The sequence below is a fragment of the Eximiradius sp. genome (genome assembly GCA_937127445.1).
GTDB lineage: Bacteria > Bacteroidota > Ignavibacteria > Kapaibacteriales > UBA2268 > JAKIZO01.
In genome coordinates this window covers 1-57,671 of the sequence record CAKZLY010000028.1, presented here as the reverse complement: position 1 = coordinate 57,671, position 57,671 = coordinate 1, and the positions used below count along the sequence as shown (strand labels likewise).

Below are 57,671 nucleotides of genomic sequence, written 5' to 3'. Positions count from 1 at the left end.
TTGATGAGTACTATTCCCGGTTTACATGTCCTTGGTGAAGCTAATTTTTCTGATCACGGTGCTAATCGGCTTGGTGCAAGCGCTCTTATGCAAGGTCTTGCCGACGGATATTTTATCATTCCATATACAATTGGGGATTATCTTGCTAAGGCAAAACTTGAAAAAGTTACAGATAAGCACCCTGAATTCCGCAAAGCAGAAGAAGACGTTCGTAATAAAATTCATAAGTTACTTTCAATAAAAGGTAAAAGAACTCCGACTTCTTTCCACAAGCAATTTGGGAAACTTATGTGGGAAGATGTTGGTATGGCGCGTAGTGCAGAAAGCCTAAAACATGCTCTGGAAGAAATTCCCAAAATACGAGAAGAATTCTGGAATAATCTTAACGTCCCTGGTGAAGATGCTTCTTTAAATATTGCTTTGGAACGTGCTTGCCGTGTTGCTGATTTCCTCGAATTTGCAGAGTTGCTTGCTTGGGATGCTCTCGAACGCGAAGAGTCGTGCGGTGCTCATTTTAGAGTTGAATACCAATATGAAGATGGTGAAGCAAAACGTAATGACGAAAAATTCTGTCATGTAGCTGTATGGGAATACAACGGCGATGGCAATAAACCAATTCGACACCAAGAAGAATTAACATTTGAGAATGTGCCTTTACAGGTGCGGAGTTACAAATAAAAATGTTCGAAAGATCAAATAATCGCTTGTTCTATTTGCTTGTATATAGTGTATTAGTAGCTATCTACTTGCTTACTTTATCTAATAATCAAGCGATTGCCCACGATGGGATAATTTATGCAGCTCGTGCAAAAGAAGGTGTATGGGTGTTTCATCCCCATCACCTTCTCTATCACGCATTTACTTTGCTTGTTGTTAAAGGAATTCAAATTTTCTATCCATCGTGTGAAGTTTATCTCATATTATCTGGAATTAATAGCGTTTTTGGATCAGCTCTTGTTACTCTATTTTGTATTATTTTAATTGAACAATACAATTTTAAGAAGATTCAAGCAATTTCTGCATCATTGCTCATTGCTTTTTCTTATGGGATTTGGTATTATTCTACTTGTGTGGAAGTCTATATAATTCCGTTGTTTTTTGCTGGGCTATCGCTTTATTATTTCTTAAAAAATCCAGATGATTACTTTAAAATAGCCTTATTCGCTGCTCTGGCAACTTTATTTCATCAAACTTACGTATTTTTGCTTTTTGTATATTTGATTAGTTTTATCTATTCAAAGAAAAAAATTAACATCATACTAAAATTTGGGACAGCATTCCTGATTATAGTTGGTATTCCATACGTTTTAGTACTAATTTTTGATTACAAGGTAAAATCCATTTCTGATGCATATTACCAACTTACATTTTATGCCCATAAATTACCATATTTTTGGTCAAAATTCGGGTTTTCAATTTTTATTAATGATTTAGTTGGATTTATCCGGGTCATTACCTCAATTCATTTGCTTTTAGGCTTGAATTTTGTTCTGAATATCATTTTTAATTATTTCCCAGGCAATTCCTTCAAAGAAGAGCTTTATTTGATTCGAAATGCAACGTCTTATGAAGCATATATTGTAGTAGTTGTGCTTTCTGCTTTATTTGTAGCTTTTATCTACTTTTTCTCTGTTTCTATTAGAAATTTTATAAAAAATAAAGCTTTAAAATCTGAAAAGGTTTGGCTTATTTCATACTTGATTTTCTTTGTGGGATTTTTCAGTTTGTGGTCTTCAAATAATCTTGAATTCTGGATTTCAATATATTTCTTTCTAACATTGTTTTTGGTAATTTTCAACAAAGATAATGTTAGTTACAAACTATACTTTACTATTGGTCTTCTACTCTTTGTTTACAACTTTACTTCAACTACTCAATTTGTATTAAGCTCAAATAATGATTTTTATCAGAATAAAATAAATTATCTCAAACCGATAACCGAAAAAGAAAGCTTGTTAATAATTGATAATAATAACTATATGCTTTATAATTATCTGGTATATAATGGTTTTAAAAACATAAGAGAAATTGCTCAACTTAATTCTAATGAAGGAAAAGAGATATATTTTATCGGAGGGTTGTTTTATTCTCAGAATGAATTATCGCAAGAATACAAAAAAATAATAGATGAATTGAAACGAGATAGCAAGCTTATTAGCATTAATATTAACAATTCAATTATTTATAAGCTAAATAATTTAAACATAATAAAGGTGCAAAAATGAAATTTACACTTCACATTTGGCGTCAAAAAGATACTACCTCCAAAGGTAGTTTCGAAACTTATAAAATGGAGGATGTCTCCGAGCATATGTCGCTTCTGGAAATGATTGATGTGTTAAATGAGCAATTAATTTCCGAAGGAAAAGAGCCAATTGCTTTCGACCACGACTGCCGCGAAGGAATTTGTGGCGCTTGCTCTATGACAATTAATGGGCGACCTCACGGGAATATGAAAGGAACAACTACTTGTCAGCTTCATATGCGTATGTTCAAAGATGGTGATGAACTATGGATTGAACCATTCAGAGCACGAGCCTTCCCTGTTATTAAAGATTTAGTTGTCGACCGTTCTGCTTTAGATAGAATAATTGCTGCTGGTGGATATGTTACTGTGAATACAGGTGCAGCTCAGGATGCAAATTCTATCCCTGTTCCAAAAGAGAGTGCTGATTTAGCAATGGATGCAGCTCAATGTATTGGCTGCGGAGCTTGCGTTGCTTCTTGCCCTAATGGTGCTGCTATGCTATTCACAGCGGCAAAAATTATGCAGTTGGCATTGCTTCCACAGGGGCAACCAGAACGAAAAAAACGCGCTATTGCTATGATTGAACAAATGGATAAAGAGGGATTTGGTGCTTGCCGGAATTATTATGAATGTGAAGCTAACTGTCCTAAAAATATTTCAGTTAGATTTATCAGTAGAATGAATATCGAATTTTTATCAGCTGCGACTGCCAAATCTATGTAAAAAACAGGGGGCTATCCCTTTGAGAGGACAGCCCCTTCAATAATACATTAAAATTAATTATTAGCTCTACTTTGAATTAAATATTGGCGATTCGGCTACATTTCCATAGCAACGAATTTCAATTTCTGGTGTATCAGGTTCTGTCGTTTTCATTTTAATAAAAGCATTTAAATAGCCAGTTTTATCGGGAATAATCTGTGCAATTATTTCAATTTCTTCATTTGGTTGTAATTGCTTTTCTCCTACAAGATTGATTTTCAATATTTTCGGTTCAGTTTGGTAATCACTTAATTTTATTAGTTTATTAGTGTTGTTCTTAATAAAGAATTTTGCTGTGCTTTCAACACCAACTTTTGGATTATCAAATACAATGTAATTTGCCGGTTTGATCTCAATTGGACGAATAACATTTGCTTTTAGAGAGATAATTTTAGTTTGTGCATTTGGGTCGTTGGATATTACCCGAATCGTTTTATGGATTTTCCCGGAAGAAGAACCTAAATTTAAAGTAATTTTCATTCTTGTTGTGTCGCCAGGTGCCAGTTCATATTTGTCTAATGGAGCAGTAGTGCACCCACAAGTAGGTTTCACTTCCTTGATGACCAATTTTTCATTACCTATATTTTTGATTATTATTTCAGAATGAAGTGGATTGTCTTTTGGCGACACATCTTTCCAATCGACTGTTTCGCCACCAACGAATTCAATTTTGGGTTGCGAATACAATTGAAAAACTGATAAAAAAAGTAAAATCAATGCACATAAACGTTTCATTTTATCATCTCCTATTCTTTTATTATTTGTTTCTTATAACTAATAATGATAATTTTACAATAAAGTTACATTTGCAAGACTAAAATAATAAAATTAGTTGAAAAATGATAATCTTAATGTTTATATTGTTTTTTGTTTTTTCGAATAATTTATTCTCACAATTAGCTGGTGATATATACTACCTACAAGATTCAACAAAATACACAATACACTTTGGCCCCTGTTATATTTACGACGAGGTATATGAAACTTTTGTTTTGAAAAACATCGGCAGTGGAGAATTACGGATGCTCAATGTTTCTCCATCAATAGAAATCTTTGCTAGTCCAGATGCACTTACAGAATTTGAATATTTGCGATTTTCTCCTCATTCACCAGCTTTACCATTTAACTTAAACACTTCCGACAGACGAAGTGAAAACCTTGTTATAAAGTATACTCCTCTGCCAGATTTAATTGCCGAGCCAATAGGAAGAAAAACTGCAATGATGAAACTTGGATTAGTTGACCCAAAAGATACAACAAAAATTATAGTTCAGAAAACTTTCAAATTAATTACAAAAAAAACAGTTAAATTTATTGATGGATTTGATGATATAATTCTTTTTGATTCTGTCTTTGTAAACTCACCATTAGTGCAAGTGAAAAAACATATTGTAAGAAACACACAAAACTTCCCAATTAAAATTGTTGCTTCAAAAGATTCTCTAATTACGCAAAAATTTGCTGATAAAGAATTTATGTTTGAAGAGAAGAACTATCCGTTTTCATTATTACCCAAAAAATCAAATTTAGTTTATGAAATTAGTTATAATCCAATCGATTTGGGACCTGATACAGCAATTTTCAGAGTATATTTTATCCCACGTGAAGATTTAAAACCAGATTCGATCGATTTTTGTTCTGTAAGAGTAATTGGGTGTGGAGTAAAACAGAATTTGGAATTAACTTACTCAAATTATGATTTTGTTAGAGACACTATTTTTTTAGAAGATATTCAGACTAGAAAAAATACCAGAGTTTTTTTCAAGCTCAAAAATTCTGGTAATATTCCCTATGGTGCAGCAAACCAATATTTATGGGATAATATTAATAATAAAATTTCACGCTTTGCGACTATATCAAAGCCATTCCCTATTGCTCATCTACTGCCAGAAAAAGAATATGAGATGTCGATAGACATTAATCCTGCTCAAAGAGGCTTCTTCTCGTTAAAATATACTATTGAAAATGATTTTCCTACAAGAAACCTATTCGGATATAAAAGCAGTGATACTAAAAGAGAAATCTATATAATCGGTCGTGCAATTGAACCTGAAATTTTTACAAGTATGGATACTATTGATTTTGGGAATGTGTTTTATAGTGCTGATATTGAAGGGAATTGCCCTTCTTCGAAAGATACAACTATTAGAGTTCTGAATATTGGCAATACTAAACTTTATGTAAGCCAAATAATTATTGAAGATAATGATAAATTTTTTGTTTCCAAAAATGAAATGATAATAGACTCTAATAGCTATGAAAATTTAACATTTACATTTCAGGCTTCTTATCCACCCGGCGTATATTATTCACGAGCATTATTAATTAATAATGCTGTTCCTCCCAAAGACACACTAATTATTATTCTAAAGGCTGCAAGCGTGCCTCCAATATTTGCTCAATTAAGCATAGATGATAAAATCAAAAGCAAGCCAGGAAGAATAATTGATATTCCTATATTGCTTTCATGTGAACATTATAAACCAACTATTTATGCGAAGTATTATCAATTTGAACTTGCTTTTAATCCTACAATACTAAAATATCTTGGGAAAAAAACACAAGGGACCGCGTCTGAAGGCGCGACTGTAACAATTAATGATGATATTAGGGGGAAGCTTATTATTCAAGCTAATTCTGATATTTTTCTTCTTCCAAAGGATACCTTGTTGTTGTTAAGATTTAAAACATACCTTGGCGATAATCAAGTAAGTGAGTTGGCTTTGCAAAATGTAGTATTTGGTTCTGATAATTGTAAAAAGATATATGATTTAATAATACTTAATGGTAAATATTCACTTGACTCAATTTGTGGATTGCCGTTAAAAATTAATCCAATTAATTTTAATAAACCTACAATAATATCAATATTTCCTAATCCGGTAATTGCAAATCTTAACGTTTTAGTCAATTCTTCCAAGAATTTTTCTCTATTACAAGTTAAAATCATTAACTCTTATGGACAAATGGTATATGAAAAAGAAACTTCACTAAAGCCGGATAATATAGATATAATTGATATTGATGTTAATCAATTGAACGCTGGAGTTTATGCGATTTCCATAAGTGATGGGTATACAATTTTTGATACAAAATTATTTATCGTAAAACGATGAAAAAATATTTGATAATACTATTAAATTTTCTGTTTATTTGTGTTAATGCAGAAACTCAAGGCTTTAATTGGGAACTTTCCCCAAGACTGCCAGAGAATATTAATTATAACTTTTTGGGGATAATTTTTCAGCAAGGTTTTTCGAAAGAACTAGGAAATTTTGGTTTCTATGAAAATGATTGTAATTGTGGTAGTTTTTCAGATGGAAACGGCTTATCAAATACTTTCGGAATTAGTTTTGAAAAATGGATTTTAGATGGGAATGGTTCACTCTCTATTGCAATAAGTTATAATTATCGTAAAAATAAATTTTCTACAAAGCAAAATTTGCCGATAATATTACCAAATGGACAAGAAGATATAATAACCTACGAGAATATTTTTAAAAATTCATTCGATAATGTTGCTGTCAATTTTCAGTTCAAAAAAAGAATTTATAATAGTTTTTATTTTATTTCAATTGGGAACGTTTTTTATTTTTCTGTTTCTAATAGCCAAAAGCATATTGAAAAAATACTTTCTCCAAGCTATGCTAATCCATTCCCAACAAATCCTCCTTCTTACAGTAGGGTAGTTAGCGAAGGTCAAATTAATAAAACGAATGTCTTCAATCTTGCTCCATTTTTGTCTGTTGGAAAAGATATTGATTTAGGAGGAAAGTATTACATTAGTCCATATGTTCAAATTTCATATTTACTGATTAATCAAATTCGAGATGAAAAATGGAAGTCGATTCAGGTAGATGCGGGAATAAGATTAATGAGATGGTTTAATTAAGCAGTTTTAAAGGTATTACAAAAGTTATTTTAGTACCTTTATTTACTTCACTTTCAACATCAATACGCCCCTTGTGAAGTTCCACTACTTTTTGCATTATTGTTGTTCCAATTCCACTACCTCCATATTGGCTTGAAGTTGTAAAATACGGTTTTAGAAACTTAGATTTAGTTTCGTCGTCCATCCCTTTGCCATTATCAATTACTGAAAAATATGCATAATTAATATCCAAATCTGACGAGATAGCGATTTCTCCTTTTTTATCTGGAAGTGCACGTATTGCATTTTCGATTGCATTTCTAATAGCACGCACGAGCTTATTTTTATCACATTTCAGCTCAAAATTTTTTACATTTAAAATAAATTTAACATTTGGAAATAATTCTTCATCAAATTCTGCAACAGCTTGACTACATATCTCATATGAATTTACTTGATATAGGTCCAGAACATCTGTTCGACCAACAGTAATAATATCACGAATGCGATTCATCAAAATATTAACCTGATGAATTATCTTTTTTTGACGTGAACGAATTTGGTCTAAGTCTGAACTGCTTATATGTTCAGCATTTAGTTTAATTGTCGATAGGTTTGTTTGCATATCGTGAGCGAGTTGAGCCCAATTAGCCAGTCTTTTTCTTTCAAGTTGTTCAGTAATATCAATTCCGAACAATACATAACCTTTTGCGAAACCTCTAAAGTCTCTGATGGGTATTATAGAGCATAACCATTCAGTAAGATTCTCATCAATATACAATGATAATTTTTCTCTAATTGTTCGTTTATCATTTTTATTATTTTCATAAAACCTATAAATCTCCTTCATAAAATCATTTTTAAAATAATCTTTGAAGTTTTTATTCAATGGAATATTACTACTGAGAGAAAGCAATGATGACGCGTAATTATTAGCAAAAATTAGTTTACCTTTTTGGTTTATAATAAATAAAAAACTTGTTGCTGGAATATTGGCAATTATATTTAGTAATTTATTTTTCGTTCTAATTGTATTAATTAACATTAATGCAATTAGAATGATTATAATTGGAATAACATATTTAGCGTATTTGTGAAATATTAATTTAACAAAAGAAAGCTTGTTTTTTCTTATTTCAAAAACCAATGAATTAGATTTAGAGGTGATAATAATTTGATTATTATTCTCAATAATATCAATAACATCACTTATTTGCTGAGAAATATTAAAAAATTGAACTGCTTGAATAGTTAAATTTGTATCAAAAACGCATATCCCATTTTGATACAAGGTATAAATACGATTGTTAATTATTTTGATAAAAAATGGTTGTACAAACTCGATTGGATATTCAATGTAGTTGAGAGCATTTGAAGCAGTGTAATATTTACTTAATATATTATTTTTTTCATTTGTTTGCAATGCAAATATCGAGTTATCTGAAAAAGCAATAAAATTTGAATTAGCATTTATCCATATTGAGTTATTGATGGTGTAGTCTCTTTTGTTGACTAAGTAAATTAAAGATTTGTTGTTGGATGAAGTAAAAGTAAGCGATAAATAATTGTACAAATCTATAATTTTGACTTTATTATAAGAAGGAACTGTTAAACTATGAAAAAAATTTCCGTCAGAATCTATGAATTTTATGACATTTTGCGAACTTTCTTCCTCGACAATTGCAATATAAATTTTGTCATTTAACAGATAAAAATTGGCACTTAATGCATTCTGACTTAAAATAGAAAACTCTTTTGGGAAATTGTCAAGTATATTGAATAAATATATATTTTTATCTATCTGCAATAAAATAAGATTATTTTGTACAAGAATATCTAAATATTCAAAATAATTTTCGAATGTATTTGAGATGTATATTCTGTTGCTGATATTATCTTTTGAATAAATAACAAGAAACAAACTGTCATTAACAAATGTCAAAAGAATAAGATTACCAAAAGCAGACTTTGAATATAAGACTGATGTATTGGACAACGTAATACCATTCTTTGGTTCTAAATTTTCTGTTTTATAAATGTAGCTATTTTCACCTAAAAAGCCAAAGTGTAATAGATATAGATCTTTGTCTAAATTAATAACTTCACCTTGTTCGATTGATTTTGTGAAATTGATATAATATGGATAATAATAATTCCCATATGTTGGAATTGCTAATAAAGCAAAAAATATTAGCAGGAAAGTATGTTTTATTATTTTTTCTCTAATTGGCATATAGCAATCGCAGCAATTCCTTCACCACGACCAATTGCACCTAATTTTTCATTAGTCGTCGCTTTAATATTAATTTGATTAATAGATATGTTGCAAGCATTGGCAATATTTTTGCGCATTTTGAGTTTGAAATCTCTAATTTTAGGTTTTTCGGAGATAAGAGTGGCATCAATATTGACAATAGTGTATTTGTCATCAATAAGATTAATCACATTTTTCAATAATTCAAGAGAAGAGATATTTCTGAAAAGTTCATTATTGTCAGGGAAATGTTCGCCAATGTCGCCAAGAGAAGCCGCACCAAGAATAGCATCCATTATCGCGTGAACAAGAACATCACCGTCACTATGGGCAACCGTGCCATATTCAGTATCGAAATTAACACCACCGAGTATTAATGTTTCACCTTGCTTTAACTGATGAATATCATAACCAATACCTACCATAAACACCTCTATCTTATATTATATGCACGCAAAATACCTTGATAAAGCCAGTTTGCAATTGCCTGTCGATTTGATGGTTCTATCAATCTAATTTGGTCTTGTGGATTTTGAATATTTCCAAGTTCAACATAAACCCCAAAAGGAATAGCGTTACGGAGCGTCCAAAGATTTCTGCCATAAATTCTTCCTTGATAACCGCGACCTGGTTGATTTTTGTCATATTTTTCCTTGATAGTATTAAGCAGAACTTCGCAAAATTCTTTCCCTTTTTCACTTTCAGGTTGATGATAGAAAAAAATATCAATGCGTTTATCAGTTATTCTTGAATCAACGTGTATTTCAATGAGTAAATGATTTGTGCCCTTTTTGTTGTAAGTTCTATAGATTTCATTGACTATATCTGTACGTTGTTTTAATCTTGTTGGCTGTATGCTTGAAATTGTATCACCATTGATTAATTTTTCAGTTCCAGATTTTTTAAGAAATTTGTCGTCAGATATTGCGTCTTCATCATCCTGAACAATCAAAAAAACTTCTGCACCACTTTCCATAAGTTTTTTCGCTAACCTTAATGATACATCGTAAGCATATTGATGCTCGTGTAATTCAAAACCATTTCTAAATCCAATAGCACCAGGGTCTGGACCTCCGTGTCCAGCGATTATGTAGAAGTAATGGCCAACTAATTTATTGTCTAATACTGTATTGATTCTGTTTTTCTCGCCGAAAAGTTCATTGTTTTTCTTAAAATTATTTCTTAAAAAATTATCTTTTTCAGGATTTTTCTCATTTTCTTTACTAATAATATCATTTGCTATGTCAAATTCGATAAAAGGCACCCAAAGAATTTGATCATCTTTGTAGGAATGCTTTTTTACTCCTTTTTTTACTATCGTTGTATTATAGTCCTGAATTTTTTTTGCTGTTTCGTAATCAATATTTAGAGTTGAACGAATATTTTTATTATTAAACTTCACTATCTTTATTGGAAGCTCGTATTCTTTTCCTAAAAACAAACCTTTTTGCTCAGATAATCTATTTTGATTTTGTTTGAAGAAGAAATCAATGTTTTTTTCGTAGGTCAAATTATATCTTGTAAGTAATGCATATATTGATTCACCTTTTTGAGGTAAAACTCTAAGTAATTCAGAGAATAAGCTTGAATTAGCACACAAAACAAACAACAAAATAATGCTATAATTTTTCAATTTTATAGATAATTATTAATTTACACAATCTAAATAACAAATATAATAACATATTAACTAAAAGTCATAAAAAATGTATATTCCAACTACAAAAATAGAATTAAAGGAACTCGATTGGGAAGAACTCGATGTAATTATAGTAACGGGGGATGCTTATATAGATACTCCGTACGATGGTGCAGCCGTTATTGGTAAATGGCTTATTAAAAACGGATATAGAGTTGGAATTATTTCTCAACCAACACTTCAATCAGATGAAGATATATTGCGATTGGGTATACCTAAACTATTTTGGGGAGTTACAGCTGGATGTGTCGATTCAATGGTTGCAAATTATACTGCTACAAATAAAAGAAGAAGTTTAGATGATTTAACTCCAGGAGGATATAATATATTACGACCTGATAGAGCAACAATAAAATATGTGAATTTAATTCGCCAATTTTGTAAGAAAAATGTTCCAATTGTTATTGGCGGGATAGAGGCAAGTTTAAGAAGAATTGTTCATTATGACTATTGGGATAATAAAATAAGACGATCTATTTTGTTCGATTCTAAGGCGGATTATTTGATATATGGTATGGCTGAGAAAAGCATATTAGAATTTGCTAATTCTATCAAAAATAATCAAGATTTGACAAATATTCGAGGATTATGCTATATTTCTAAAACTAAAATAGATGACCACATTCAATTACCTTCTTATGAAGAAGTTTTAAATTCAAATTCAAAATTGATTGAAATGTTTGAAATTTTTTACTCTAATAATGAACCTACATCATCAAACGGATTATCCCAAAAAACAGGGGATAGGTATTTAATACATAATCCACCACAATTTTATCCTACTCAATCTGAAATAGATAACTACTTCGACCTCGATTTTGAATATGACGCACATCCTTTTTACAAGCAAAAAGGTAAAGTTAAGGCACTCGAAACTATTAAGCAGTCGATTATTTCTCATCGTGGTTGCTTTGGAGAATGCAATTTTTGTGCTATAGCTGTTCATCAAGGGAGAAAAGTGATTAGCAGAAGTGTTCATTCAATTATTAAAGAGGTTCAAAAAATATCATCTAAACCCAACTTTAATGGGATAATATATGATGTTGGTGGTCCAAGTGCAAATATGTATGGAATGGATTGCAAGAAGTTTAATGAACACTGCCATGCAAGAAGATGCTTGTACCCGAAAAAATGTAAAAATCTTAACAATAATCATAATGATTATCTAAAACTATTAGATGAAATTTCCAAAATCTCAAGGATAAAAAAAATATTTATTTCATCAGGTATTAGATTTGATTTAGCATTGAATGATAATAATTATGGGGAAAAATTTATTTATAGGCTTTCAGAAAAATATGTTTCAGGACAGTTAAAAATAGCACCAGAGCATATTTCAAAAAATGTTCTAGAAGCAATGGGCAAAACCGTAAACAAAGAAGATCTTGTAATTTTTAGAGATAAGTTTATGGAATATTCAAAAAAGGCTAGAAAAAATCAATATCTTACATATTACTTTATGGCTGCTCATCCTGATTGTTGTCAAAATGATATGATAGAACTTAGAAATTTTTCGAGAAATAATCTTAAAATTTATCCCAAACAAATTCAAATTTTTACCCCAACTCCTTCAACATATTCAACTTTGATGTATTATACAGAATTTAATCCATTTACTAATAAAAAGATATTTGTTGAAAAATCAAATCAAAACAAGCAAAAACAAAAAGATATATTGTTGCAAAGTACAAATAAAAGGAGGAAATAATTATGGTACTTGCTGAATTTTCAATGTTTCCGACTGACAAAGGAGAAAGTGTCAGTGCTTATGTGTCTCAAGTTATTGATTATATCGATAAAAGCGGGATAACGTATAAGCTTACACCAATGGGAACAATATTAGAAGGTAGCTGGGAGGAAGTGATGGATGTAATTTCAAACTGCTTCAAAATCCTTGAACCACAAGCAAATAGAATATATTCAACTATTAAGATTGATTATCGAAAAGGTGAAAAATCTCGAATGTATTCAAAAATAAATAAGATAGAAAAATTGCTTAATAAATCTATCAAACAATAACTGTTAGTCATTGATAATATCAAGTTTACAGGCAAATTGAATTGTTTAGAAATCAAAAAGCCTGTAAACTTAATTAATACTCTTTATTTTAATATAATTAGCTATGGGATGGTAATTCCAAACCGTGAGATTTTCCTTTTGTTTCGTTATGTTTGAGAAGAAATGCAAAAATAAAACCAATAATACCAAGTCCTGCAAAAACTAATATTGTATAAGTATAATCTAAATTACCGGGTGAAACACCTACATTAGTTTTATCTAAAACCCAACCTGCAATAATTGGGAATGCCCACAAACCTAAATTCTGAATAGAAGCCATTGTCCCATAAGCAGTACCAAGTTTTTTCTCCTCAACAATTAATGCAACCGAGGGCCACATTGCAGCAGGAACAAGCGAGAACGCAATCCCAAGAATGAACATTGGTATATAAGGAGTTAAATACGTAAGCGATAGAATTAAATGAGATAAAATCAATAGAGCAGAACCCAAAAACATCAAAGAAGCTCGCTTTCCTCTTTTATCAACAAAATAACCAAATAATGGAGTGAATACAATTGTTCCCCAGATAATTAAACTTGATAAAATACCGCTCCATTCTATTGACAAGTTGAATTTATTATGAAGTAAATCGGGACAGTAACTTTGAAATGGGAAAACAGCCGAGTAAAAAGTTACGCACAATACACATACATAAATAAACGATTTGTTTTTTACTAAGTCAACAATATCTTTCAAGCGGAATATTTCATCTTCTGCCAATTTCGCTGATTTATCCTCTTTGGGAGTATGTTTTTTATCCAGATAAATGTATACAACAAAGCATACAAGACCAATGGTCATCAAAATTGTTGCTGCCCAAAGTGCTGTTGTCCAGTGAATATAATTTACAAATACAGGGGATAAAATCAATGCTGCGGCTGTTCCAAGACGAGCAATTGCTAAATTAACACCGAAAGCTAATGCTAATTCTTTTCCTTTGAACCATTTTACCATTATTTTGTTGGAAACCACAATACTTGTTTCAGCACCTAAACCAAATAGTAATCGACCTAACATTAACATTTTTAATTCAGGAGAAATTGATGGAATAATTGCTGATACAAAGCCATAACCAAAGCCACCGTTGGAAAAATATGGACTTGCTCCATAAGAAGAAAAAAATGCACCTAAAACACACAATGAGACAAATAGCAGTCCTGTTTTTCTAATTCCCCATCGGTCCAAAATAATGCCACCAAGAATGGACATTGCTAAAAATGTATTGGGGAATGAATAAAGTGAAACTAACCAACCGTATGCAGTATTACTAAAACCAAGGTCATTCTGCATTATTGATTTTATTGATGACATTGCGTCATAAACATAGTAATTAGCAGAAATACTAATACTAACCAAAAGCAAAACAAACCATCTTGTTAATTTAGATAAATCTTGAACACTACTCAATTTTTTCTCCAAGTATTTTTCAATAATTTTAAAAATAATTGTTTTTTTCGTGAAATTGTAAAAAAAATTCATTAACTTACTTTTTTAAAATATAAAATTATCATATGAAATTCCAGCAATATAGTTTCTGTATAATCGTCTTTTGATCTGTATAATCGTCTTTTGAAATATAATATATTATCAATTATTATTAAAGGAGAACAAAATGGAACATTTAACTAAGCAAACGTTTATCGAAAAAATTTTTGACTACGAAAATAGTAATGAATGGGACTACAAAGGCACAAAACCTGCTATTATTGACTTTTATGCAGATTGGTGCGGTCCGTGCAAGATGGTATCGCCAATATTGGAAGAAATCGCAAAAGAGTATGAAGGATTGATCGATATTTACAAAATTGATACAGAAACAGAACAAGAATTAGCAATGGTTTTTGGTATTCGCAGCATTCCATCGATCCTATTTATTCCAGTAAACGACCGTCCACAAATGGCTGTCGGAGCATTTCCAAAAGATGGATTTATTAAAGCTATCGAAGATATTTTCAATCTGCAACATCCTGGCAAAAATAACATTATTATTAACTAATAATATTATTATAATTATAGTTTAAAATAATCCCCAACCTAAATGAATGAAGGTGGGGATTATTTTTTATTAAGAAATTCAATAATTTACTGAACAATGATTTTTTGTGTTATGCAATTGTTATCCACATAAATAACTGCGTAATAAATACCCGAAGATAAATTTCTCAAAGAAAGTTGGTAAAAGTTTTTCTCTGGACAGTCCTTGATTACTTTTTCACCGACAGAATTATACAATTCGATAAGTTGTAAATGAGAATTATCAATTGAAATAATTGTTACAAAACCATTTTTCTCTACAATAGTTGGATAAACACCGACATTTAGTCGATTATTATTATCGATCGAGGTTACTAAATTTACCTTTGCCTTGTTCGATTCAGCTAATACTTTTCTTGTATCAATATAGACACTATCAGGAAGAAAATCTAAATTGAATGTGAAACTTTGCTCAATTTGGTCATTAACAACAAATATTTCAGCAACTGTATCTTTATTGAAGAAAACAATAGGCAGATAAGTAACAAACAGGGAATGAGCATTTTGACTACTTTGAGTTTGTTTTAAATTTACTTTAATAGAATAATTATTTTGTTCAGGCAAAAAGCCTGCATCAGCAGATAATTGATAGATTGGATGACCCGGTTTTTTAAGCCATTGGTCGAAGAAAATATCCAACGGAACAGGTGAACTTATTACTTCATCTTCGAAATGTTGCTGAAATTTCTCAATATTAATGTTTGAAAATGCAAATTTTTTCAGCAAATTACGAAAAATAGGGAAGAAGACATTATCTCCGAGCATTATTCTCAATTGATGATAAACCCAGGAAGCTTTGTTATAAACAAGTAAACTGTACGGAAATGCAAACAAATATTGGTTAGGTATTCCATAAATTGGAACAGTCATAAGAAATTTTCTACTTCGATATTGATTTCCAACAGAGTTCATATAATTTAGATATGTTTCGTATCCTCCCCAGTCTTCTGCCCAAATCGCTTCACTCCAAGTAGCCCCACCTTCGTTGAACCAAATGTTACTCCAATCCTCACAAGAAACTAAATCGCCAATCCATTGATGAGCCATTTCGTGAGCAATTCCTGATTCATTTCTGCCACGGAGCCACGAACGATTGACAAAAGTAATTGTTTGGTGCTCCATACCACCAAAATAAAATGGTTGTATCGCTACTTGACCATATTTACGGAATGGATATGGGATAAAGGCATCGGAATAAATTTGCATAATTTTGGCAGTTGGTTTAAATGCATTTTTTGCATTATAAACCGTCCAATCTGTTATCTCATTTTCTAAGTCATTTTCCCAAACGTAATAAACTAATTCGATTGAGTCCGAAGGATTATCAGAATATTTAAACCACTCGTTGTATGAAACATACTTTGATGCAGCAACTGCCATCAAATATGTAGGAATTAATGCAGTGTCTGCCCAGTGATAAGTTACGTTTTCCTCATTTTCTTCAACGTTAATTAGTAATCCATTTGAAACCGCAAGAAAGCCTTTGGGCACTTTGATTGATATGTTTGCTCTTGCTTTATCATTTGGTCGGTCATTACAGGGCATCCAATATCTTGCATCTTCTGGTTCGCTCATAGTATATGCAATGCGTTCTTGTGTATAAACCATTTCTCCACTCGGACCATAACCAACAGGCATATCTTTCGGAAAAAGATAAAACCCAAGTGTATCCGGGCCCACAAATTTGTAATCGACAAATACTTCAATTGTATCACCGATATTTAGAGTATTTTCCAATGAAATAGAAAGCAATCCTTGTTTATAATTATATGAAGAAACAGATATGTTGTTAATTGATACTGAATTAATCAACAAATTTATCGCATCAAATTCAATCTTGTTAATATTTGGTTCTGTTATTTGGATAGTGATTTTATTTCTACCTAAGAATTCAAATTTTATTGGTTCAGATGATAAGGCTTCGGTCCAATCAAGTAACAAATCATAGCTCAAAACATCGTAATTGCGATGAGTATTACTATTAAACAATTTTTGATATTTGGATAATTCATAATTGCTTATTAAACTTCTTTTGTATTCAAAAAAATCCCCATTTTCTAATAAAAATTGAGGATATTGGGATTGAAGCACATTAAAAGAAATAAATAAAAGCAAAAATATTGATACAATTTTTTTCATAAAATACCTTTTCATATTTTTATAATGATGCAATAAATGAAATATTTAATTCTTATTAGCTTCCCACCCGCCCAACCTTATTTCAAAATTTGTTCTGGTGTATATTTGGGCCTCTCTTTACCCAAGGGACATCACCTCCTTATTTTTCTGAATTGATTAGTATTTCAGCAATTTGAATAGCATTTGTTGCTGCACCTTTTCTAATATTATCGGATACTACCCATAAATTCAAACCGTTTTCAATTGTAGTATCTCTTCGAATTCTACCAACATAAACCTCATCTTTTCCTTTTACGATATCGGGTGTAGGATAGTACTCATTTTTTAAATCATCAATGATTTTAATTCCTTTTGAATTAGCGAGCAGATATTTTACTTCTTCAATCTCGAAAGGAAATATTGTTTCAATGTTAACTGCTTCACAATGACAAGCGAAAAATGGTAGTCGAACGCAAGTTGACGTAATTTTAATATCGAATGAATGTAATATTTTGCAAGGTTCGAAATGAAGTTTAGCTTCTTCGTTCGTGATTTCTGGTTGTTCTGGTTCAACAGGGTGAAAAATAATATTAGAGAAAATTCGATGTTTGTCGTGAGTTTGTATTCCTTGAATTTCTTTTTCAAGTTTATCTATACCTTTTTGCCCAGCACCGGAAATTGATTGATAAGTTGAAACTACTACTCTCCTAATATGGTATTTCTGATGCAATGGTCCGAATACAACGGCAAGAGGAATAACATTGCAGTTTGGATTTGCAATAATACCGTTGTGCTTGAAAATATCATCAGGATTAACTTCCGGGACAACGAGCGGAACGTTTTCGTCCCTACGCCAAGCACTACTATTGTCTATTACCACACAGCCGCTTTTTGCAGCAATAGGTGCAAATTCCTTGCTAACAGAAGACCCTGCGGAAAATAAGGCAATATCTGTACCATAAAATGAATCTTTATTTAAGGCTTCGATAACAAATTTCCTACCTTTAAATATTATTTCTTTGCCTGCAGAGTTCTGAGAAGCAAATAATCGAAGGTTGTCAATTTGTAAATTTCTTTCTTCCAATACTTTTAAAAATGTTCGACCTACTAAACCGGTTGCGCCAACGATAGCTAAATTAACTTTTTTCATATATACTTTTCTCAAATTCTGGAATAATAAAAGAACTAATTTTAAGAGCTTGTCCTGTATCTGAATCAACTAACAGATGCACACCGCACAAATGCACGTCATTTTCTGCAAGTTTATATTTGTGAGCAGTTTGAAGAGTAAAGCGTTTCAAAGCAACAGATTTGTCGAGACCGAGAACAGAATCGTACGGACCTGTCATCCCAACGTCTGTAATATATGCTGTGCCATTTGGAAGCAAGCAAGCATCAGCAGTTTGAACGTGTGTATGTGTTCCAAGAAGAGCTGATATACGACCGTCAGTGTGCCATCCCATAGCGATTTTCTCAGCGGTAGCTTCTGCATGAAAATCTACAATAATGACTTTCGCTTTACTCTGTACATTATTAATTACATAATCAATCGATTTAAAAGGACAATCAATAGGATACATAAAAGACCTACCTTGAAGTTGCACGACTGCAATCTGATTCCCTTTCTTCGATTGTGAAATTTTGTAACCACGACCAGGATTCCCTTGTGGGTAGTTATATGGACGAAGAATTCTATCGTCTTGCGCAATTAATGGACGTGAATGCCAATTATCCCAAATATGGTTGCCCGTAGTAATAACGTCAACCCCTAATTTAAAAAGTTCTTCTGCTTCGTCCTTCGTAATACCTTTACCATTTGTAACATTTTCGCCATTTGCGATTACAAAATCAGCTTCATACTTTTCAATTAAATTACTGATATGGTCTCTAACAGCGTTTAATCCAGGTTCTCCTACAATATCTCCAATAAACAAAATACTATTTTTCAATTTACCCCCATCTAAAAACTTGTTAATTTCTGCCCGCAAACAATTGTGGTATCAAAGTCAGTTCTAACAAATGCAACATTATCAAACCAATTTTCTTTTAATATAACCCACAGTTCTGTTTCAGTCATAATATCTCCTTCAAGTGTATTGACCATCATGTTTAACGAATTCATCACAGCACTTTTGGGGGTAATTTTATCATCATTAATTACTTGTTGATGAATAAACACTTGACCGTTTTTATTTAAAGAGTAATAAATCTTTTTTAATAATTCCATATTATCCCATAATGAATACTCTTGAAGCAAATATGAAACAAGCACAACATCATAATTATTACCAATGTCTTGGAGATAAACATCACAAGGTATAATATTAATATTTTCATATTTACTTATTTGACTTACTTTTTCTATTTGACCAACAACATTTGCATAATCGAGGCCAATGCACTCTATATGAGGATAGTTTTTAGCAATTTCAATTAAATAAGAACCACAACCACAACCGACATCTAAAACCCTTTTGCAATTTCTAAGATTCATATTTCTAACAACGATTGGAGCCTCATATTTTGATTTCCATTTTAGCGAAAGAAGGTAATTAAAAATCCACTCTTGGTCCTTTTCATTCACAGTTTTAAACTCTTTTGGCTTTCCTTTTTTAATGCAATATGTTAGATCTGTCCAAGAGTTCCAAAGATCGTTGATATGATGCAATTCACCGATATACTCTTCACCATTTTCAAGAAGATAGTGCTTTGTAATTGGGGAATTTTCATACAAATCATTGTGTTTAATTAAGAAGTTCAGTGTACATAGAGCATTGAGTAGCCTTTCGGTATTTTTTAAGTCAGTTTGAATTTTATTAGATATTTCTTTGGCTGATAATTTGTCTTCGCCGATAATTGAAAAAATATTTAGTTCAATTGCAGCAAAGAAGATTTTGCTTTTTTGAAATGAAGTCGCGACATCAATAATTAAGTTGTATTTAGAATTTTCACTCCACAATGAAGGCTTCATATATTACTCACTCTTATTGGAAAATGAATTTTATAAATTAAGAATAAATATGAATAATTACAAATAAAAACAAAGTCATCATGAATAATTGCTTAGTCAGCTAGTTTAGATGTTAATACCGCTGCAAGATTATCAATGTGAATATTAAAATTTAATTCTCCACTATCTGCAACTGAAATACCGCCAGTTTCCTCTGATACAACAAGAATGATGGCGTCAACCTGTTCTGATAGACCGAGTGCAGCACGATGGCGTGTCCCTAAATTTTTCCCTTTAAATTTAGTTTGCTGAGAAAGAGGCAAAATGCATCTTGCAGCTACAATCATATTGTTTTCAACAATTATTGCACCATCGTGCAAAGGGGACTTTACGTTAAAAATAGACAAAACGAGTTCTTTTGTCAAAGTAGCTTGTATCCTGATACCAGTATCAATTGTCATTTGGACATTTTGAGAGCGAGGAAATACGATTAACGCTCCGATATGCTTTTCCGAAAGTTCTTTTACTGCATCAGTAATTTCGTCTATAACATCAGAAATTTTTGTCTGCACAAATGATCGGAATATTCTGCTTCTACTTATTATCATCAGTAATTTTCTTATTTCAGGTTGAAATAGAACAATAAAGGCTATTAACCAAATATCAGAAATTGTTTTTAATATCCAGTTGAGCGACTTTAGATTAACGGCCTCTGTTATAAAAGACAAAGCAATAACAATTACTAATCCGAATAGCACATTAACTGCAATAGTGTCTCGCAAACGACTATACAGCCAATAGAAAAAAGTTGTAACGATTGCAATGTCGACCAAATCAATTAAAGTAACAGTCAAAAAACCTATTTTAAATAGGTCAATCATTCTTTTTCTTTCCCGGAGGATTTTTTAGCTTCTGACTTGGTTTCTTTCTCGTATGCTTTAATTATTTCTGCAACTAACTTATGGCGAACAACATCTTTGTTGCTGAAATAGACAAACTCAATTCCTTTTATTCCTTTTAAGATATTACTTGCATGAATAAGTCCTGAGTCCTCCTTATTTTGCAAATCAATCTGAGTTACATCGCCAGTAATAATAACTTTGGAATTTGGTCCGAAACGTGTTAGGAACATCTTCATCTGTGTGCGTGTTGCATTTTGAGCTTCATCGAGAATAATAAAAGCATTGTTAAGAGTTCTACCACGCATATAAGCAAGAGGAGTAATTTCGATAGTCTGTTTTTCTAACAATGCTTTTAGTTTATCACCAGAGAGCAGATAGTGCATTGCATCAGTGAGTGGACGCAAATAGGGGTCAATTTTCTCTCGCATATCGCCGGGCAAAAATCCAAGTGATTCACCAGCTTCAACTGCTGGTCGTGTAATAATGATTTTCGATACTTCGTTAAGTCTTAATGCAGCTAACGCCATAGCTACAGCAAGAAATGTTTTGCCAGTCCCTGCCGGACCAATTGCAAAAACTAAATCATTATTAAGTACTTTTTCGTAATATTCAAGTTGCTTTTGTGATTTAACACGAATTATCTCCTTAACACCGTTGTATATTACAGGATTCTTATTATTCCCATTATGTTTTATTTCTTCATATTCTCTTGTATCTATCAGTTCTAAAATTGTTGATATATCGCTTTGTAGAATGACTCCATTTCTTTTTAGTAAATATGAAAATTCTCTAAACAGTCGTTCGATTACTTTTATTTCATCAGTATATCCTTTAAGAATTAAATTTTCACCTCGAATTAGAACAGCTGTTTTAAACCTATTCTGAATAAGCTGCAAAAAATTGTCATTTAATTCAAATGCAGAAATTAACTCTGCATCTTCAATTCTTAATTTTTTTTCAATTATTTCCATATTTAGCAAAAAATTTATTTAAAATAAAGAACTTACATCATAAAAAGTAAATTAAAATTAAAGTCAAAATTAACTAAAAAACTTGAATAATCAAAAGAATGAAGAATAGGAAAAAATGAAGGCTGCCTGATCGAAAGCAGCCCTTTTATTTGTTGCTAAATTATCTAAATCATATTACTTCTTAACTTGTAATAAACCGTGCTTTTCAACTAATTGAACGTTTCTAAATGGTTTGTCCATATTTGGATGATGTTTTAACATTTTCATATCAATTTTATGACAAATAACGCAATTGTTATTTGTGCCTATTGGATACGGGTTTTTCTGATATTGCCAGGGCTGAATATTATCATGATTAGGATTAACAATATTCTTTGTGGGATAAATGGCATGAGGTGAATTATGGCAAGCGACGCACTGCACACGTCCTCTATCATCTCGCCGATTTTTATATAAATCAGAAGCAGATGCTACCCATTTGTTGAAGCTTTTAAAATTAGCTTTGGGTTGTTCATAACCTTCGTGGCAATTCATACAATCAGGCAATTGGTGCCACGATTTTCTTGCATTAATTTCATCAATTGAGTTTACTTGTTTCAATTTTAGATTAGCAGCAAGACGTTTTGCACTCGTATTATTTTTAAATTCATATTTTAAAAGAGAAGCAGCGTGATCATCAATATTTCCGTGGCAACTTGTGCAATTTAAACCAACAAGAGAATGAATATCTCGGCTACATTGTGTATTACCAGTAGAACTACTTGGATGACAAGTGACACAGGCTTTCGGACCATCGATAACCATATAATTTGCATGCCAACCGTGCATAGAAGCCGAAAAACTGTTATGACCAGGTAAACCATCAGATTTAACAAGTGGATCAGGATGGCAACTTTGACACATAACAGGCTTACCTTCCAACGCAGATTTGAGAAGTTGGGTTTTATTAAGCCTATCATGAGTGGATAAAATATTCGCGGCAGTTTCGTCAGCAAGACCTGACAAGTTATTTACCCGCCAGCCACCATCGTGACATAAGCGACATCCCATTTCAGAAGAAACAGGGGCAACAACTTTTGTCTCTTTTAGTACTTTTCCAGTGGCAACATCTACTGCTTTAACCTTGAATCTTGGATACGGATTATAACTGCCATCATCTTTATATGGTACTACAGGAATTCCTTTTGCTACAAATTTTCTCTCTTTTTCATCCCAAATAAATTTGCCTTTTAAGCCATTCCCGGTTGTCCCAATATTGTCTGAAATTTTCTTACCATAATAGGCTTCAGAATATTTCCAAAATTCAATAAATTTTGATGGATTTTCAAATCCTGGTTCTACTTCGTATTGAATTTCTACACCTTTTGAAACAATTATTGGAAAAGCATCTCTTTTAATAAGTAACGCTTCTAAAATATTACCTGGTGGTAGAAACATAAACATTTTGTAATTATCGGTAATGCATTTCATACCGATATCGTTCCAAGCCAAGAGGACGTATTCATCTTTTTGTGGATCAAAAGCAGGAATATCCAGCTCAACTGGATTAGGTCTTTTGGTGGAAAGTTCAGTAATTATTTCTTTGCCGAGTAAATCTTTTGCAATAAATAAAGCCAATGCTTCAAGTTCATCTCGTGTCCCAATAAATTTAGGCATATAATTGAGAACTTTTCCTTGACCATAGATTTGAGACATTATTCCGACATAAGCTAAGCTCTTGAACTTATTTACAACATCATTCTTTATTCCATTAATTGTATGGCAAGATAGACATTGAATATTAAATATTTCTCTTCCGGCGGCAATTTTATTTTCATCGGTTATTTTTTTAATTGAAGACCATTTGGCGTGTGCTAAAATTCCTTCATTATTTAATTTTTCTTCATCTTGAACATAAATTGAAGTTGAGTACATATATCCGTGGATTATATATGGTTTTCGAGCATATTCGCGAACATATTCAAATCCAGAAAACCATCCAAGACCAATAATAAGAAGAAGAAATACCATAATTTTTTGTAGTGCAGGCTTTGAACGAATAATAAAAAACAAGGCGAGAAAGAATAATAATGCAGTAGATACTAACAATATAGAAACAACGCTCATCATTTGCTGATTAAGAACGAAATTAGTAAAACGTGTATTTTCAGGAATAGAATAAAAATACCATAAGCCAAAAATAATCATAAATGGAAAAGAGTAAAGCAACCATTTTGAACAATACTTTATAAGATAAATCCGGAATTCATTGTATTTCATAAATACAGCCGTAATCAGCCCAAATAGTCCAGCAACAAGAGCCATAACAGATGTTCTGAAAAGTAAAGAAGGAAAATAAGTAGGGTTGAAAAAGCCAGACCAGAAAGATTTATTTTCAAGCCAACTGCCTGGAGTTAGCATATACGTAAGTATACCATTGATGATGAACAAACTTAGCCAGGCAAACAAAAAGTAAAGAAATGCTATTTTAAGCCTATCCTTATCGGTCATTTTATCAAAACGGTAATGGTAAATTAAGAGAGCAGTGATTTCTCCAACGAAAAATACCCATTCAATAGCCCACCCAAATACAAAAGTATGTATTAATGATGAAGTTGCTGCTGGATTTGCAAGTGCTATAATAAACCATATCCCAACTCCTGTAACGCCACCGAATACCATTGTTAACAAGAGAAAGAACCAGGTGTGTTTTTTAACGTATTCTCTCAATTCCAAATTGTTCTCTTTTATGCTTTTTCTGTCGGTGTACCATAAAAAGAAACCCCCACCCACAGCCAGATGCGAAATATAGACGTGCAATATTGAAATAATCGCGACTAATGTACCTGAATTCAGGTAATACAATTCCCATATTGGATAGTTCATTATTCTGTCCTCCCTGAATTATTTGCAAAACCTAATCTAATCATATACCAAACTGAATATAAACCGATTAGAAGAATAACTACAAATAATGCAAATATCATCCATTGGGATTCTATATGTAAAGAGCTTAAAGAAAAATTATCGTTCAAATACATCATTCTTAATAAATAGCGTGTAATTACCATAGCAATCATTGTAAGCAAAAGATGATATAAGGTTGCAAATAATTTCCCCTGAAAAGCAAATGTTAATGCTCCAATTGCAGCAATAATTCCGATTAATAATATTATTGAGCTTAGTAAGTCTCTACCGATTAATTTTAGCATAATGTCTTCGGGAAGAGTAAACAAATATATAAAACCAATTGTCATTTGTATTGCAGTAGCAATGCCGAAAATTTTTAGTCCCTGTTTAATTTTCTCTTGTTTATTGGAGACATCTTTTTTGAAATAAAATAACAATGCTGTAAACAAACCACCAATTGCGATAGAAGCAAAAACAAATTTTAAAAACCTTGGATAAATTGATATATCGGATACCAGCAAAATGGTTCCATCACGATTGTCAAAGTATTTTACCCATTTTTCAGGCTGCTCCATCAAAGAATTGTTATTAACAAGCATAAAAGCAATATAAAAAACCATCAATATCAACACGATAATTGAAAATTTTGCAAATCCAGGATTATTAGACATTTTTTTGTAATGAATATATGCGCCGTAATATGCAATAATTAGAAAAGGAATAACCAATATCCAATACGTTGCCATAAGAACTGAACTTGAATAAAACAAATGCCCGAAAGTAACTTGCAAAAAAAGTAAAGGTGCAACCCCAAGATTAATACCTAATGCAAACATTACCGGAATTTTTGATGCAATAGGTTTGTTTAGTTCAAAAAATTCTTCATTATTATGATTTTTAAACCAACGATAAAAAATAATTAGAGCACTTCCTAAAAGAGCATTAACAATTAAAATATGGAGTAAAAACAATAATTGTTCGAGTAAAATCATTAACCAAGGTGGAGCAGGTATTGCATCTGGTTTTGGAATAAGTTGATTAGGATCCATAATACCTCCTATTTTATAGAGTATTTTCTTAAAATTGCAAGGGCAATAACAAAAATCAGGATTAATAAGATTAACAATCCCATTTCAATAATATAGTGATTAAACATATCGTGAACATAAGCAATTTCAACACTTATTATTAAAATTCTACGTACTGCGGCAATAAGTCCAATTATCAAAAATGGTTGACAGGACAGAATATGCTCAGTTAATGAAATTTTAACTGTTATTAATATTTCAATAATCATTAGAAGCAAAAGAGTCTTGCTGATTATTTCAATGATTATTTTTATTGACTGTTTCTCACCATAAAACGAAATTATTGAGTTGATTTCTTCAATAATCAACAAAATGGAGCTAATAATTAAAAATAAAATAATAACAATCAATATAGATTTTTCAACTGCTGAAATAATTTTGTCTATTGTATCTTTGGGAAGCATTGTAAGCACCTATTTCCCTAAAATTTAATATAATATTTATTAATTTGCAATGTTTATATGATTATTTTTTTTTCATTTATTTGAAGTAATATTTATTTGTTTCAATTTATTTCCTATTTAATTATTATTTTAGAATTAATTTTTGAAATGAATATTTCATAATCATATGCAGTGTAAAATTTGTCAAAATGTAGAAAATAACAAAGAACTTGTAGTTAAAGAAATGATGTTCGGCACACAGGACGAGTTTAAATACTTCCAATGCAGTGCGTGTGGTTGTCTCCAAATTTTTGAATTCCCCAAAAACATTGATAAATATTATCCTAAAAATTATTACAGTTATGGAATTCACACACAAGCTAGCTCTATTAAAAGAATTTTAAAAAATAAAAGAAATAATTATGCAATTACTAGAAAAGGAATTATTGGCAAGATACTCAATATTTTAATACCCAATAATTCTTTACAATTACTAAGAAATCTCCCAATTGATAAATCATCCAAAATATTAGATGTTGGCTGTGGAGACGGTGCTTTACTTTATGATTTAAAAGAAATTGGTTTTGTAAACTTATTAGGAATAGATCCATATATTGAAAAAGATCTTCAACATAAGAACGGATTGAATATTCTTAAAAAAAATATATTCGATTTATATGAAAAGTTTGATTTAATCATGTTTCATCATTCTTTCGAGCATATAAAAGAACAGTTTGAAACTCTAAATAAAGTTAAGGAATTGTTAAACCCTGAAGGAGTTTTGCTGCTCTGTGTACCAACTGTGAGCTCTTATGCTTGGGAAAAATACAAAGAACATTGGGTACAATTAGACGCTCCAAGGCACTATTTCTTGCATTCAATCAATAGTATGAGAATACTATCAGAAAAATGTGGGTACCTTATAAAGGATAATATATTTATTTCAAATGAATTTCAATTTATTGGAAGCGAGCAATATTTAAAAGGAATTCCACTTGTAAGTGAAGGCTCTTATTACAAGAACAAAAAAGATTCAATTTTCAATAGAAAAGAATTACTGCGCTTTTATAAGAAAAAAGCACAGAAACTCAATAAAGCAAAATATGGAGATACCTGCGCCTTTTTCTTAAAACCTGTTTAACAACATCTAAATTCTTCTTCTAAAACCTTCTCCCAAAACTTCGTGGACGTTATGAATTGTTACAAAAGCGTCGGGGTCAATGCTTTTGACCAATTCGATCAACTTAGTCATATCTCTCAAAGAAACCACGGTATAAATAACTTCTCTATCAATATTGTAGTACAATCCCCTTGTTTTAAATGCTGTTGCACCTTTACGCAAGTTGTTAATGATTGCATTTCCAATTTCTTGTGACTTATTTGAAACAATAAAAGCAGCTCTTGCATAATCAAAACCATCAATTATAATGTCAATTAGCTTGCTGGATACAAATAACAGGAAAAAAGCGTACAGTGTAAGAGTAACAGCACTTTTTTCAGGGCTTAAACCTTTCAACCCAATTACAAGCCCAGCAAACGTAATCACAAAGAAATCTATAATCATTATTGCTTGACCCGGCTTAATTCCAAAATGCTTTTGCATAATAGATGCTACAATATCAGAGCCAGCGGTGGTCCCCTTAAACTTAAAGATAATACCTAAACCAACTCCCAGTAAAACAGCACCGAGTAAAATCAGAAAGAGAAAATCTTGCTTCAAAAGTTCTTGCACAGCTTGATGATCCTGAAATCTAATAAAACGAAGTCCAGGCACATCACCTCTAAATAGGTCTATAAAAAAAGAATTTAGAGTAAAAGAATAGAAAGTTCTAAACGCAAATGTTTTTCCTAATTCCTTAATGCCCCAAAAAAACAAGGGTACGTTAAGAACCCACATTAATAAACCAACAGGTATTTTACTCCCAGAAAGGTAATGTATTGCCATAGATAAGCCACTTACACCACCCGGAACTACTTTAGCATCTACTAAAAAGATCCCTATTCCCGCAGCCATAATCGCTGCTCCAAGCGACAAAAAGAAATACTCTAATATTAGTTCTTTATGAAATTTTATCTTCTCCATATTCAATATATTTTTTTATTCCACAAAAATTAGCATTTATATATTTTTATAAATTAAAATAAAAAACAAAAATACAAAAATAAATGCAATTTACCTATGAAAAACACAAATCGACACTATTTTATTGATATAATTATGTTTATTGGACAATATCTAAATAATAACGGCGAAAGGCAAATAGTTAAGTAGATATATCGAAAACTTACTTTAAAATTCTTCTTCGTCTATATCAATATCATCTTCATTGTCTTCATCTATGTTGCTTCCTTGTTTATTTTCTTCGTCATCTTCAATAAATTCAATTTTCTTTAAATCTTCTATTAACACATCAGGATTAACTATTAGTATGTTTTCTTTTACTTTATGTAAATTTTCAAATGGAATAGCACCTGTTGGTTCGTCAATAATTTCAGTTAAATCACTTTCTTCATCAGTAATATCAGAATATTCGAAAGAAATCAATGTTTTTTCACCACATTTGCAAAGTATTTCGATCGACTCAATTTCACCATTTATATCCCTATTAATCAGGATAGAGGTATTAGATTTTGGATTTAACCCTTTTGGTAAATTATCTACAATTTCAAGTTTTTTACCGGTAGGCTTGATTTCTTCTTTTTTTAGCAAATTTCTTTCTGAAAACTTATTCAATTTACCTGAAATTTTAGGAACTTTTATATAATCGCGAAAATTTTGCTGTAAATACGCTTGAATTTCTTCTTCTGGACGAATAAATTCAACTATATGTGGGTCCTGGGATATTAATTCTTCGCTTACATTCGACTGAGAATTATAATCAGATATTTCTTCTAGTAAATGTTTTCCGCTATCTATATCTTCTTTCTTAATCAAACCAAAAAATTCATCTTGGTTTTCTTCGATAGTATGTAAATGTAAACTTTCGCCATCACTTACAATATCAGCCACAATTTTTGGACCTATTTGATCACTATCAACAGGCTCATCAGAAAAATCTTCAAATGGTTTAGCCCTGTTGACAATATCTTTCTCGTCAAATTCTTCTGAAAAAGGGTCAATATATTTTTTTTCTTTTGACATAAAATGTTATTCTTATCAAAAAATATGCCCTTTTATTTAGCCGTTAATTTAAACAGCGAAGCAATAGCATCAGGTAAGTCGTTAAGTGAGTGGACTTCATCAGCAATACCAGCATCAATAACAGACCTTGGCATACCTGCAACGACACAGCTTTCGACATCCTGAGAAATAACATAACCACCGATACTATGAAGTCTTTTCAGAGCATCTCTTCCATCGTGTCCCATTCCTGTCATTATCACACCGACCATTGATTTACCATAAACGTCTATTGCCGAATTCATCAATACATTGACAGAGGGTTTATATAATTCATTTCGGGGTTCATCCGAAACACATAAATTAAATTTTTTATTTATAGCCATTTGTCTTCCACCTGGTGCAAAGTATACATATCCAGGTTTAACAACTTCTTCATCTTCTGCTTCTTTTATGTTAAGTTCTGACAAGCCATTAAGCCTATCAGCTAAGGATTTTGTAAAATAAGGTGGCATATGTTGTGCCACTAATATTGGAACTGGGATATTCCCAGGCAAACGTTTGAATAGTTCAAGCAGTGCAACAGGACCACCTGTGGAAATTCCAATTACAATTATTTCAATTTCATTAGGTTCAGGTCTTTTACGATTTGTATTTTGGAAATACTGTGATTTTCTTTGCCTAGCTCTTTCAGCTAATTGTTTGGCAATCTCTAAATGACTCGCAGAAACTTTCCTCTCTGTTTGAGTAGTAGTATTTTGAATAAATTCATTCTTTTTTTGCAAAATTAAACTTTGTCTTTTAAGCTGATTTCGCAATGCTTTATTGTTTGCGACTGACCTTATTTTCCCAACAATTTCATCTTGGAGCAAGTTCATTTCTGTAAAAGCAGGTTTTTTTGTAACAAAATCAACTGCTCCGTTAGACAAAGCTTCAATTGTTGCTTCTGCACCTTCGCTTGTTAACGTGCTGATCATTATAACAGGGACAGGGCATTCTTTCATTATCACTTTGAGTGCCTCAATACCATTCATTATTGGCATTTCTATATCAAGCGTAACAAGGTCAGGTTGATATTGCTTGATTTTCTCAATTGCATCCTTACCATTTACTGCCGTTTCAATGACTTCTATGTCATCGGTGTTGATGATTTTGGTTAGTGCTTTACGCATAAAAACTGAGTCGTCAACAACAATTACCTTAATTTTATCCATTATACAAATAAAATTTATATTAATACTTCTACTAAGATCGATTATTAAAAACGAAAAAGATTTATTATATTTTGTAATAATATTGTTTTTTCACATAAAAATTATACACTTTGGTTGCTATCAATATCAATGACAAATTTAGTATTTTTGTATTTGCTTGATAAATAATGTGATTTTGCATTTTTTAAATATAAACGAAGAAATTTTGCTTGAGGGTCATTAATTTTATTATTTTTAATAATTATTATTCTCCTGAATTGCTTCTGTATTTTGTTAATAGTAGGGACGATTGGACCCAACACATCAATATGATTGTTGTTACTTAAAAATTTCCTAAAAAAAGCAGCAGCAGCTTCAACTTTCTCAACATTTTCATCTTTAAATTCAACCACACAGAATCTATAAAATGGTGGATATTTAGCTTTTTTTCTAGTTGATATTTCACTACTATAAAATGAAAAATAATCGTTATTGAGAACATTTTGAATAACCAAATTATCTGGTTGAGAGGTTTGAATAATAACTTCGCCTTTTGTATTGGATTTTCTACCAGAACGACCTGCAACTTGAATTAGCAATTGTAATGCTCGCTCACTTGCTCTAAAATTATGAACGTACATAAGTAAATCTGCATTCATCACTCCAACAAGCGTGACCCTTTCGAAATCAATTCCTTTTGCAACCATTTGTGTCCCGACCAGAATATCAGTCTTGCTTTTCGCAAATCTTTCCAGAATTCCCCTGTGAGAACCTTTGAGACGAGTTGTATCCAAATCAATTCTTTCAATAGTATAAGGTTGGTTTTCCATTTCTAACAATGCAGCAAGTTCATCTTCAATTCTTTGCGTACCTGCTCCAATCTCTCTCATATTATTACAACCACATTCAGGACAAGTGTATATATTTTTTTTTATATAATTACAATAATGGCATCTTAAATCTTGTGTTGTTTTATGAAATACAAGCGAAACACTGCATTGGTCACACATAGGAACGTACCCACAATCAGGACATTGTAAGTAACTTGCAAAACCTCTTCTATTTTGAAATAAAATAACTCCTTCTTTTTTTTGTATTTTTTCTTTAATTTTTTCAAGTAGATCATTTGAAAATTCACCTCTCATAAGACCTTTTTTTCGATTATTCACTGTATCAATAATTTTAATCGCCGGAAGATTTGCTCCATCTGCTCTTGATTTAATTTCTAATAATTGATATTTACCAATTGAAGCATTATAATAGCTCTCGATAGATGGAGTTGCTGAACCTAACACAACAGTTGCATTTTCGAATTTACCTCTCATTATTGCAACATCTCGTCCATTATATCGTGGGTTGGGCGAATCTTGTTTATATGTAGTTTCGTGCTCTTCATCAACAATTATTAATCCAAGATTTCTCAACGGTATAAATACAGCAGATCTCGCACCCACTACGATTTTCACATTACCTTTCATTGAATTATTGAATACATAAAAACGTTCTTGTTCAGACATCTTACTATGAAAAATGGCAATCTGATTTGGAAAGGCTTTGGAAAAACGATCAATTAATTGAGGTGTTAATGCAATTTCAGGCACTAACATTAAAGCAGACTTACCACTTTCTATCGCTTTTTTTATTGTATGTAAGTATACTAATGTTTTCCCACTTCCTGTAACTCCATAGAGTAAAAAAGTTTTAAAAGCGTTCAAATTTATTGATTCTTCAATGATATTTTTTGTCATACTTTGTTCATCAGTTAAAGGAAGAGTCAGCTCATTGATTTTAGCTAATGAAAATTGATTTGTTTCTAAGAAAATTTGGTCTTTTTCTTTTAATGTTACCTCAATCACTTCTTCTTTAATAAAAAAGTCGATTATCCTTTTGTCATAATGATTAACTATCTCTGAATAATACAAATTTTTCTCGTTTTCTTCGAATTTCGCGATTAACATTATAAGGAATGCTAATTTTTTGGGCGCCTTCTTTTCTAAACTACTAATTAATTGCATTACTTTATTATCATCTGTAAAAAAAACTTCATTTAATTTGATGATTTTTTCAAATTTTGGAGAGATATTCTTTCGTAAATCATCTTGAATTTCAACTATATTTTTTTTTGCTAAAGCCTCAATAATAGTAGAGATACGGTCAACTTTTAGTTTTTTCATCAGAAAGCTTTGTGTGATTTCTGAGTTTATTTTTCTACTTTTTAAAAAATTATACACAACTTTTTGATTTGGTGCATTTTTTAAAATATTTTCTATTTCATCTTCATGGATAAATTGTTTCAATTTAATTTTCTTATTGGATTTCACATTTAGTGATAATGGAATCATTGCTTTAATAGTTTCTCCCAAAGGAGAAAAATAATACTCCGAAATCCATTTTGCCAAAGAAAGTAATTTATCAGAAATTATTGGAGTTTCATCAAGAAGCTCATAAGCTAACTTAATATCATATTTTACATCACTATTGTTGCTAATATTAACAATTACACCAGTTAGTTTTTTATTTTTAAAAGGTACAATTACTCTGCAACCTATTAAAGAATTACTTTTAGGAGATTGTAGTTTGTAAGTAAAAATATTATCGATTGCAATAGGTAAAGCTACTTCAATAAAGCAAAATTCAGCGTTCATATTAAAATTAAATAATTATTTATACGTAAATTTAACATTAAAAATAACATTTTTTTGCTATTAATTGTTAATTTGCAAAGTAATGGAGTAATAACTGATGAAAAGGACAAATTTCTTAATTCTTTTACTTTTCTTATCAACTGTCACTGTATCGTGTGATGATAAAAAGTCGAACATTAGTCATCTGTATAGAGAATCTAATATCTCGGCCGCGGAAGCTCAAAGAGCACAAATGGAAGTTGCAAATTCTCGCCAAAATGCCATTACAAGAGCTGTAGAGAAGTGTCGCCCTGCAATTGTTGGCATTAATGTTACAGAAGTAAGACAGGTAGTTTATCAAGATCCATTCTTTGATTTTCCATTTTCTGATGACCCATTTTTTCAAAGATTTAGAGAATTTTTCGGTGGTGGACCACGCAAAAGAGAATATAAAGTCCAAGGATTAGGCTCTGGATTTATAATTTCGCCAGATGGTTATATATTAACCAATCATCACGTTGCAGGCAATGCAACCAAAATTGTTGTTACAATGACAAACGGAGAGAAATACGACGCGGAAATCATTGGGGCTGATATGGTTAGCGATGTAGCATTACTTAAAATTGATGGTAAAAATCTCCCATATTTGGAATTAGGGAATTCGGATAATGTAATTGTTGGCGAGTGGGCAATAGCATTTGGTAATCCTTTTGGATTATTTGATAAAAATGCGAAGCCAACCGTTACCGTAGGAGTTATTTCTAATACAAATGTAAGTTTTATTCAGGAGGATAGACCTCAAAACCGAGTATACAGAAATATGTTACAAACCGACGCTGCAATAAGCTCGGGCAATTCTGGTGGACCACTCGTCAATGCTTTAGGCGAGGTCATTGGTATAAATACTGTAATTTTCTCAACGGCTCAATCGCGTTCTGGTGCAGGAAGTATTGGGATTGGTTTTGCTATTCCGATTAATAGAGTTAAAAAAATTATTGACGAAATAAAGAAAAACAAATCGATTGATAGAGATTTTTATATTGGGATGGACGTTAGAGATATTGATGAGCAAATTGCTCAATATTTAAAATCAAATGTAAAAGAAGGTGCAGTCGTATTTTCTGTTGAAAGACGCTCACCTGCGGACAAAAATGGCATTGAACCAGGAGATGTAATTCTCAAAGTTAATGATACAAATATTCACAAAGCAGAAGATTATTACATAGAAATTGGTGATTCAAAGGTCGGTGATAAAATAATATTAGAATTGTTAAGAGGTGATGAAAAAATAAAAAAAACATTCAAGTTGGAGAAAAAATAAGGTAGCCAAGTGTCGGAAGTAGAAAAATCGGTTCTCAGAGCTGAAAAATTAGTTAAAAAATATAAACAAAGAACCGTTGTTAAAGGTGTTGATTTAGAGATTGCTCAAGGCGAGGTAGTTGGTCTTCTAGGTCCAAATGGTGCTGGAAAAACGACATCGTTTTATATGATTGTTGGTATGATAAAGCCGAATGAGGGTAGAGTTTTTCTCAATGAACAAGACATAACTAACAGGGCAATGTATCAACGTTCTCGATTAGGGCTATCTTATTTACCCCAAGAAGCTTCTATTTTCAGAAAAATGTCTGTCGAGAACAACATAATGTCTATTTTGCAACTTCAAAAAATGACTAATAAACAGCGACAAAATCGTTTAGAGCAATTACTTGAAAGTTTTGGTATTGCCCGCATTAGAAAAAGCAAGGGTTATATGCTTTCAGGCGGCGAAAGAAGGAGATGCGAAATTGCTCGTGCTTTAGCCTCAAACCCAAAATTTATTTTATTGGATGAACCGTTTGCGGGAATTGATCCAATTGCAGTCGAAGATATTATGAAAATTGTTAGAAAACTAAAAGATGAGAATATTGGTGTTCTAATCACGGACCATAACGTTCACGAAACTTTATCTATTACAGATAGAGCATACATACTAATTGATGGTAATATTTACATTTCGGGGACAGCAGAGGATATTGCTCAAAATGAGGAAGTCCGACGTTTATATTTAGGTGAAACATTTAAATTAGAGAGATATGAATAGATTTTTTGCAATAATACTCCTCTTACTTTGGGTTCAACCGGCATTTCTTTTGTCTAATGATGACTTTGTGATTAATAAAAGCAACACATATAGATGGCTACTGGAAAGAAAAAAATTCGACAGCAAAATGCTCTCAAAATTATCAGATTTTAGACCAAAAACACAAGCCTCATATATTTCACCTAAGAATGTTTTTAAAATTCATTATGACACTCTTGGAAATAATGCAGTTGAATTAATTGACCGAGACAAAAACGGGATTCCCGATTATATTGACTCTGTTGCTTTTTATGCCGACTATGTTTATAAGCAAATGATTAATATTATGGGACTGAAATCTCCATATCCTGAACAATACGGTGGCGGAAGCGAACATTATGACATCTACGTTCTTGATATTGGTAATGGATATAGGGGAGAAGCCTATTATGGAGAAACAAGAGCGGAATATGAAATCTTCCCTCGGAAAATTTTCCCAAAATATTCATCCTATATTATTATTGATAATAATTATTCACCTAATGATATGACAATAAGCGATGACGGAAGCAATAAAAAATATCCAACATACTCGACTCATGGAGTACTTGGGATGAAAATCACGATTGCTCATGAATTCCATCATGCTATTCAATTTATGTATGGCGATCCAAATTCTAATATGTTTTCCTTGCACGAATCAGTTTCGGTGTATATGGAAAACAAACTATTCCCAGAATCAAGAGATTATCTTCAATATGTTCGTTCATTATTTAAAAATTTTCCTAAATATCCTTTTGGTAATGGCGAAGCTACAATTGGATATAGTTATGGTATATACTTTCATTTTATTGATAAGTTTTTCGGGAATAAACCTGTCAAAAGAATGTGGGAATTGGTTGAAAACGGCTTATTTCAGTTTCAAGCTCTTGATTCTGCATTAAAAGAAGAAAATACTTCTATTATTGATTCCTGGCTTGAATTTATATCCTGGATATATCATACTGGTAGCAGAACAATTGATGGTTATTCTTTTTACCAAGCAAGATTTTTCCCTGATATTAATTTTGTTTATACTGGTGAAATTTCACACACTGATGTTTTTCAGCTAAAATCACAAGTTCTTCCTTTGGAAATCAGACCAATTAGAATAATAGTAAGCACTAACATAGTTTTTGATACGCCTGATACACTTGACTTTTTCGTAACAAACACTGATATGGATAAAGTATTCAACCAATTTATGATAAATTCCGAAATTGATTTGATTTATCCTTCTTTTGAAGGTAACTCTAGACAGATTTGTGAAAAACAATACAAAACAAGTTCTTTGTCAAGTTATATGGATACTGCTTTTTGCAGAAAAGGCTATCAAACAATACCTGTTTCTGACGCTTATCCAATGCCATTCAACTTTAATTTACATTCTACCATATATATTCCTACTCCGACTGACATCCCGTTCGGAGGAAAAGTTTTTCTACAAGTATTTAATTCAGAAATGGAACAAATATATGCAAAAGAGACAACAGTTATGGTTCATAATTCTCATCGCGTTGTTGCATTAAACTTAGAGAAAAACTTATTTTCAAGTGGAATATATTTTTATAAAGTCAAGAATGATAATTCGTTGAAAATTGGCAAGTTTGTTGTTAAATAATTTTTGGTTAAAAATGAAGATTGATAAAATTGATAGGATTATTCTTTCATTAACCTTTATTATTAGTTTTGCTATTTACTTTCTTACATTTTCGAGAAGCTTATATTTTACAGATAGTGGTGAACTTGCCGCTGTTTCTTCAACTTTAGGGATTGCGCATCCAACAGGTTATCCGCTATATACAATCATTTCATACCTTTGGCTACAAATACCTTTCCCATTTGATAACATTACACAGTTAAATATGTTGTCTTCGGTATTTTGTGGGTTATCAACAGTATTGATGTATTTAATTTTAAGAACCTTATTTTTCAACAGCTTGACAGAATTAATCAACAATAACCTCTCTTTCCAGTTATCATCAGGAATACTATCTATTGGATTTGCTTTTACATCAATTGTTTGGGAACAAGCTACAACTAATGAAGTTTATTCCCTCCACTTTTTGATGGTTAATTTGTTTTTGTACATTATATTGAGAGCATATTTTACTGAAAATTGCAAATTATTTCTGCTTTCTTCTTTTGTTCTCGGTTTATCATTAGTAAACCATCTGACTTCAATTTTACTTATTCCGGTTGCTATATATACTTTCTTTAAGAAAAATGAAAAAGGTTTTGATTTATCAGTAAATCGTTTTAAACACTTTTTTTTCTTACTCATTCCATTGCTTTTGGCGTTCACATTATATCTATATTTACCAATTCGTTCAAGTATGCAACCAGTTTTCAACTGGGGTTATGTTTCAAGAAGCATAGACAAATTTATATATCACATTTCTGGGAAACAATACCAGGTTTGGATGTTTTCCGGATTGGACGCTTGGAAAAAGAATTTGAACGTTTTTCTAGACGAAGTAACAGGAAATATAGGTATATTAATCATTTTTGTTTATCTAATCGGGTTATATTTTATATTTGTAGATAAAAACAAAGTAAACGCAATATTTAATTTTATTTTTGCACCTTTTACATTGTTCTTCTCATCTTTCAAAAAAAATGGTCGATTTATTTTCATTTTTTTAACAATTGCTTTTTTATCGTGTGTTCTATACTCATTCAATTATGCTATTTATGATATCCAACCATATTTCTATTTGGCATATCTCTCTATGTTTATATTCTTAGCACTACCAACTATGCACTATTCATCATACATAAAAAAGCCACTATTGAGTTTATATATACTAATCCCTTTATTTTTTATCGTTAATAATTATTCAGAAATAGATAAAAGCAAAGATACAACAGTTTTTGAATATACTCGCTCAATAATAGATAACTTGCCCCAAAATTCTATCATCATCTCTTCACAATGGGATTACTTTTGCTCTGCTTTTTGGTATTTGCAAAAAATAGAAGGATATAGAAAAGACATCGTAATGATTGAGAAAGAACTTATGAGGCGAACATGGTATCCCTATCAATTAGCTAAATGGTATCCAGAAATTGTTAATATGCAAAGTCCTGAAATCCAATCATATATGAAAGATTTAGAACTTTTTGAATCTGGCAAACAATATGACCCTATTTCTATTCAAGTAAATTATATCAATGTTTTTGTTTCAATAATCGAGAAAAATATAGGGAAAAGAGACATTTTTCTAACACCTGAAATTCTCTTAATTGAACCTCATATTGCCAGAGCTTACAGACAAATTCCTTATGGATTTGCGGTAAAACTATCTAATCAGTTGGATACCTTAAATTTTGACGATATAAAAATCAATTATGAGAAACTTGATTTGCTAACCAAGAACAAAAGCTATTATCTTTATGATGGAATGAGATTAACAATTGCAAATAACATATTAGCAATGATAAAATACACTCAGTTTATTGGTGACACTACTCAAAACAAAAAATTAGAAAAGTATTACAATTTGTTTATTAAGAAATGATGCTAAGCAAAATTTTTAAAATAGATAATCTTGAAATAAAAAATGGAATTTTTTTGGCACCAATGGAGGGAATAACCGACCTCCCATTTAGAATAATTTGTCGTAGATTTGGTGCAGACATAGTATATACTGAATTTGTAGCTTCAGAAGCATTAATAAGAGATGTTGAAAAATCGAAAATAAAAATTCGAGTTATTGACCAGGAACGCCCAGTAGCAGTTCAGATTTTTGGGAGCGATCCATATGTTATGTCCGAGGCAGCAAAAATTGTAGAGCAAGCTGGTGCTGATATTGTTGACTTAAATTATGGCTGTTGGGTAAAAAAAGTTGTTAGCCTTAATGCAGGTGCTGCCTTGTTGAAAAACATTCCTTTGATGAATGCTATTACCGAAGCAGTCGTGAAAGCAGTGAAAATTCCTGTTACAGTTAAAACTCGCTTGGGTTGGGACAAAAATAGTATAATAATCAATGAAGTTGCAAAAATGCAAGAGGAGTGTGGGGCAAAAGCAATTACAGTTCATTGCAGAACAAGAGAAATGGGAATGGGAGGGAAGGCTGATTGGAGTTATATCCCAGGAATAAAGAAAAATATTAGCATACCATTGATATTGAATGGTGATATTACTTCACCAGAAACTGCTCGTTTAGCTCTTGAAGTAGATGGTGCTGATGCTATTATGATAGGTCGTGCTGTGCTTGGCAATCCTTTTATTTTCAGAGATGCGAAAAAATATATCGAAACAGGTTATTTGCCAGAAAAACCAAATATTAATGAAAGATTCGATGTTTTGCTTGAGCACTTAAAATTGAATGTCGAGGACAAAGGTCTTCCGAGAGGTTTAGTAGAATTTCGCAAGCACTACTCAGGTTATTTAAAGGGATTGCATAATACTTCTCATTATAGACAGAAATTAGTCCAAATGAGTAACTTAAATGAAGTTATTGAACTTCTTGAGCAATATCGTAATTATCTAAATAATTATTACAAAGAATAATATTAAAGTGGAAGCTTTTTCATGTTAAATCCGAGTGCAAAAGCTTCCATTGCAGCAATAGATAGTTTGTTCTCCAGTTTGCCAAATTTTGCAATATAATCTCGCCTGCTTCGCTCGATAACTTCTAAGGCTTCGTCTCTGTCATAAATTTGCACAATTTCACACCGAGATGATTCACTACCTGGCATATCTTTATAAGTTAGAAAATAGTGTTTTAATCTGTCGATCATTGTAACAGGACAATCACTTACATCAAGCCAATTTTTATACACTTCATCACCTTTAAGCACTGCTATTAGTTTGTCGTCGGCTTCGCCACCATCAATCATTCTAAATCCCCCTATAGGCACCGCCTGAACTAAAATATCACCGTGAGTAATATTCTTTTCTGTGAATACACAAATATCAATAGGGTCCCCATCTCCAATAATGCCAGTTCTGCCAGATTTCTCCATACAATAATCAGCTACTGATTCTGCGCAATAAGTTTGAGGAATAAACCCATACAATGCTGGCAAAACATTAGAATACTTTTGAGGTCTATCTACCTTCAAATACCCAGTTTTTTTATCAACTTCGTATTTTACCGTGTCGCTTGGAGTTGCCTCGATAAATGCCGTAACAATTTCGGGCGCATTGTCTCCGATGTGCACACCATGCCACGGATGAGATTTGTACCGAAGACCAACTAAATCCCAAATATCGCTTACATTAGCCATAGTATACGTATAAATTGTTAATTAATAAAATTCGAGAGACGATTGAATAATAGTAATATTTTCGTTTTCAACTAAACTTATCGACAATTTAATACAATGTACAATAACAGAGAAAGATAATAATATTACTTTTATGTATTTGGATATTTTATTAATTTTATAAAATGTAATTTTACAATTTTTAGGAGAGCTGATGAATATTCTTTTTAAAAACATTAGAGTAATCAATCCAACTGAAAATTTTGATAAAATAGTCAACTTATATATCAAGGATGGTATTATCGAGCATTGTTCAAATGAAGAATGCATTGTTGATTCATCTACTGAAATTATTGATGGCAGCCAATTGGTTGCAGCTCCTGGATTTATTGATATTCACACTCATTTACGAGAACCAGGTTTTGAATACAAAGAAACAATTAAAACGGGAACAGATGCAGCAGCAAACGGCGGATTTACGGCTGTTGTGTGTATGCCAAACACTGAACCGTCAATCGACGATGTAACTGTTGTCGAATATATTAAAAACAAATCAAAAGATTTATTAGTTGACGTTTATATTGCTGGTTCAATCAGTCAGAAGAGAGAAGGTAAATTAATATCACCAATGTTAGAACTTGACGATGCGGGCGTTGTAATGTTTACCGATGATGGTAGAAGCATTGAATCTTCTGAAATGCTTCGACGTGCTTTTGATTATGCAACAACTAGGGATTTGCTTATTGCTGAACATTGCGAGGACCACTCCTTGACTAAAAATTTCGCGATGGATGAATGCGAGCTTTCTATAAAACTTGGGTTAAAAGGATATCCAAGAATTGCCGAGGAAATTATTGTAGCTCGCGATATTTTACTTGCGGAATATTCTGGGAATCGTCGTTTGCATTTGCAGCACATTAGCACAAAAGGCAGTGTAGAATTGATAAGAAGTGCCAAAATGAAAGGTTTGCGAGTTAGTTGTGAAGTAACACCTCATCATTTATTTTTATCTCACGAATTATTAGATAGCTACAATACAAATTTAAAAATGAACCCACCACTCCGTTCAAAAGAAGACATCAATGCTTTATTGGAAGGAATAAAAGAAGGCATTATTGATTGTATCGCGACGGATCATGCTCCGCATGCATTGCACGAGAAAGAAGTTGAATTTGAGAAAGCTCCTTGTGGAATTACCGGCCTGGAAACATCTATTGGGTTGATATTAAACAATTTATATCATTTATTTAATATAGAATTAAGTAAAATTGTTGAACTGATGTCGATTAATCCACGTAAGATATTGAATTTAAAGCAAATAGAAATAAAGAAAAATGAAAAAGCTAACTTAACTATATTTGCACCTAATGAAGAATGGATAGTAAGTAGTAACAAGTTTATGTCTATTTCAAAAAATATGCCTTACGAAAATATGAAACTAAAAGGTCGTCCAAAATTTGCCATTAATAATGGGAAACTTTGGTCGTCTACCTTGTAAATTTGAAAATTGGAGGTCATTATGTCGAAGAAAAACATTGACCTGGATCCACATCAAGAGAAAATGCTTCGGGATATGATTGTAAAAGAAATGATTAAGAAAATACAATCGAGAGTTGAATCGGAGGATTCTCATGTTCTGAAATCAATAAAAAATTTGATCAATGAGCAAGAAGATAAAAAACAAAAGATTACGAACAAGCTGAAAAACATACTTAAAGAAAAAAAAGAAAGTGAAACTGATAAAGAATAAAAATGCAATATAATCTATATTATGTAAACTAAATTGAATGTCAAATTAATTTTGTAGGTTAGTAAAAATGAATTTCATCTTTCCAATCGCATTAATTGTATTAGCAGTATTATCGAGATTTATTTCGATTGCACCTAATTTTTCCCCTATCATTTCGCTTGCCCTTTTCAGTGGTGCGTGTATATCAAACAGAAAGCTTGCCTATGTTGTTCCTATTGCTGCTATGCTAATCAGCGATGCTTTTTTAGGCTTTCATTATGATATGTTTGCTGTTTATGCTTCATTTGCATTAATTATTTATTTGGGCTCAAAAACAAAGAAAATAAATGTAAAATCTGTATTAACAAATTCAATCGTTGGTGCAGTTCTCTTTTTTATTGTTACCAATTTTTCTGTATGGATTACCTCAGAAATGTATAGCCACGATTTAAATGGTTTGATTAATTGCTATGAAATGGCAATTCCATTTTTCAGAAATACCGTCTCATCGGCTATATTATACTCTGCTGCTATGTTTGGAACTTATGAATTATCAATAAAGTACCTACCATCTCTTTCGGTATCAAGATAAATATTTCATTTGTTTATTTAAGAAAAGGCTGTGCAAATTATTTGCCGCAGCCTTTTTTGTTGTCTATTAGACTTCTTCAAAGACACTAATTTTAAAATTAATCATCTCTTTTTTAAATGAATATATTTTTATATATTTACAATGCAGCATAAATTAACATCTCAAAAAAATATTTAAATTTAATTTATTGCTGTTTGTTATAATGAATAATTATTATTTAATATGAAAAATCTCACATTATTATTATCTCTTGTATTTGTTTGTTATACTGCAAATTCTCAAATTAACTCTCCATATTATAATTATGGAAGTAAAGAATTTATCGAAATTGAGAAAATTTATGATATTAGATTGCTCCGTCAATCTGAAATAAAACTTATGCAACTTATTAAGGAATATCCTTTCACAGCTGCATATGATAAAGCGATCCTTTTGCAAGCTGATATTGATTTACACTCAGGAAATCATTCAATTGCAATAGCCCAGATAAATGAATACATCATAACAAATTCAAATTCACCACTAATTCCTCATTCATACTTAAAAATTGGCTTTATTGAATTTGAACGAAAAAAATATGCTGATGCCGTAAAAAACTTTGAATATGCAAAAAATGCTGCAGATTTGAATTTCAGGCTAAGACGTGATAGTGTGTATCGATATATAGCACATCAAGCACTATATTGGAATGGTATTGCTTTAGCTAACCAGGGCAAACATTTCGAAGCAGCTTCAATTTTTGAAGAATTAGTGAAAAGTTATGAATATGGCGAATTTACAGACGATGCAATTTACGCTAGCGGTGCTATTTATGAAATGAACAATGATTATAAAAAAGCAATAGAAGCTTATAAGTTGTTGCAGATCAAATATCCTTATAGAAATACTATTATAGCTTCATACATCAGGGAAGCAAATAATCACTTAATGTTAAGAGACAACCGCTCTGCCCTTTTGGCAATTGAAAGAGCCGAAACCATCAATAGAATCATTCTGGCAGCACAGTCAGATGCGAAAAAATTCGAAAAGCAAACAAATATTGATGCTTATCAAGAGAAAATAATTTATCTCAAAGCAGAAGCTTTCAACTTATCAAAAAATTATGATGCTGCAATTGCTTCATATAATCAACTTATTGAAAACTATCCCAACTCATATTTGATTTACAGTGCTAAATTAGGGGCTGGTTGGGCCTCATTAAATCAAAATAATTACGAGCTTGCAATAAACTATTTTGATGCAATAATTAAGAATGTTGAAGATAATAACGACATTAACAAATCTCTTGCTCAATTATACAGAGCTATTTCCTTGAAGGAAAAAGGCGATACTTCAAATGCTCGCAAAGAACTATACACACTCTCTCTTAAGGCAAGTTATAGATTTACGGGTAATGTCTTATTAGAATTAGGGCAAATGAATTACGAATCTGGTAATTTTGTGCAGGCAAAAAAAGATTTAGAACGTGCCAATAGAGAGGTTCTTGATGGCAGGACAGCAATACGTGCTTCACTACTTCTGGGGGCGACTTACCTTGAATTAAAGTTATATGATAAGGCATATAGTGAATACAAACAAGCCGAACAGCTTGCTATAAATAGTGATGAAATTTTTGTTCAAAACAAGAATTTATATATAAATGAAGCAAGATTGAAACAAGGAATAGCTTTAGTCTTATCTCTTAGAAGTTCGGAAGCAATTAAGCCATTATTAAGCTATATTTCAGATAATGAAAAATCGAAAAATATAGACGAGGCATATTTTTGGTTAGCCGAAGCGTACTACCGTTCCGATTTGCTTAACAATTCAGCACAAATCTACAGAAAAATAATTGATGAATATCCACTTTCTCGTAGACGTGAAGAAGCACTATACGGATTAGGTTGGTCCCATTTTAGACTTAAAAATTTTGAACAATCTTCCAGAATATTTGACCAATTAGTCAAAGAATTTCCTAAATCAGATTATGCTGTCGAAGTATTAACTCGACAGGGAGATGGTTATTATTTAAACAAAAATTATTCAAAAGCTGCAGAAGCATATCAGAAAGCTTTTAGATTAGCACCAAATTCAGAAGAAGGACAATATTCTGCATATCAGCTTGCTCATGCATATTATAGAATGCAGAAATTTGAACAATCTATAACTGCCTTATTAGAATTTGCTAATCGTTATACCAATTCACCATATTCGCCTAATGCTTTGTATCTTATCGGATGGATACGTTTCCAACAAAAGAAGTATGCTGAAGCTATTGATAATTTTAATTTCATGATTAAAGCATATCCGCAAAGCAATTTAGTTCCAAGAGCATATTACGCAATAGCAGATTGTTACTATAATTTGGGTAATTATGAAGAAGCTATAAAAGGTTATCAATATATTATTCAAACATTCCCGAGTAATGAACTTGCTGCCGAAGCTATGAGAAGTGTTCAATTTGCACTTATGGCGATGGGAAGAGAAGACGAAGCAATTAAAATTGCAGATAAATATATCGAATCAAACCCTGAATCACCTTATATTCAAGAATTTAAGTATAAAAGAGCTGAAATGTTTTATACAGGACGCAAATTTAATGATGCAGTTTCTGAATTTGAAAATTTCATTAATAAATATCCAGATAATGAAAAAAATGCAGAAGCAATGTTTTTGATGGGCAAAAGTTACATTAGTATGAATGAATATAAGAAAGCTTCTGAAACATTTGAAAAACTTGCAAAACAATATCCTAAAAGTGATTATGCGCCGCTTGGATTATTAGAATATGGATTATTACAAAAGCAAATTAACAACCCGCTTAAAGCCGACACTATTTTTTCTCTTCTTGAAACAAGCTACAATACTCACGAAACAGCTGCACAAGCTGGATTTGAACGTGCTTTGATTAGACTCCTCCTGTTGGATACTTTGGGGGCTGTAAATAAACTTAAATCAGTTGCTGATAATTTCCCTCACACAGAATATGGTGATTTCAGTCGCTATCGTGTTGCAATGTATTATAGAACAAAATTAATGTTCGATTCTGCTTTAGTTCATTTTAGGATATTATCAAAGGAAGAAGGAAATCCTTCTTTTGCTTCTGAAGCTCAATATAGATTGGGTGAAATCTATATACGAATAAATGATTGTGAAAAAGCAATCGAAGAATTAAACATTGTTAAGGAAAACTTTACAGGATACGAAGATTGGTTCTCTCTTTCTCTACTAAGTCTTGGTGAGTGTTACGAAAAGTTAAATCGTATGGAACTTGCTCGGGAGATGTATCAAATACTTGAAAATCTCAGACCCGATGATGACTTTGGTAAAACTGCAAAATCAAGATTGAGAAGAATAAAACAATAATTAACAATTAATTATAGTTACTATGAGAATGAAAAAAAATATTATTATAATGTGTATTTTGATTGGTCTGAATAATTACTCATTCGCTCAGACTAATCCTCCGCAAGAAACGCCAAAACCGCTTGAATTACCTAATTTTATTATTGAAGGTGTTGAGCAAGTCAATGTTAAATCTGGAATGAAGCAATTACCAACAAGAGTAAATAAGCTAATAAAAGAGGAACTTGATTCAATTAATTCATATGAAAAACACTCCTCTCTTCTGCTTGCACCAGACACTTTGCCCACAAAAACTATCTCAAAAACATTCCCTAAAATTAATGTAAGAAGCAGCATCGGAATGTTTTTCACACCTGAAATCACTTTGGGTGCTCGCCAAAAAGTTGAAGGTTACGATTTATATGGCTATATCAACTACGAAAGCAGCTCTGGCGAATATAAACGCTCAGAATATAATAAATTTGGCGTGAATTTATTTTCTGACTACATTGCTCCTGATAAATTCTGGATTTTCGGTGGGAGCAGGACGCGTTCATCTATTTTCTTTAATTCTAAAAATTATAATTTATATGCAAATCAAGTTTCTTTAAATAATGATGATTATTTTGATAGAAATGCAAGTAATTATGGAATTAAATTAGAAACAAACGGCGCTTACGAAGGTGTTTTATTTAACACTGGTTTCGATATTAATTCTTTACAATTGTCTGCAAATAGCAAATCATTAAGTTATCATCCATCTCGAAACTCTGTCGATAATGAAATAAAAGGATTTCTTAATGTAAAAAATTATTGGAATGACTTCTTAATTAATGGCGAAATTCTTGTTGATTTCCACTCACTCAGAAAAAACTCCGTTAGTTTTATTGAAGTAGCAGGTGGTTTTTCCTATTTCTCTGACGAATTTAGCATATCTGGTAACATTGGGTTGCAGAGCGCGACAAATTCAAATGAAACATCTCGGGGTGGTTTACTATTAGAATCCCAGATTGAATATAGAATAAACGAGTTATTTACTGTAAAAAGTTCATTCATAAGCGGCTTAGAAAATAAATCTTTTAGTGACAGGTTTTATCAAAATCCTTATTTAGATTTTTCTGCTAATTTAGATTATTCATACAATATTGCTTTGATTAACGGTTCTCTTACCTATCATCCAACCGAAAATATATTTGCAACTGCAAATATTAGTTGGAGAATTGCTGATAGATTATGTTTTTTTGATGAAACAAACAATAACACTTTCAATTTAGGATATGATCAGGGAACAATTCTTGAAATCTCTCCTGAATTATTATGGTATATTACTAAAAGCGATAAAATTGTTTTAAGCACTATTTTATCTCTAAGTAAATTGAATAATTCCGATGGTCCTATTCCCTATCATCCATTCTTCAAATCTAATATATCTTATAGGAAAGTATTTTTTGAAAAATTAGGTTTTGATATATCTTTAAGTTATCTTAGTGAAAACGATATATCAAATAAAAACGACAAAAAGTTAGAAAGCTATTTAGATTTTTCATTTAATACCGATTATATTATCAATAATAATTTTGTATTTTTTGCAAATTTTAATAACTTGTTAGGTTCAAATATTTACTATTGGAATGGATATAAAGAAAGAGGTTTGTTTGCCAAAATTGGAATAATCTGGCAATATTAATGAAACAAATTTTCTCTGAAATATTGAGATCCGAAGAAAATGCTGGATTTACACCTGGTGAACCCGATGATGATACTTTTTTGCTCGCAACGCAACAGAATTATCCAGGAACCGTACCTTCTTTCGATGATGAAAATGAAAATTCTGAAACTACTGAACTGATACAAGAAGAAAGTTTACCTTCACAAGAGGAAATACTCGCACCACCTGCTAAAGGTTCTATTTGGGATATATTCGAGCAAGAGCAAACATCTGATCAGATTGTATCTGAAAATATAGAAAATGATAATATTGAAGAGGCTTTTTCAACCGCTTATACCGAAAGCCAAAATCAAACGCAAGAAATTGAAGAACAGCAACCTGAGAGCGAGTATCTTTTTGGTGACGAGGTTGAAATAGCAAGTGAAAAACCACAAGAATACAAACAATTATTTACTGCAGCTGAACATCTTGAAACTGAAAGCGAAAATACTGAAAGTATATCTTCTTTAGAACTTGATAGCGCATTTATCAAAGAATTAGAAAAAGAAATTAAGAAAAGTAAAGAAAAAAAAGAAACTATCGAGAATTTTGAAGAAGAATATCAAGAAGAAACAAATAATATGTCTTTTGATGATGAAAATAACCCTTCTTTATTTTTAATACTATCCGATATCAATACTGATAGTCCTTCTAATATTCCAGACACTGGGGTTCCTCCAATTAATTTTAATAATACTTCTCGAACAATAATCAATGAATCATTAAGCGAGCCCCTAAATGAGATAGATAATAAAAGTAAAAAGTCGAAAGAACAACAAACTACAAAGAAAGATAAGCATATAAGAAAAATATCATTTTTCTCTTTATTAAAATATCCTGCTGTTTTTTTGCTGTTCGCTGTTTCTGGAATCGCGTTGTATTACATATGGGATAATTTTGGGTACCAAAGAATAAATCTTATTAGTTCGAAATTGTTTAGCGATCATTCGGAAAAACAAATACCTAAACAAGTTAAAGACACAAAACCAGTAGAGGCTCAAAAAACTCCTGAAATGGCAAAAGCAAAAGAACAAATAAAGCATGAAATTCAAGAACCAGATAAAACCGAAAATAATGAGCAAACGGTCCCCAAAAATATCGACAGTCAAATTACCCAAAAAGAAACAAAACTAACTCAAAAACCAGATAAACCTGAAGAAACTAAACTTAATATGGCTTCAAATGTTCGTTCAGAAGAAGCTAAAACATTACTGGTAAAAAGAAACATCTCTCCAGTAGCTAAAAAAAATGTAACCAATGCTAACGATATTGCGTTAAATAACAATAAAGTTGCGAAGGAGGAAATTTACACAATCCAAGTATATGCCACTCCTTCCCTTGAAGATGCTAAAAACTGGATTAGGGAAATAAAAATGAGACATAACATAGATGCATATATATCACCACAAATTGTACGCGATCGTCAATGGTACCGAGTACGATTTGGGTATTTCAGCAGTATGGAGGAAGCTACTGCAACTGCATTGAAATTTGGTTTTTCACAATCTTGGATTGATAGGATTCAATAATATGGGGGGAAAAGACAATTATCTGTACAATCCATCTTATAAAGATGAGAATTATTCTTTTCAATTTAAGATACCGTGGCACGCAAATACAGCAAAAGGTTTAGCTATTGCTATTCCAACTACTTTTGTTCTTTTATTATTGTTAAACCTTATTAGAGATCCTCAACCAGAATCCAGACAATTAATTTCCAACACTGTTCCTCTCGAACTATTGAGCTTTGGATATGGAGACGGAACAGGAATGAGCAAAGGGAATTTATCTCGAGAAGGTGTTGCTCATAAAGGCAATTTACCACGAAGTGAACTGCACGATGCTGAAATTGCCGCAAAAACTCAAATATCAAAAACATCTGCGTCTACTGATATAACTGAATCATCAAACATCGTTGCAAAGCGTGAGATTAGTTCAAGCGAGAAGCAAACTCCATCTGATTTGGGAACAAGTTCTCGTAATATTGGTTTCCCCGATGGCGAAGATTGGGGCACTGGACTCGGAACACGAGGCACTGGGCCTGGCAAGGGTGAAGGTTTTGGCGATATTGAATGGGGCGGCGGCGGAAACAGAGTGGTGTTAGTGAAGAAAATTCCGACTTTCCCACCAGGTGTCAACACATCAGCACAAATTAAAATTCGTTTTACTGTAAGACCTGACGGAACTGTTGGTTCAATTGTCCCGCTTCAAAAAGCGGACCCACGGCTTGAACGTGCCGCCATTGAAGCGCTTCGCCAATGGAGATTTAACCCAATAAAAGAAGATATTGAAATGGTTGGGGTAATTCCTTTTACATTCAGATTAAGGTAATATTCTAAAAATTGAATTGCAAACCACCTCTCGCCCATCTTCCCGGCTGAATCACATTGGCAATATCCTGATATTTTTTATCGAAAATATTATCTATTTCCAAAAAGAAAGTATATCGGTATATAGCATATGATATTTTAATGCTTGCAAGGAATATATCATTATATTTAACTTCTTGATTTTTTTCATAACTATAATAAGTTCCATTGCGTTTTTGATAATTAGTATTCACATTAAATGTAAAATCATATCCTATGTTGAAAAGTGCATTTACGTTAAATTTATGTTTGAGATAATCAAGTGCATAAAGTGATTGATAATTCTGTGAGCTTTTGGTTGAGGTAATAAATGTATATGATAAACTAATTATTTTGAACCAATTTATGTTATCATAGATGGATTTAGGAAATAAATTAGTAGAAAATTGAAAACCAATTGTATTTAATTTAGTAAGATTTCTTGTTTCCCACAAAGTTGAATCAGGATGCTTTATCCAATCAATTAAGTCTTTTCCAAAATTTCTAAAAATCGAAAAACTTGAACTTGTAAATTTGCTGCTATATTTAACACCTGTTTCAATTGAAATTGAATATTCTGGTTTCAAATTTGGGTTACCTTTATTAGTGGGTCCATTATAATACAAATCTGTGAAGCTTGGAAGCCTTCCTGATTGATTAATGCTCCCAAAAGCACTTGCATTATCAGATAATTGATAGCATACATCAAGCCCACCATAGAAATCTGAATTAAACCGAGAATTCCAATTATACATACTTCCAATAAAAATAGACATTCTACCATATTTTATAAACTGTTCAAAAAATACACTTACGTTTTGTCTGTTGTCTGAATAATAATAATATTTGTTTTTTTCACTAGATATTTTTTTAGGACTGTCTAACTTTTTACCTAAAACATTACTTAATATGCTTTCATCTCTGATTTCTAAACCAAACGAAGAAATTCCAATGTCAGATGTAATACTTGCTTTAATTTGACCTCCTAATGAAGTATTATTATGGTAATTGTGCCCTTTATACCAAGCAGGAGCGCTTTTCATAGAACGAAAAAGCTCAAATCTATCGAAAAGAGTTTTGTAGTATGATTGTAAAAAAATCTTTATATTATCTATATTCTTGGAATAAGAAATATTCATAAATGAAGAATTTATTGCCTCGTACTGATTTGGATATTTTGCAGTATAAAAACTATTTGCTCCAAAATTTCTTTTACCAACACCGTATTGTAATGAAATATTACCATATTCCGAACAAAAAATATTAGAACCAAAAAAGTTAATAATATCAGTATCGGTGTTTTGGATATATCCATCAGATTTTTGGCGATAAATAGAATAAAAAGAATTCAAATTATTAAATAAAACGAAATTGCTCGAAATATTGAAATCGTAATATCCGTATTCACCGCCTGAAATGGCAAAATTTATCCGTTGATCATTTGCTGCTTTTTTCGTGATAATATTTACAGCACCAGAAAAAGCATTTGTACCAAGAACTCTGTTCCCGGACCCTTCTAAAATTTCTATCTTTTCAATGTCATAAATTGAGATTGGCAAATTACCATTATGATGCCCAGTTTGAGCAGAATTAAACGGAATTCCGTTTATCATTATCAGAGTTTGTTCGAATGAACCACCACGAACTGAAAAATCTGCCTGTGCTTGTGGTCCACCTCTTCTTCTAACATCCACATTGGAGATATATTTTAGCAAATCTTCTATATTTTTGGCATTCGATGATTGAATTTGTTCTAAATCAATTACTGTAACTATTCGAGCAGTTTCAGAATATAGAACTGGCTCACTACTTGCCGTTACTACCACTGGATTTGTTTTTGTTTCCTTTATTACTTCTGCTTTTAAAAAAAATGCATTAAGTACGATTAAAAATAAAATGACTTTTTTCATAAAAAATTCAAAATTCAATTAAACATAACATCCAAAATTAATAAAAACATATCGAAAAATAGTAAGTTCAACTGTTCATTATAGTGAAAAATCAATTCAATAAAGTTTATTAAAAAAAATTAACTTACAGAAGCAATTATAAATCTCAATAAAAGCAGGAATATACCTTCTATTCAATGAAGTAAAACAAATTAATTTATTTAAATTAAATTTAGTTTCGCTAAAAATAAATAATAGATAAGTCTAATATTTTCAAACAAATAATTATTATTTTTTATTTTTCTTTTGTATTTTGTTAGCATTATTAATATTTTAATGAAAGAGCATTAAGCATTTAATCTTAATTTACAAATGAATTATTATTAATAATTATTTTAAAATCGTTATGAACAAGATAAACCGAAGAAATTTTTTTAAAAAGGCAGCTGCAATTGCATCGGTTGCTGCTGTTAGCACTCAGAATGCTGATTCAGCATCCACGAATATTCTCTCAGATGAAAGAATGGGGGTACTCGTTGATACAACAGTATGTATCGGATGCCGCCATTGCGAGTGGGCTTGTAAAGAAGCACACAATATCCCAGCTGGGCAGCTTGATGACTATCATGACCGTAGTGTTTTTAAAAAATTTAGACGTCCTGATGAAACGGCTTTAACAGTAGTCAATGAATTTGAAAACCAAAAAAACAAATTATCCCCGATTTTCGTTAAAGCACAATGCAACCACTGCGACCATCCTGCTTGTGTTTCTGCTTGTATCGTTGGAGCATTTAGCAAATTCGAAAATGGAAGTGTTGTTTGGGATGGGAGCAAATGCATAGGATGCCGCTATTGTATGGTTGCTTGTCCGTTCCAGGTGCCGACCTTTGAATATAATAAAGCAATTGAGCCGCGAATAATGAAATGCGATTTCTGTATCGAGAGAACAAAACAAGGTATGTTGCCAGCCTGTGTTGAGATTTGTCCAATGGAAGTAATGACATATGGTCCTCGAAATGAGATTATCCAACTTGCAAAAGAAAGAATATCTTTATATCCTAACAGGTATGAAAACTATATTTATGGGGAAAAAGAAGTTGGTGGAACCTCGTGGGTTTACATTGGTAACAAAAAAATGTGGGAATTTGGAATGCCTAAACTTAAACTATCGCCTGCTCCTGGTGTATCAGAGAGTATCCAACATGGTATTTTTGCTTACTTTGTTCCGCCAATTGCGCTTTATTCACTGCTTGGTGGAATAATGTGGCTCACTAAAAAACGTTCAGATTTAGAAGAAGAATAGGAGGATAAAATGGAAGGTTTATTACCAAAACCATTAAAGATAAAATTTTTTACCCCTGGTGTAATTATTTTGTGTTTACTCGCGCTAAATGGGTTGATATTTCTTGCAATGAGGTTTATTTTTGGGATTGGTTCGGTTACGAATCTTAATCAGCAATATCCTTGGGGGATTTGGATTGCTATTGATGTTGCAACAGGAGTAGCATTAGCAGCAGGTGGATTTACAACTGCAGCTTTGAGTCACGTTATGAACCGTGAGTATTATCATGTTGTTGTTCGTCCTGCATTACTTACAGCAATGCTTGGATATACTTTTGTTGCTTTGGGCGTATTTATAGATATCGGCCGTTGGTATTATATTTGGCATCCACTAATTATGTGGAATCCTAATTCAGCATTATTTGAAGTTGGTATATGCGTTATGATATACCTAACAGTACTTTATATAGAATTTATCCCAATCGTTACTGAACGTTTTATCGGAAGAGTCAATCTGCCAGGTATTTTATCAATTTTCAATAAAGTATTAGACAAATTACTCAGGTTACTTGACAAGACATTATCAAAAGTAATGTTTATCTTCTTTATTGCGGGAGTTGTTCTCTCTACTTTACATCAGTCTTCATTAGGCACATTGATGATTATCGCTGGAAGCAAAATGCATCCGCTCTGGCAGACCCCGATTCTGCCACTATTATTCCTTTTGTCTGCTATTGCTGTTGGATTTCCAATGGTAATATTCGAGTCACTAATTGCTTCAAGATCGTTCAAATTAGAACCAGAAATGCCTGTCTTGAGAAGACTCGGCTCATTAGTGCCACTTTTGCTATTTATCTATTTATCTTTCAAAATTGGAGATATGGTTATAAGAGGAACATACGTTTATTTGGCAGAGATTAATATTCACAGTGTAATGTTTATGATTGAGATTATTTTAGGAGTGGTAATCCCGTTGAGAATGTTTATGTCAAGAGCAGTATTGAATTCACCTTTATGGTTATTTATTGCATCAACTTTGGTAGTTTTTGGCGTATTTATTAACAGATTGAATAATTTTGTTATTGCATACCATCCACCCTATTCTGTATCTCCATATTTCCCATCTTTTGGTGAAATATCAGTTACTGTTGGATTAATTGCACTTTTAGTACTTTTATATAGAGCTTTTGTTATGATATTCCCTATTATTAGCATACCCGAAAATAGCAGTAGTCCGGGAACACTTACTAATCCAATTCATTGAGGAGACAAAAGATGAAAAATAAAACTTTAATATTTGTTGTTATTTTTATAGCAGTGAGTGGTTTTATTATTGGACAAAATCAAATCCCAAAATCTAAAGCCGGCAATAAATCCAAAGAAATAATTGTTAAGCCGAATGATGGTCATCAACGATTGCCAATTGAGTGTAAAAGATGTCATAGCTGCGATTTCCCAACGAAGAAAAATCCTTGCTTAATTGCTTGTCCAAGAAATGAATTGATTACAATTGAACATAAACCAGAGGAAGGTCCTGAATATGTTATTCTGAATAATAATGGGAAACGTTATGGAAAAGTAGTTTTCTCACACCTTATTCACGCTCAAATGGCAGATATTTCAATTGGTTGCGATGGATGCCATCATTATAATATTGCTGGACCGATTGAAAAATGCGAGAATTGCCACAAACAAGAAAGGAAACGCAAAGATATTTCTCGTCCTGATTTAACTGCTTCATTTCACCGTCAATGCTACAGTTGTCACAGAGATTGGAGCCATTCCAACGATTGTTCCTATTGCCATTTGCCAATTGCTAAAGAAACAAAAGAAAATATTCAGAAAAAAATGAATAATCTAATTGGTAAAACTCATCCAGAATATGTTTCTCAGCCTAAAATCATCTATGAAACTAATTTTGAAAACGGACGATTGGTAACTTTTAATCACGATGAACACGTGAAGCTTTTTGGACTTACTTGCAAAACTTGTCATCAGAATGATAGATGCACAAAGTGCCACGATGTTGATAGAACTTACGACAAACCAAGAAAGCACGATTTAAAGGGACAGCCATTTGAAGTCGTTCATCAAAATTGTATCACCTGCCATAAAGACAATTCTTGTAACAAATGCCATATGAACGAAGTAAAAGATAAGTTTGACCACAAATTAACAGGCTTTGATTTAGGAAAACACCACTCAAAATTGCCTTGTGATAAGTGCCATACAGTAATGAATTTACCAAACAAACTTAATCCAAGTTGCATTTCCTGCCATACTGATTTTGTAACAGGAAAATTTAATCATAAACGTACGGGACTGATTTTAGACGATACTCATAAGGAATTAGATTGCGAAAGTTGCCACCCATCAAGAAATTTCGCTCAGAAAACTGTTTGTAGTGATTGCCACGATAATTACTCTTATCCTAAACAAAAACCTGGAAAATCAGTTACTAAATAAGGGGAACTATTATGATATATACAATTTCAGTAATAATCTTAGTAATCATTATTGAAGTTCTAATAAGAACCGTTGTTAAGAAAGCATCTGAAAAGAAGCTTAGAGAGCATCGTCAGAAAGCATTGAAAGAAAGTTTGACCAAAGATTACTCAAATATTTCAAGTTCACTCAAAAGGGTTGAGCTTCAAAATCCATTAGCGCGCATATTAATTGTTGAAAAAGATGAAGAATTATTAGACAAACTACGTAGTTTGCTTGTTTTAGATGGATATTCTGTTGATTCAGTTATAAGCGGAATGGAAGCACATCAACTATGTTTGTTAAATCATTATGACTTTGTTTTTACAGGCGAAAAAACAAGAGATATTTCAGGTGAAGAACTTACTAATCGAATTAAGCAAAAACGACCCGATATTGACGTGATTATAATAACTGAAAGTGTTAGTTCGGCAACCCCTTATGATTTAATCAAGGAGGGAGCAATTGACTTTATTCAGAAACCTTATGTTGATAATCGTTTAAATGACTTTGTAAGAAAACATCTTTCGAAAAGAAGGGAAAAAATAAAATCAGAACTTGAAAAGTCAATAAAAACTTCTTCGATAACTGAAAATATTCCAGCTGGTTACTTCCTGCTAAAAAATCATATTTGGGGATATATTGAAGAAAATGGCTTTATTCGTTTTGGTTTAGACACTTTTGCGATGAGATTGTTAGGGATAATTGATACGGTTGACTTTGCTAATTTAAATATTACTTTGTCGAAGGAAAATCCTTTGTTTGTTGTTAAAAAAAATACGTTTGATATTTATTTCAATATGAATTTAAACGGTTTAAAGGTTGTTGGTGCAAATGTCAAAATCAGACAGAACTTTGAAGATTTGTATCAAAACCCCTACAAAAATTGGATTTGTAAAATTGAAACAGACAGGATAAAAGAAATTGTTTCATTAGCAATGTTTGGAAAAGAAGCTAACGAATATATTAAGAGCGAATGTGAAAAACTGAAAGCCGAACTCACAAATTTATCAATCAATTTTGATAAATCAATTTTAGAACAAGTTGATAATGAAACATTTCAAAAGTTAGTAAACATGTTTTTTGAAAAGTAGAGTTTATGAGGGATTTCCCATCTGAAAAATCAGGTGGTAAATCTCTCATCTTACTTGAAAATTACCTTTAAATTTTTTACTGAGAATTTTTCTTACTTTTTCTGCTTCTTCGGCAGTTGCATACCCCCACAATTTAACTTTGTAGTAAGGCATATTATTTTTTAAGTATCTTTCATAATAAGATTTGTACCCTCTTTCTTTCCATATATTCACTTTGTTTTGGGCTATCTCCTCCGAAGGATAAATATTTTCAATTATTTCGTAAGGCAAATCATCAGAAGTAATCCAACGAATTTCTACTCGTCTATTATAGAGTTTTTGCCAATTTTTTGTTGGCAAGTAATATATTGGTTTACTGCTCCCTTCGGAAACCACACGAATTTGAGATGGGCTTACACCTAATCCAATTAATTGATCTGCAACAGCTTGAGCTCTGTATTGAGCAAGATTTTTCGTGTCTGTTTCTTTTCCCTCAATTTCTGCATATCCGATTAATTCCAGAGTATAGTTTGGGTTATTTATTGCAATTTCAGCTAACATATCTAAATTGTTAATATAACTATCTAATAATTCAGTACTTCTATAATCAAATAATGCTAATATTTGATAATCGGAATACTGTTCTTCTGGTTCAGCATAAACAGTGAATTCATCTTGACAAGTCAAATTATTGTCTTCTGCTTTTACAACAAACTTAGTATTTCCTGTTATTTTATAATAAAAGTTTGCACTATAATGGTACGA

46 protein-coding genes (1 of these 46 running past the window's edge) are annotated in these 57,671 nt (G+C 31.7%); 25 read left to right on the top strand and 21 right to left on the bottom strand.

Features of this window, described 5'->3' with window-relative positions:
• The 3 genes in view from AC6QZF_RS08910 to AC6QZF_RS08900 are tightly spaced (at most 2 nt apart) and all read left to right on the top strand, a layout consistent with a single transcriptional unit that may run on beyond the window.
• Positions 1 to 678, top strand: partial view of a fumarate reductase/succinate dehydrogenase flavoprotein subunit gene (locus AC6QZF_RS08910; protein WP_499799539.1) — the final stretch only. It extends 1,236 nt beyond the left edge of the window; only the last 678 of its 1,914 coding nucleotides appear in the window; its start codon lies off the left edge, out of view; the stop codon is at positions 676 to 678.
• A gap of 2 nt (positions 679 to 680) precedes the next feature.
• Complete coding sequence (locus AC6QZF_RS08905) at positions 681 to 2,225, top strand: hypothetical protein (RefSeq protein ID WP_499799538.1); 1,545 nt, start codon at positions 681 to 683, stop codon at positions 2,223 to 2,225.
• Positions 2,222 to 2,971: a succinate dehydrogenase/fumarate reductase iron-sulfur subunit gene (locus AC6QZF_RS08900; RefSeq protein ID WP_499799537.1), complete on the top strand. Its 750-nt coding sequence runs from the start codon at positions 2,222 to 2,224 to the stop codon at positions 2,969 to 2,971. The genes AC6QZF_RS08905 and AC6QZF_RS08900 overlap by 4 nt, the downstream gene beginning before the upstream one ends.
• A gap of 66 nt (positions 2,972 to 3,037) precedes the next feature.
• On the opposite strand, the gene AC6QZF_RS08895 is transcribed toward AC6QZF_RS08900, so the two are convergent.
• Entirely contained in the window at positions 3,038 to 3,745 is a 708-nt protein-coding gene (locus tag AC6QZF_RS08895; RefSeq protein WP_499799536.1) for a DUF1573 domain-containing protein, read from the bottom strand.
• Positions 3,746 to 4,002: 257 nt separating this feature from the next.
• On the opposite strand from AC6QZF_RS08895, the gene AC6QZF_RS08890 reads away from it, so the two are divergent.
• Positions 4,003 to 6,126 (top strand): T9SS type A sorting domain-containing protein, encoded by a 2,124-nt coding sequence (locus AC6QZF_RS08890; RefSeq protein WP_499799535.1) that lies wholly within the window; start codon positions 4,003 to 4,005, stop codon positions 6,124 to 6,126.
• The gene (locus tag AC6QZF_RS08885; RefSeq protein ID WP_499799534.1) at positions 6,123 to 6,902 is read left to right on the top strand and encodes a hypothetical protein; all 780 of its coding nucleotides are present in this window, start codon (positions 6,123 to 6,125) and stop codon (positions 6,900 to 6,902) included. The genes AC6QZF_RS08890 and AC6QZF_RS08885 overlap by 4 nt, the downstream gene beginning before the upstream one ends.
• Here the strand turns inward: AC6QZF_RS08885 and AC6QZF_RS08880 are convergent.
• Genes AC6QZF_RS08880 through AC6QZF_RS08870 form a run of 3 tightly spaced genes read right to left on the bottom strand, consistent with a single transcriptional unit; the run spans position 6,895 to position 10,768 of the window.
• The gene (locus AC6QZF_RS08880) at positions 6,895 to 9,114 is read right to left on the bottom strand and encodes a sensor histidine kinase (RefSeq protein WP_499799533.1); all 2,220 of its coding nucleotides are present in this window, start codon (positions 9,112 to 9,114) and stop codon (positions 6,895 to 6,897) included. The two genes, AC6QZF_RS08885 and AC6QZF_RS08880, sit on opposite strands and share 8 nt — an antisense overlap.
• On the bottom strand, positions 9,093 to 9,560 hold the full coding sequence (gene ispF / locus AC6QZF_RS08875; protein WP_499799532.1) for a 2-C-methyl-D-erythritol 2,4-cyclodiphosphate synthase: 468 nt from the start codon (positions 9,558 to 9,560) through the stop codon (positions 9,093 to 9,095). The genes AC6QZF_RS08880 and ispF overlap by 22 nt, the downstream gene beginning before the upstream one ends.
• An 8-nt stretch (positions 9,561 to 9,568) precedes the next feature.
• Positions 9,569 to 10,768 (bottom strand): N-acetylmuramoyl-L-alanine amidase family protein, encoded by a 1,200-nt coding sequence (locus tag AC6QZF_RS08870; protein ID WP_499799531.1) that lies wholly within the window; start codon positions 10,766 to 10,768, stop codon positions 9,569 to 9,571.
• Between the two features lie 73 nt (positions 10,769 to 10,841).
• On the opposite strand from AC6QZF_RS08870, the gene AC6QZF_RS08865 reads away from it, so the two are divergent.
• Together AC6QZF_RS08865 and AC6QZF_RS08860 are read left to right on the top strand one after the other, a co-directional pair.
• Complete coding sequence (locus tag AC6QZF_RS08865; protein ID WP_499799530.1) at positions 10,842 to 12,542, top strand: YgiQ family radical SAM protein; 1,701 nt, start codon at positions 10,842 to 10,844, stop codon at positions 12,540 to 12,542.
• 2 nt (positions 12,543 to 12,544) lie between these two features.
• Positions 12,545 to 12,853, top strand: coding sequence for an MTH1187 family thiamine-binding protein (locus AC6QZF_RS08860; protein ID WP_499799529.1), 309 nt, complete (start codon positions 12,545 to 12,547; stop codon positions 12,851 to 12,853).
• 97 nt (positions 12,854 to 12,950) lie between these two features.
• Here the strand turns inward: AC6QZF_RS08860 and AC6QZF_RS08855 are convergent, their stop codons facing one another.
• Positions 12,951 to 14,300: an MFS transporter gene (locus tag AC6QZF_RS08855; protein ID WP_499799528.1), complete on the bottom strand. Its 1,350-nt coding sequence runs from the start codon at positions 14,298 to 14,300 to the stop codon at positions 12,951 to 12,953.
• A 205-nt stretch (positions 14,301 to 14,505) separates the two neighbouring features.
• On the opposite strand from AC6QZF_RS08855, the gene trxA reads away from it, so the two are divergent.
• Positions 14,506 to 14,889, top strand: a complete 384-nt coding sequence (trxA, locus tag AC6QZF_RS08850) for a thioredoxin (RefSeq protein ID WP_499799527.1) — start codon at positions 14,506 to 14,508, stop codon at positions 14,887 to 14,889.
• A gap of 86 nt (positions 14,890 to 14,975) precedes the next feature.
• Here the strand turns inward: trxA and AC6QZF_RS08845 are convergent, their stop codons facing one another.
• The 9 genes from AC6QZF_RS08845 to AC6QZF_RS08805 form a co-directional block, all read right to left on the bottom strand.
• The gene (locus AC6QZF_RS08845; RefSeq protein WP_499799526.1) at positions 14,976 to 17,066 is read right to left on the bottom strand and encodes a M1 family metallopeptidase; all 2,091 of its coding nucleotides are present in this window, start codon (positions 17,064 to 17,066) and stop codon (positions 14,976 to 14,978) included.
• A 139-nt stretch (positions 17,067 to 17,205) separates the two neighbouring features.
• Positions 17,206 to 18,195: an aspartate-semialdehyde dehydrogenase gene (locus tag AC6QZF_RS08840; protein ID WP_499799525.1), complete on the bottom strand. Its 990-nt coding sequence runs from the start codon at positions 18,193 to 18,195 to the stop codon at positions 17,206 to 17,208.
• Entirely contained in the window at positions 18,182 to 18,994 is an 813-nt protein-coding gene (locus AC6QZF_RS08835) for a TIGR00282 family metallophosphoesterase (protein WP_499799524.1), read from the bottom strand. The genes AC6QZF_RS08840 and AC6QZF_RS08835 overlap by 14 nt, the downstream gene beginning before the upstream one ends.
• An 11-nt stretch (positions 18,995 to 19,005) precedes the next feature.
• Positions 19,006 to 20,016 carry a methyltransferase gene (locus AC6QZF_RS08830; RefSeq protein ID WP_499799523.1) on the bottom strand — a complete coding sequence of 337 codons (1,011 nt, stop codon included), beginning with the start codon at positions 20,014 to 20,016 and terminating at the stop codon, positions 19,006 to 19,008.
• Between the two features lie 92 nt (positions 20,017 to 20,108).
• Complete coding sequence (cdaA, locus tag AC6QZF_RS08825) at positions 20,109 to 20,876, bottom strand: diadenylate cyclase CdaA (RefSeq protein ID WP_499799522.1); 768 nt, start codon at positions 20,874 to 20,876, stop codon at positions 20,109 to 20,111.
• Complete coding sequence (locus tag AC6QZF_RS08820) at positions 20,873 to 21,868, bottom strand: PhoH family protein (RefSeq protein WP_499799521.1); 996 nt, start codon at positions 21,866 to 21,868, stop codon at positions 20,873 to 20,875. The genes cdaA and AC6QZF_RS08820 overlap by 4 nt, the downstream gene beginning before the upstream one ends.
• Before the next feature lie 174 nt (positions 21,869 to 22,042).
• Positions 22,043 to 24,733: a cytochrome C gene (locus AC6QZF_RS08815; RefSeq protein WP_499799520.1), complete on the bottom strand. Its 2,691-nt coding sequence runs from the start codon at positions 24,731 to 24,733 to the stop codon at positions 22,043 to 22,045.
• Positions 24,733 to 25,806 carry a hypothetical protein gene (locus AC6QZF_RS08810; protein ID WP_499799518.1) on the bottom strand — a complete coding sequence of 358 codons (1,074 nt, stop codon included), beginning with the start codon at positions 25,804 to 25,806 and terminating at the stop codon, positions 24,733 to 24,735. Before AC6QZF_RS08810 ends, AC6QZF_RS08815 begins: the two co-directional genes overlap by 1 nt.
• An 8-nt stretch (positions 25,807 to 25,814) precedes the next feature.
• Positions 25,815 to 26,249, bottom strand: coding sequence for a phosphate-starvation-inducible PsiE family protein (locus AC6QZF_RS08805; protein WP_499799516.1), 435 nt, complete (start codon positions 26,247 to 26,249; stop codon positions 25,815 to 25,817).
• 166 nt (positions 26,250 to 26,415) lie between these two features.
• Between AC6QZF_RS08805 and AC6QZF_RS08800 the strand changes: the two genes are divergently transcribed.
• Complete coding sequence (locus AC6QZF_RS08800; RefSeq protein WP_499799514.1) at positions 26,416 to 27,369, top strand: class I SAM-dependent methyltransferase; 954 nt, start codon at positions 26,416 to 26,418, stop codon at positions 27,367 to 27,369.
• A gap of 6 nt (positions 27,370 to 27,375) precedes the next feature.
• Here the strand turns inward: AC6QZF_RS08800 and AC6QZF_RS08795 are convergent, their stop codons facing one another.
• The 4 genes from AC6QZF_RS08795 to priA form a co-directional block, all read right to left on the bottom strand.
• Positions 27,376 to 28,311 carry a YitT family protein gene (locus AC6QZF_RS08795; protein WP_499799513.1) on the bottom strand — a complete coding sequence of 312 codons (936 nt, stop codon included), beginning with the start codon at positions 28,309 to 28,311 and terminating at the stop codon, positions 27,376 to 27,378.
• A gap of 207 nt (positions 28,312 to 28,518) precedes the next feature.
• Positions 28,519 to 29,370, bottom strand: a complete 852-nt coding sequence (locus AC6QZF_RS08790) for a hypothetical protein (protein WP_499799512.1) — start codon at positions 29,368 to 29,370, stop codon at positions 28,519 to 28,521.
• A 32-nt stretch (positions 29,371 to 29,402) separates the two neighbouring features.
• Positions 29,403 to 30,563: a protein-glutamate methylesterase/protein-glutamine glutaminase gene (locus tag AC6QZF_RS08785; RefSeq protein ID WP_499799511.1), complete on the bottom strand. Its 1,161-nt coding sequence runs from the start codon at positions 30,561 to 30,563 to the stop codon at positions 29,403 to 29,405.
• Between the two features lie 101 nt (positions 30,564 to 30,664).
• Complete coding sequence (priA, locus tag AC6QZF_RS08780) at positions 30,665 to 33,187, bottom strand: replication restart helicase PriA (protein ID WP_499799510.1); 2,523 nt, start codon at positions 33,185 to 33,187, stop codon at positions 30,665 to 30,667.
• Positions 33,188 to 33,284: 97 nt separating this feature from the next.
• Here priA and AC6QZF_RS08775 point away from each other — a divergent pair, with 97 nt between their 5' ends.
• The 5 genes from AC6QZF_RS08775 to dusB are packed head-to-tail and all read left to right on the top strand — an operon-like array spanning position 33,285 to position 39,780.
• Positions 33,285 to 34,487: a S1C family serine protease gene (locus AC6QZF_RS08775; protein WP_499799509.1), complete on the top strand. Its 1,203-nt coding sequence runs from the start codon at positions 33,285 to 33,287 to the stop codon at positions 34,485 to 34,487.
• A 9-nt stretch (positions 34,488 to 34,496) separates the two neighbouring features.
• A complete protein-coding gene (gene lptB, locus AC6QZF_RS08770; protein WP_499799508.1) occupies positions 34,497 to 35,246 on the top strand; it encodes an LPS export ABC transporter ATP-binding protein in 750 nt (249 codons plus the stop codon).
• Positions 35,239 to 36,885 (top strand): MXAN_6640 family putative metalloprotease, encoded by a 1,647-nt coding sequence (locus tag AC6QZF_RS08765; RefSeq protein WP_499799506.1) that lies wholly within the window; start codon positions 35,239 to 35,241, stop codon positions 36,883 to 36,885. Before lptB ends, AC6QZF_RS08765 begins: the two co-directional genes overlap by 8 nt.
• A 13-nt stretch (positions 36,886 to 36,898) precedes the next feature.
• Positions 36,899 to 38,785, top strand: coding sequence for a protein O-mannosyl-transferase family (locus AC6QZF_RS08760; protein WP_499799505.1), 1,887 nt, complete (start codon positions 36,899 to 36,901; stop codon positions 38,783 to 38,785).
• Complete coding sequence (gene dusB, locus AC6QZF_RS08755; protein ID WP_499799504.1) at positions 38,782 to 39,780, top strand: tRNA dihydrouridine synthase DusB; 999 nt, start codon at positions 38,782 to 38,784, stop codon at positions 39,778 to 39,780. Before AC6QZF_RS08760 ends, dusB begins: the two co-directional genes overlap by 4 nt.
• A gap of 2 nt (positions 39,781 to 39,782) precedes the next feature.
• On the opposite strand, the gene AC6QZF_RS08750 is transcribed toward dusB, so the two are convergent.
• A complete protein-coding gene (locus tag AC6QZF_RS08750; RefSeq protein ID WP_499799503.1) occupies positions 39,783 to 40,499 on the bottom strand; it encodes an inorganic pyrophosphatase in 717 nt (238 codons plus the stop codon).
• Positions 40,500 to 40,692: 193 nt separating this feature from the next.
• On the opposite strand from AC6QZF_RS08750, the gene AC6QZF_RS08745 reads away from it, so the two are divergent.
• The 7 genes from AC6QZF_RS08745 to AC6QZF_RS08715 all read left to right on the top strand — a co-directional run bounded on the left by AC6QZF_RS08745 (position 40,693) and on the right by AC6QZF_RS08715 (position 50,162).
• Complete coding sequence (locus AC6QZF_RS08745; protein ID WP_499799502.1) at positions 40,693 to 41,976, top strand: dihydroorotase; 1,284 nt, start codon at positions 40,693 to 40,695, stop codon at positions 41,974 to 41,976.
• A gap of 21 nt (positions 41,977 to 41,997) precedes the next feature.
• Positions 41,998 to 42,228: a hypothetical protein gene (locus tag AC6QZF_RS08740; RefSeq protein WP_499799501.1), complete on the top strand. Its 231-nt coding sequence runs from the start codon at positions 41,998 to 42,000 to the stop codon at positions 42,226 to 42,228.
• Between the two features lie 67 nt (positions 42,229 to 42,295).
• Positions 42,296 to 42,799, top strand: a complete 504-nt coding sequence (locus tag AC6QZF_RS08735) for a DUF6580 family putative transport protein (protein ID WP_499799500.1) — start codon at positions 42,296 to 42,298, stop codon at positions 42,797 to 42,799.
• Positions 42,800 to 43,021: 222 nt separating this feature from the next.
• Positions 43,022 to 46,144 (top strand): tetratricopeptide repeat protein, encoded by a 3,123-nt coding sequence (locus AC6QZF_RS08730; protein WP_499799499.1) that lies wholly within the window; start codon positions 43,022 to 43,024, stop codon positions 46,142 to 46,144.
• A gap of 22 nt (positions 46,145 to 46,166) precedes the next feature.
• Positions 46,167 to 47,810, top strand: coding sequence for a hypothetical protein (locus tag AC6QZF_RS08725; RefSeq protein WP_499799498.1), 1,644 nt, complete (start codon positions 46,167 to 46,169; stop codon positions 47,808 to 47,810).
• Positions 47,810 to 49,360, top strand: a complete 1,551-nt coding sequence (locus AC6QZF_RS08720) for an SPOR domain-containing protein (protein WP_499799497.1) — start codon at positions 47,810 to 47,812, stop codon at positions 49,358 to 49,360. The genes AC6QZF_RS08725 and AC6QZF_RS08720 overlap by 1 nt, the downstream gene beginning before the upstream one ends.
• Before the next feature lies 1 nt (position 49,361).
• On the top strand, positions 49,362 to 50,162 hold the full coding sequence (locus tag AC6QZF_RS08715) for an energy transducer TonB (RefSeq protein ID WP_499799496.1): 801 nt from the start codon (positions 49,362 to 49,364) through the stop codon (positions 50,160 to 50,162).
• A 4-nt stretch (positions 50,163 to 50,166) separates the two neighbouring features.
• Here the strand turns inward: AC6QZF_RS08715 and AC6QZF_RS08710 are convergent, their stop codons facing one another.
• Positions 50,167 to 52,089: a TonB-dependent receptor gene (locus AC6QZF_RS08710; RefSeq protein WP_499799495.1), complete on the bottom strand. Its 1,923-nt coding sequence runs from the start codon at positions 52,087 to 52,089 to the stop codon at positions 50,167 to 50,169.
• A 385-nt stretch (positions 52,090 to 52,474) separates the two neighbouring features.
• Here AC6QZF_RS08710 and AC6QZF_RS08705 point away from each other — a divergent pair, with 385 nt between their 5' ends.
• The 4 genes from AC6QZF_RS08705 to AC6QZF_RS08690 are packed head-to-tail and all read left to right on the top strand — an operon-like array spanning position 52,475 to position 56,927.
• Positions 52,475 to 53,371: a 4Fe-4S dicluster domain-containing protein gene (locus tag AC6QZF_RS08705; protein WP_499799494.1), complete on the top strand. Its 897-nt coding sequence runs from the start codon at positions 52,475 to 52,477 to the stop codon at positions 53,369 to 53,371.
• Between the two features lie 9 nt (positions 53,372 to 53,380).
• Positions 53,381 to 54,613, top strand: a complete 1,233-nt coding sequence (nrfD, locus tag AC6QZF_RS08700) for an NrfD/PsrC family molybdoenzyme membrane anchor subunit (RefSeq protein ID WP_499799493.1) — start codon at positions 53,381 to 53,383, stop codon at positions 54,611 to 54,613.
• Positions 54,614 to 54,624: 11 nt separating this feature from the next.
• Positions 54,625 to 55,815 carry a cytochrome c3 family protein gene (locus tag AC6QZF_RS08695; protein WP_499799492.1) on the top strand — a complete coding sequence of 397 codons (1,191 nt, stop codon included), beginning with the start codon at positions 54,625 to 54,627 and terminating at the stop codon, positions 55,813 to 55,815.
• A gap of 11 nt (positions 55,816 to 55,826) precedes the next feature.
• Positions 55,827 to 56,927: a response regulator gene (locus tag AC6QZF_RS08690; RefSeq protein WP_499799491.1), complete on the top strand. Its 1,101-nt coding sequence runs from the start codon at positions 55,827 to 55,829 to the stop codon at positions 56,925 to 56,927.
• 45 nt (positions 56,928 to 56,972) lie between these two features.
• Here AC6QZF_RS08690 and AC6QZF_RS08685 read toward each other — a convergent pair.
• On the bottom strand, positions 56,973 to 57,671 hold a 699-nt coding region (locus AC6QZF_RS08685), incomplete at its 5' end, for an OmpA family protein (RefSeq protein WP_499799490.1).

Coding starts and splice junctions, on each gene's coding strand:
- AC6QZF_RS08730 (WP_499799499.1), top strand. CDS start 43,022: ATGAAAAATCTCACATTATTATTATCTCTTGTATTTGTTTGTTATACT.
- AC6QZF_RS08810 (WP_499799518.1), bottom strand. CDS start 25,806: ATGGATCCTAATCAACTTATTCCAAAACCAGATGCAATACCTGCTCCA.
- ispF (WP_499799532.1), bottom strand. CDS start 9,560: ATGGTAGGTATTGGTTATGATATTCATCAGTTAAAGCAAGGTGAAACA.
- AC6QZF_RS08805 (WP_499799516.1), bottom strand. CDS start 26,249: ATGCTTCCCAAAGATACAATAGACAAAATTATTTCAGCAGTTGAAAAA.
- AC6QZF_RS08900 (WP_499799537.1), top strand. CDS start 2,222: ATGAAATTTACACTTCACATTTGGCGTCAAAAAGATACTACCTCCAAA.
- AC6QZF_RS08715 (WP_499799496.1), top strand. CDS start 49,362: ATGGGGGGAAAAGACAATTATCTGTACAATCCATCTTATAAAGATGAG.
- nrfD (WP_499799493.1), top strand. CDS start 53,381: ATGGAAGGTTTATTACCAAAACCATTAAAGATAAAATTTTTTACCCCT.
- AC6QZF_RS08790 (WP_499799512.1), bottom strand. CDS start 29,370: ATGTCAAAAGAAAAAAAATATATTGACCCTTTTTCAGAAGAATTTGAC.
- AC6QZF_RS08710 (WP_499799495.1), bottom strand. CDS start 52,089: ATGAAAAAAGTCATTTTATTTTTAATCGTACTTAATGCATTTTTTTTA.
- AC6QZF_RS08690 (WP_499799491.1), top strand. CDS start 55,827: ATGATATATACAATTTCAGTAATAATCTTAGTAATCATTATTGAAGTT.
- AC6QZF_RS08735 (WP_499799500.1), top strand. CDS start 42,296: ATGAATTTCATCTTTCCAATCGCATTAATTGTATTAGCAGTATTATCG.
- AC6QZF_RS08820 (WP_499799521.1), bottom strand. CDS start 21,868: ATGGAAATAATTGAAAAAAAATTAAGAATTGAAGATGCAGAGTTAATT.
- cdaA (WP_499799522.1), bottom strand. CDS start 20,876: ATGATTGACCTATTTAAAATAGGTTTTTTGACTGTTACTTTAATTGAT.
- AC6QZF_RS08800 (WP_499799514.1), top strand. CDS start 26,416: ATGCAGTGTAAAATTTGTCAAAATGTAGAAAATAACAAAGAACTTGTA.
- AC6QZF_RS08845 (WP_499799526.1), bottom strand. CDS start 17,066: ATGAAAAAAATTGTATCAATATTTTTGCTTTTATTTATTTCTTTTAAT.
- AC6QZF_RS08905 (WP_499799538.1), top strand. CDS start 681: ATGTTCGAAAGATCAAATAATCGCTTGTTCTATTTGCTTGTATATAGT.
- AC6QZF_RS08725 (WP_499799498.1), top strand. CDS start 46,167: ATGAGAATGAAAAAAAATATTATTATAATGTGTATTTTGATTGGTCTG.
- AC6QZF_RS08840 (WP_499799525.1), bottom strand. CDS start 18,195: ATGAAAAAAGTTAATTTAGCTATCGTTGGCGCAACCGGTTTAGTAGGT.
- AC6QZF_RS08750 (WP_499799503.1), bottom strand. CDS start 40,499: ATGGCTAATGTAAGCGATATTTGGGATTTAGTTGGTCTTCGGTACAAA.
- AC6QZF_RS08865 (WP_499799530.1), top strand. CDS start 10,842: ATGTATATTCCAACTACAAAAATAGAATTAAAGGAACTCGATTGGGAA.
- priA (WP_499799510.1), bottom strand. CDS start 33,187: ATGAACGCTGAATTTTGCTTTATTGAAGTAGCTTTACCTATTGCAATC.
- AC6QZF_RS08740 (WP_499799501.1), top strand. CDS start 41,998: ATGTCGAAGAAAAACATTGACCTGGATCCACATCAAGAGAAAATGCTT.
- AC6QZF_RS08895 (WP_499799536.1), bottom strand. CDS start 3,745: ATGAAACGTTTATGTGCATTGATTTTACTTTTTTTATCAGTTTTTCAA.
- AC6QZF_RS08765 (WP_499799506.1), top strand. CDS start 35,239: ATGAATAGATTTTTTGCAATAATACTCCTCTTACTTTGGGTTCAACCG.
- AC6QZF_RS08775 (WP_499799509.1), top strand. CDS start 33,285: ATGAAAAGGACAAATTTCTTAATTCTTTTACTTTTCTTATCAACTGTC.
- AC6QZF_RS08795 (WP_499799513.1), bottom strand. CDS start 28,311: ATGGAGAAGATAAAATTTCATAAAGAACTAATATTAGAGTATTTCTTT.
- AC6QZF_RS08880 (WP_499799533.1), bottom strand. CDS start 9,114: ATGCCAATTAGAGAAAAAATAATAAAACATACTTTCCTGCTAATATTT.
- AC6QZF_RS08860 (WP_499799529.1), top strand. CDS start 12,545: ATGGTACTTGCTGAATTTTCAATGTTTCCGACTGACAAAGGAGAAAGT.
- AC6QZF_RS08695 (WP_499799492.1), top strand. CDS start 54,625: ATGAAAAATAAAACTTTAATATTTGTTGTTATTTTTATAGCAGTGAGT.
- AC6QZF_RS08720 (WP_499799497.1), top strand. CDS start 47,810: ATGAAACAAATTTTCTCTGAAATATTGAGATCCGAAGAAAATGCTGGA.
- AC6QZF_RS08760 (WP_499799505.1), top strand. CDS start 36,899: ATGAAGATTGATAAAATTGATAGGATTATTCTTTCATTAACCTTTATT.
- AC6QZF_RS08745 (WP_499799502.1), top strand. CDS start 40,693: ATGAATATTCTTTTTAAAAACATTAGAGTAATCAATCCAACTGAAAAT.
- AC6QZF_RS08885 (WP_499799534.1), top strand. CDS start 6,123: ATGAAAAAATATTTGATAATACTATTAAATTTTCTGTTTATTTGTGTT.
- AC6QZF_RS08785 (WP_499799511.1), bottom strand. CDS start 30,563: ATGGATAAAATTAAGGTAATTGTTGTTGACGACTCAGTTTTTATGCGT.
- AC6QZF_RS08815 (WP_499799520.1), bottom strand. CDS start 24,733: ATGAACTATCCAATATGGGAATTGTATTACCTGAATTCAGGTACATTA.
- trxA (WP_499799527.1), top strand. CDS start 14,506: ATGGAACATTTAACTAAGCAAACGTTTATCGAAAAAATTTTTGACTAC.
- AC6QZF_RS08705 (WP_499799494.1), top strand. CDS start 52,475: ATGAACAAGATAAACCGAAGAAATTTTTTTAAAAAGGCAGCTGCAATT.
- dusB (WP_499799504.1), top strand. CDS start 38,782: ATGATGCTAAGCAAAATTTTTAAAATAGATAATCTTGAAATAAAAAAT.
- AC6QZF_RS08830 (WP_499799523.1), bottom strand. CDS start 20,016: ATGAAGCCTTCATTGTGGAGTGAAAATTCTAAATACAACTTAATTATT.